The organism is Rhodococcus sp. D-46 (genome assembly GCF_011290655.1).
In the GTDB taxonomy this organism is placed as follows: Bacteria; Actinomycetota; Actinomycetes; order Mycobacteriales; family Mycobacteriaceae; genus Rhodococcus_F; species Rhodococcus_F qingshengii.
The window spans coordinates 343,330-401,000 of the sequence record NZ_JAANTF010000001.1; the positions used below are offsets into that span (position 1 = coordinate 343,330).

Sequence of the window (57,671 nt, forward strand, 5' to 3'; positions counted from 1 at the left end):
TGCAGGACGCGGGCGACCATCTCGGCCTTGTCGAGCGCGTGTGCACGGTAGATGTGCTGGCTGGTGCGATCGTGCACCGCGGAGGATTCGGCCTCTTCGGCGCGGATGTGCGTCGGCTGCGTCAGGAAGGTACGAGCCAGGGTGATGATCGGGCCGGGCATCGTCGCGGAGAAGAGCATCGTCTGACGCTTGTCGGGGACCATGCCCATGAGGCGTTCGATGTCGGGGAGGAATCCCAGGTCGAGCATTTCGTCGGCCTCGTCGAGGACGAGAACGCCCACCTTGCCCAGGATCAGGTGCGACTGGTTGGCGAGGTCGAGCAGGCGACCCGGGGTGCCGACGACAACGTCGACGCCCTTCTGGAGTGCCGAGATCTGCGCCTCGTACGGACGGCCGCCGTAGATGGGCAGAACCTGGAGACCGCGGTCGCCGACCCGGAGGTACTTGCTGGCGTTCTCGAGGTCGCGGGCAACCTGGATGCACAGCTCGCGGGTGGGAACGATGATCAGAGCGCGGGGCGTGCCGTCGAGAACAGCTGTGCCGTTCTCGGCGGTGACGATGCGATGCAGGAGCGGGACGCCGAAACCGAAGGTCTTGCCCATTCCGGTGCGGGCCTGACCGATGAGGTCGTCACCGGCGAGAGCCAACGGAAGGGTGAGTTCCTGGATGGCGAAGGTGCGCTCGATGCCGATCTCGTTCAGTGCGCGGACGATTTCGTCGCGGACACCGAGTTCGGCGAAGCTCGGGGGTACATGGGTGTCGTCGAGCTGGACGGAAACGGTGTTCTCGGTTGCTTCGTCTTCGTGGTCGACAGTGATCTTGCTCAGGGGACTAGCCTTTCCTCGTGGCGGTACGCACGCACAAGGTAAGGGGCCAGGCCGTAAGTCGGCCGATGTCGATGCCCTCTTTTTCTTCGGTCATGCCTACGCCTCAGCACTGAATTCCACTCGGACGAATTCGAACCGTCCGGAGATCTCGGCGAAGCGGGCGACAACCGTCGATGCAGGTGCGCGCACATTATCGGTGGGGTTCGCGTGAATACAGCCGTCCCGGCTAACCAATTGGCCCGGGGGAACTGGCGAACTCCCAAGACCATTGTAGCTGCACGTTGTCCGTCCCTCGCGATGACATGTCGAAGATCACCGAATCGGACATGCGGTCCTTGCCGGTCGCGTCGGCCGTCGAAGCACTACAGTTCGTAGTCATGGGCGCACACGATCTTGATGCTTCGACGGACGCTGGAACCGGAGGCCGAGTCGCTTCCGATCACCCTGGCGTGATCGATTTGTTTGCCGTTCTCGCGTATGGCGAGATTTCGGCGTTCTACCGTTTGGCGGAGGACGCACAAATGGCACCGGACCTGCGAGGCAAGGTGGCGTTCGCCAGCATGGCCGCCGCCGAGATGGACCACTTCGAGACTCTGGAAACGGCGTTGACGGAACGTGGCCACGAGATCTTCGCCGTCATGGACCCGTTCGTTCGAGCTCTCGACAACTACCACGCGTCGACGACACCGTCGACGTGGCTGGAATCGCTCGTGAAGGCGTACGTCGGCGACGGAATCGCTGCCGACTTCTATCGCGAGATCGGGCACTCCCTCCCGGCGGATGTCGCGGAAATCGTCGAGGACGTGCTGTCCCAGACGGGCCACTCGGAGTTCGTGGTGCTCGAGGTGAAGGCAGCAGTGGAGGCCAGTACTCGCGCCAAGGACCGGTTGATGCTGTGGGGACGCCGTCTTCTGGGCGAAGCAATCACGCAGGCACAGTTCGTGCTGGCGCAGCGTGAAGATCTCACCGATCTGGTGATCTCCGCCTCCGGCGACCTCAACGGAGTTGTCGCGTTGTTCGACGGCATGCAGGCAAAGCATGCCGAGCGGATGGCGATTCTCGGACTCGTCTAGGTGCCTGTTCGCTCTGGGCACAGCGTGCAGAGGAGCGTGGGCGGTCGTTGCTGCATTAGCCTTGCGTCGACAACGGATGTAATTCACGAACAGTTCGGAGGTTGACCGTGGAGGTCAAGATCGGTGTAATCGACAGCCCGCGTGAGCTCATCGTCAACAGCGAACAGACCCCTGACGAGGTCGAGACACTGGTCGCGGCTGTCCTCGGTGGCCGCGAGCCGGTTCTGGCTCTCGTCGACGACAAGGGCCGCAAGTTCCTGGTGCAGGCTTCTCGTGTGGCGTACGTGGAGATCGGTCCGTCCGATATCCGCAAGGTCGGATTCGCGCCTACCGTCTGACGCGTAGCTGTAACAGCAGAATGGGCGGGCAGTCGTGAGACTGCCCGCCCATTCTCGTTCGGGTTCCGGTTACTTCGTTTCGGCTTGCAGCGGCACGTGTGAGAGACCGCCCCACGCGAGGGTCACGGTGATTTCCACGGCTTCTTCCTTCGGGATCGGCCGCGCGGCCTCGAGCCAGTACCGCGCAGTGAACTGGCTGGCACCGACAAGACCGACCGCAAGGATGCGCGCGCGGTACGGATCGAGTCCGGAATCCTGACTCACCAGGTCGAACACGGCGTCGACGCAGGCTTCGGTGGCTTGTTCGACGCGTGTCTGGACCTGAGGTTCGCCCATGATGTCGGACTCGAACACCAGGCGGAAGCCCTGGGAGTCGTTGTCGACGAAGTCGAAGAACGCCTGGACCGCGGCGCGGACACGCTGTTTGTTGTCCGTCGTCGATCGCAGGGCCTGGCGTACACCCGAGATGAGGCTGTCGACGTAACTCTGCAGGACTGCGACGTACAGTTCGAGTTTGCCTGGGAAATGTTGGTACAGAACTGGCTTGCTGACACCGGCACATTCGGCGATCTCGTCCATGCCGGCCGAGTGGTACCCGTTCGCAACGAATACCTCACTTGCAGCTGCGAGGAGCTGGAGGCGGCGCGCATCGCGGGGGAGGCGGGTGCTGCGACGTGTTCCGGCAGGCTTGCCAGCCGTTGTACCGCGATCGGAGTCAGTCCGATCCGCGAGTTCTGTCATGTCGCTTCCAATCTGAGCAAAAGTAATTCGGTCGGCGCGCGGATCCGCGAGTCGCGTGTGCGTACCCGCCAGTATCCTCCGTCACACCGGTCGTAGCCGAATGAACGATACCGTGTGTCGCCCGGGCGAGTCGCGCGTGCCTCGGTGAGCGAGACCAGCGGTCTTTCTCGTTACAGGACGGGCTGCCATGACACGCCAGGACCAGCAAGTTTCGGTCAGCCCGGGCGAGCGACTTGCCGTGTGTGAGATTCTGGACGACGTGACTGACCCAGGGGGACCGCGCATGCGTGGACGAACTACGCAGAACCCTGAACGTGAGGAACGTCGAATGCGTAGCGGAACTGGAGCGCCTCGCGACGAACGTCGGCCGGAGGTGCCGGATGATCGTGCCTACGGCGAACGCGACTATCGCGGCATTTCCTCCCATCAGCCTTTGCGCGCCCAATGGGATCCGACCAAACGAGAAGTGGGCCGAACCCCGCGTAATCCGCGACCGGACCGGGCAGCGCGAAAGCAGAGCAAGCTCGGGCGCTTCGTCTCGACCTACGGTTGGCGGGCCTACGCGATTCCGGTTCTCGTGGTGCTCACCATTCTTGTGATCGTCGATGCGGTACGGCCGGACGCCACAGACTCCGCGAGCAAGACGTCGGCCACCGCCGACCTCGCGCACAGCACCGACGGAACCGACGTCATCGGTGCCCCACCGGCCGGAGACGGAACTTTTGCCTCGTCGATACCGTCCGGTGCCCTTCCCGACGGTGGTCCGTTCACCGTCGCGGGGGGTGGAACGTGGCACGTCGTACCAGGTACGACGGGCAAGGTCGGACAGGGAACCGAACGCGAGTTCACGTACACGGTCGAGATCGAGGACGGCGTCGACACGACCGGCTTCGGCGGAGACGAATCGTACGGACGCATGGTCGACCAGACACTGGCCAATCCGAAGAGTTGGACCAACGATCCCAAGGTCGCGTTCCGGCGCGTCGACGCCGGCGAGCCGGACTTCCGGATCTCCTTGACCTCACAGATGACGATCCGCGAAGGCTGTGGATACGAAATCGAACTCGAAGGATCCTGCTACAACCCGAGCATGGACCGAGTCCTGCTCAACGAACCGCGATGGGTGCGAGGCGCCATTTCGTTCCAGGGCGACATCGGCTCGTATCGGCAGTATCAGATCAATCACGAGGTCGGCCATGCCATCGGATACGCCGCTCATCAGCCGTGCGAGACCGAAGGCGGACTCGCACCGATCATGATGCAGCAGACCTTCGGAACCGCGAACAACGACATCGCTAGGCTTGATCCCGAGGGCGTCGTTCCGATGAACGGACTCACGTGCCGCTTCAATCCGTGGCCGTACCCCCGAGCGTGACCGGATCGAGAATCCCTGATCTCGTCTTGAACTAGGAGTGTTTCGCGGTGTCTGCAACACCCGTCGTATTGCCACCACTGGTGGAGCCGGCAGCCGAGTTGAGCCGGGAGGAAGTTGCCCGATACAGCCGGCACCTGATCATCCCGAACGTAGGCATGACCGGTCAGAAGCGGCTCAAGAATGCACGAGTCCTGTTCATCGGCGCCGGTGGATTGGGTTCACCGGCACTGCTCTACCTCGCGGCCGCAGGAGTGGGCACCATCGGGATCGTCGAGTTCGACGAGGTCGACATGTCGAACCTGCAGCGTCAGGTGATTCACGGACGCTCCGACGTCGGACGCCCGAAGGCGCTCAGTGCGAAGGAGTCGATTCTCGAAATCAACGAGCACGTCGACGTCCGGTTGCACGAGTTCCGCCTGGACAACTCCAACGCGGTCGAACTGTTCTCCGAGTACGACCTGATCCTGGACGGTACGGACAACTTCGCGACGCGGTACCTCGTCAACGATGCTGCCGTCATCGCGGGAAAGCCGTACGTGTGGGGCTCGATCTACCGCTTCGAAGGGCAGGTCTCGGTCTTCTGGGAAGACGCCCCGGACGGCGCGGGACTGAACTATCGCGATCTTTACCCGGAGGCGCCGCCGCCAGGCATGGTTCCCTCGTGCGCCGAGGGTGGTGTGCTCGGAGTCCTGCCCGCGACCGTCGGTTCGATCATGGCGACCGAGGCGGTCAAGCTCATCACGGGGATCGGCGAACCGCTTCTCGGACGCCTGATGATCTACGACGCACTTGCGATGACGTTCCGGACGATCCGCCTTCAGCGTGATCCGACCCGCGTGCCGGTCACCGCCTTGATCGACTACGACGCGTTCTGCGGTGTCGTGTCCGAAGAGGCGAGTGCCGCTGCTGTCGGTTCGACGATCACGGCGCCCGAACTGGAGGCCATGATCGGTGAGGGACGGTCGATCGAGCTGGTCGACGTACGAGAACCGGTTGAATGGGACATCATGCATCTGCCGGGGGCCGTGCTGATCCCGAAGGACCGCATCCTGTCCGGTGAAGCTCTGGCGACGTTGCCGCAGAACAAGCAGATAGTGCTGTACTGCAAAACCGGCATTCGTTCCGCCGAGGCATTGGCATTTCTCAAGAACGCCGGTTTCTCCGACGCGGTCCACGTTCAAGGCGGCGCGATCGCCTGGGCGAACCAGGTGGATGCGAGTCTGCCGGTCTACTAGGCGCGCCTCGCGGGAGGCGGCGCCGCGCACCGGTAGCGTTGGGGTGTGAGCACAGGCCAACCTCCCCAGCACGTGTGCTCCACCTTCGGCCTCCGTGAAGTCGATCCCATCCCACTCGGTGCGGATTGGGACGGCGGGTGGCTGTGTGGAGACGTCGTCCTTTCAGCAGTCGCGGATCATGCCCGCGCAGCGTGGTCGGCGAAGGTGCGAGAGAACCTCGAAGTCGACGGCGTTCGGCTGGCTCGACCGGTGCGTTCGACCGACGGTCGTTACGTCGTCTCGGGCTGGCGTGCCGACACCTTCATCGTCGGATCGCCGGAACCACGTCACGACGAAGTGGTCTCGATGTCCTGCCGACTGCATGCGGCGACGGCCTCGCTCGAGCGCCCGCGCTTCCTTGCGCAACCGCCCGTGCCGCCGTGGGCCGAGGTCGACGTATTCGTCGCCGCTGATCGCGCGGCATGGGAAACGGTTCCGCTGAGGATCGCGAAGGGCGTCGAGCAACTCGAGACGCCCACTCCTGACGGTCGCAAGAGTCTGGAACTGATCGCCGGGCTCGCTACTTTGCGTAAGCCGGTGCAGAGCCCGGACCAGCTCGTGCACGGCGATCTGTTCGGGACAGTGCTGTTCTCGGGCAGTATGGCGCCCGGAATCACCGACATCACGCCGTATTGGCGGCCGGCTGCGTGGGCCGCCGCCGTCGCTGTGGTCGACGCGATCTCGTGGGGCGGTGCCGACGAGGCACTGGTCGGCCGGTGGGAAGATCTCCCCGAGTGGCCGCAGATGCTTCTACGTGCGGTGATGTTCCGCTTGGCGGTTCATGTTCTGCATCCTCGCTCGACGGCGGACGCGTTCCCGGGGTTGGCCCGTACGTCCGACATCGTGCGCTTGCTGCTCTAGATCGGGGCGCCGGTACCGAAGTCCGAGACCAGGCCCTCGAACAGCTCGCGTGCGGCGTTCGAGGCGGCCACGGTGTTCCCGTCGACGACAGCGTTGACGAGGTTTGCGTGCTGCGAGTGGAATCCTTCGCCGGTTGCATCGATGTGCTGTTGGATCGTGGTCTCGATGACCGGGAGCAGGGAGTCGTAGAACTCCAGGTAGACCTCGTTGTGGCTGGCCGCGACGATTGCTCGGTGCAGGGCGACGTCCGCGGTGGTGGCAGCGTCGACGTCCTGACCCTCCCATGACGCGGTGCGAAGCTCGAGTAGCCGCGTCAGTTCGGCGATGTCGTCTTCGGTTCGCCGTGCGGCGGCGAGGGTGGCTGCAGTGATGTCGAGTGCGCGCCGAAGTTCGAGTACATCCCGCTGGTGGGCACCGGCAAAGTAGTTGCCGAGAGTGCCACCGAGGTCGGAGACGGCAACGACGTAGGTGCCCGATCCCTGACGACGTTCCAGCATTCCGGCGTGTACGAGCGCCTGGACCGCCTCGCGCACGGTATTGCGACCGGTCCCGGTCAGCTCCGACAGTTCCGGTTCGGTGGGGATTTTTGAACCGATCGGCCAGGCTCCGCTCCGGATCTCGTTGCGGAGTTGTTCGGTGACCTGCGAGATGAGACTTGCGCGTCGAACGGGTTGCACGTGGTTGTTTCCTCGGGTCCGGGTAAGTGGTGTGAATGTGACGTTAGATTACCGCGCTTGTGCGAGTTCGTCCGGTCATCCTATGATTTGCCGGTGACTGCTCAACTGGAGAGAACCGAAACCCGCTCGTTGATACAAGGCCGTGTGCTCGTCTTCGCTGCGATTGCGATGTCTGCGCTCGTACTTCGACTTGCGGTGACCTCGTTCTCGCCCTTGGCGGCCGAGATTCGCGACGAGATCGGCTTCTCCGCCTCGATCGTCGGTGTCTTCGGCATGGTTCCGACCGCAATGTTCGCCATCTTCGGTCTCGTCACTCCCGCCATCGCGAAACGTATCGGGCTCGAGCGAACGGCCCTCGTTGCGATGCTCATGGCCGGCGTCGGAATGTTGTTGCGCGCCATGATGTCTCAGACATGGTCGTTGCTGGCCCTCTCGGCTCTGGCACTGGCAGGCATGGGAATCGGCAATGTCGTGATCCCACCGTTGGTCAAGCGGTACTTCTCGGATCGCCTCGCCACCATGAGTTCGGTCTACATCGTGGCCGTGCAGATCGGCACCATCGTTCCGGCGTTTGTCGCAGTCCCGGTTGCCGACGCCTTCGGGTGGCGGTTCTCGATCGGCTGGTGGTCCGCCTTCGGCTTCGCCGCAGCAGTGCCGTGGTTGATCACCCTCGCTCGCTCGCGCAAGGCTCGCGCGAACGAAGCCGGGTCCGTCGAGAATGCATCGGATTCGGTTGCGGCAGTGGCAGAACAGCCACGCGGTCAGGTCTGGCGTTCTCCCGTGGCCTGGGGGATGGCCGGCATGTTCGGCATGACCTCACTGATCACGTATTCGATGTTCACGTGGATTCCCTCGATCCTTCGTGACGCCGGAGCCAGTGATGCCTTCGGCGGAACGATGGTCGGAATGTTCTCGGTGATCGGGCTCGTCGCAGCTTTCGGTGCACCGACGCTGTGCGCCCGCATGGCCAATCCCTTCCCTGTCGTGATCGCGTGTGCCGTCTGCTACCTGGTCGGCATGGGCGGGCTGTACTTTGCCCCGATGGCGGCGCCGGTCGTGTGGGTTGTCGTCTTGGGCCTCGGTCCGAGCACGTTCCCGATGTCGCTCACGCTGATCAACCTGCGTACTCGTTCGCACATCGGTTCCTCGGCACTGTCCGGCTTCACCCAGGGCATCGGCTACTCCGTTGCCTGCCTCGGTCCGCTCCTGTTCGGCGTTTTCCACGACGTGTCCGGTGGATACGCTGCGCCGTTCGGCCTGCTCGTCGTCGCTGTGATCGTGGTGCTCCTGGGCGCCTACCAGGCATGTAAGCCTCGGATGCTCGAGGATTCCTGGCACGCACCTGCGAAAAACTAGCTCACACCCGGTCTTGTTACCGGGTGAGGATCAATTGACTTCGCGGTCATCGCACGCAGCACCGGCGCAATAACCGTTTTCTACCTTTGGGTCTCCAACATATTCAGGAGGCCCTGGTGAGTCATTACATCGAGCATTGGGATGCAGAGGACGTCGACGCCTGGGAATCCGGCGGCAAGGACATCGCGAAGCGGAACCTGATCTGGTCAGTGGTAGCCGAACACGTCGGCTTCTCGATCTGGTCGATCTGGTCCGTGATGGTGTTGTTCATGCCGACGGATATCTACGGCATCGACGCGGCCGGAAAGTTCTTCCTCGTCGCAGTGCCCACACTTGTCGGGTCGGTCCTCCGCATTCCCTACACGGTTGCCACCGCACGGTTCGGCGGTCGTAACTGGACCGTCATGAGTGCGCTGTTCCTCTTCGTGCCAACACTTCTCACGCTCTACCTGATGATGAACCCGGGTGCGTCGTACACCACGTTCATGTTGGTAGCGGCCACTGCAGGTATCGGCGGCGGCAACTTCGCGTCGTCGATGACAAACATCAATGCCTTCTACCCGCAACGCCTCAAGGGGTGGGCGCTCGGTCTCAATGCCGGCGGCGGCAACATCGGTGTGCCGATGATTCAGCTGATCGGTCTGCTGGTGATCGCCACCGTCGGTAACCGCGCTCCGTGGATCGTCTGCGCCGTCTATCTCGTGTTCATTGCGGCCGCCGCCGTCGGTGCCGCGCTGTTCATGGACAACCTGGGCAACCAGAAGTCGGACCTGCGCTCCATGGCCAAGGCACTCAAGTTCTCCGAGTCGTGGGTGATCAGCTTCCTGTACATCGGTACGTTCGGTTCCTTCATCGGATTCAGCTTCGCCTTCGGTCAGGTTCTGCAGATCAACTTCCTCGCCGGCGGTGCCACTCCGGCCGCGGCCGCGCTGCATGCAGCACAGATCGCCTTCATCGGCCCTCTCCTCGGTTCGATCGCTCGCCCCCTCGGCGGCAAACTGGCCGACCGGATCGGCGGCGGCAAGATCACCATGTGGACGTTTGTCGCCATGGCATTCGCGGCATCGATACTCGTGACGGCCGGAACGATGGACGACAACACCGCCGGCGTCGCCAGCGCCGGGATCATGGTGACATTCGTTCTCGGCTTCATCGCCCTGTTCCTGCTCTCGGGCATCGGAAACGGATCCGTCTACAAGATGATCCCGGCGATCTTCGAGGCGAAGGCTCAGAGCTTCGATCACATGGATCGAAGCGAGAAGGCAACGTGGTCGCGCAGTATCTCCGGCGCTCTCATCGGATTTGCCGGTGCGGTAGGCGGTTTGGGCGGCGTCGGTATCAACCTGGTGCTGCGCGCGTCGTACAGCAGCCCCGCGAAGTCGGCGACCATGGCCTTCTGGGTGTTCCTGGCCTTCTACATCGCCTGCATCGCAGTCACCTGGTTCGTCTTCCTGCGCAAGCCGTCGACGCTGACCACAGACGTCGACGAGGCGAAGGTCGCAGTCACGGCGTGAGCGGTCCGCGGAATCTCAGAACTATCTCGTACCTCAGGAAGTAGGCGTCATGAGCAAGTCGGTTGTTGTCATCGGACACGGAATGGTCGGACACCGATTCGTCGAGGCACTGCGTTCGCGCGACGAAGCGAACAACTGGTCGGTGACCGTACTCTGCGACGAGCAGTACGCAGCGTACGACCGAGTCGGGCTGTCCTCGTACGTCGGAGCGTGGGACCCCAAGGAATTGGCACTGGCCGGCAACGATTACGACGGCGACAGCCTGGTCGACCTCCGTGTGGGGGAAGGCGCGCTCTCGATCGACAAAGATGCACGCACGGTCACGACGACAACCGGCGAGACGATCTCCTACGACGCTCTGGTGATGGCGACCGGTTCGTATCCGTTCGTGCCACCCGTGCCGGGGCACGAGGGCGACGGATGTTTTGTCTACCGCACCCTCGACGACCTCGACGGTATCCGGGCCGCCGCCGAGAAGGCTGGTCCTGGCGCTGTCGGCGTCGTGGTGGGCGGAGGTTTGCTTGGACTCGAGGCCGCAAATGCTCTCTCGCTCATGGGAATGACGGCACACGTCGTCGAACACAATGCGCGATTGATGCCGATGCAGGTCGACGAGGGTGGTGGCGCACTGCTCGCTCGCCTCGTCACCGAACTCGGGCTCACTGTCCACACCGGTGTCGGGACGGCGGGAATTTCGCAGGCCGACAATGGAATCGTGGTCGAACTCTCCGACGGCTCCACCATCGACGCGTCGCTGCTCGTCTTCTCCGCCGGAGTACGTCCGCGTGATCAGCTGGCCCGCGACGCCGGCATCGCAGTGGGGGAGCGCGGTGGCATTCTGACCGACCTCGGCTGCGTGACGTCGGACGAGAACATCTATGCCGTCGGCGAATGTGCTGCGGTGGAAGGCCGTTGCTACGGTCTGGTCGCTCCCGGTTACACGACGGCCGAGATCGTGGCCGATCGTCTGCTCGGCGGCGCCGCGGATTTCCCGGGCGCGGACATGTCCACCAAGCTCAAGCTCATGGGCGTCGACGTCGCCAGTTTCGGTGACGCGATGGCGACCTCACCGGGCGCCCTCGAAGTCGTCCTCAGCGACGCGTCCAAGGGGACGTACGCAAAGCTCGTGGTCTCCGACGACGCGAAGATCCTGCTCGGCGGCATTCTTGTCGGTGACGCATCGGCCTACGCGTCGCTGCGCCCGCTGGTCGGTCGCGAACTACCCGGTGACCCGGCGACATTGATCTCGCCTGCGGGGGAGAAGCCGGGTGCAGGCTCGCTGCCCGACGACGCCGAGGTGTGCTCGTGCAACGCCGTGACGAAGGGAGCCATCTGCGGTGCAATCGCAGCCGGCGCATGCGACATCGCTTCGGTGAAGGCGTGCACCAGCGCCGGAACCACTTGTGGCGGTTGCCTTCCCACCGTGAAGCAGCTGCTGGCCGATTCCGGCGTCGTGATGTCGAAGGCACTGTGCGAACATTTCGCGCAGTCGCGGGCCGAGTTGTTCCAGATCGTCCAGTCGACGCAGACCAGAACCTTCTCGGCGCTGATCGCCAAGTACGGCAAGGGCGCCGGTTGCGACATCTGCAAGCCCGTAGTCGCTTCGATTCTGGCATCGACGGACTCCGATCACATCCTGCACCGCCAGCAGGCGTCGTTGCAGGACACCAACGATCACTTCCTCGCGAACATCCAGAAGAACGGTACGTACTCCGTGGTACCTCGGATGCCGGGCGGCGAGGTCACGGGTGAGCAACTCATCGTCATCGGAGAAGTGGCGCGAGACTTCGGCTTGTACACGAAGGTGACCGGCGGTCAGCGCATCGACTTGTTCGGTGCCCGCGTCGAACAGTTGCCCGCGATCTGGAAGCGCCTCGTCGACGCCGGGATGGAATCGGGTCAGGCGTACGGCAAGTCCCTCCGGACGGTCAAGAGTTGCGTCGGTTCGAGTTGGTGCCGCTACGGTGTCCAGGATTCGGTGGGTATGGCCGTCGACCTCGAGAATCGCTACCGCGGTCTGCGTTCGCCGCACAAGATCAAGTTCGGCGTCTCGGGTTGCGCCCGTGAATGTGCCGAGGCGCGAGGCAAGGACGTCGGCGTCATCGCGACGGAGAACGGTTGGAATCTGTATGTGGGCGGTAACGGCGGACAGTCGCCCAAACACGCTCAGTTGCTTGCCGGAGGCCTCGACGACGCGACCTTGGTCAAGTACATCGACCGCTACCTCATGTTCTACATCCGTACTGCCGATCGCCTCCAGCGCACGGCGCCGTGGGTCGAATCACTCGAAGGCGGACTCGATCACCTCAAGGCCGTGATTTGTGAAGACAGCCTGGGTATCGGCGAGGAACTCGAGGCACTGATGGCCAAGCACGTCGAGGGTTACCAGGACGAATGGGCCGGTGTGCTGGGTGATCCGGAGAAATTGTCGAGGTTCGTCTCGTTCGTCAACGCACCGGAAGAAGCCGACCCGACGGTTGTGTTCGACGAGACCGGAGTGCGCAAGGTTCCGGTCCTGATGGGCATGCCGAGCATCCCCACGCGCCGGTAATAGTCGCGTAACCCGTGGGAAACACGGGATCCGTAGAAACGTAGACAAGAACCCGCGCGACGTTGTCGCCGGATCGACAGGAGGACTTCGATGAGTGTCATCGATGCGCAGATCGCCAAGCTGGATTCGGATCGACTCGAATGGACGTCGGCCTGCCCGCTGAGCCATCTGATCCCTGGACGCGGAGTTGCCGTGCTTCTTCGCGGCGGCGAGCAGGTGGCGCTGTTCCTACTCGAGGACGGCACACTCCGGGCTGTCAGCAACTTCGATCCGTACGGCCGCGCCGCGGTGATGTCTCGCGGACTCGTCGGCGACCGGGACGGTGAGCCGATCGTGGTCTCGCCACTGCTCAAGCAGGCGTTCTCGCTGGTCGACGGCCGGGCGCTGGACGACTCGTCGGTTGCGCTGCCGGTGTACGGCGTTCGCGTGTGGGCTGGAGTCGTTCAGGTACACAGCTTGCAGATGCAGGGTGTTCGCTCGACTGTCGCCGATGCAGTCTCGTGAGTGACGACATGCCGTTGGCTGGATTCACGGTAGGTATCACTGCTTCGCGCCGCGCCGAGGAGTTCGCGACCTTGCTGACTCGTCGGGGAGCGGATGTCGTTCACGCTCCGGCGATTCGAATCATTCCGTTGGCCGACGACCGTGAGCTCGAAAGGGTGACACAGCAGATCATCTCGGATCCTCCCGAGGTGGTTGTCGCCACCACCGGGATCGGATTCCGGGGTTGGCTGGAAGCAGCCGACGGGTGGGGTGAGGCGGAAAATCTCGGATCCGCGTTGGGCTCGGCTCGTCTGCTCGCGCGAGGACCGAAGGCCAAGGGAGCAATCCGCGCGGCCGACCTTCGTGAGGAATGGTCACCGGCATCCGAGTCTTCCGCCGAGGTGCTCGAACATCTTCTGGCAGAAGGTGTCTCGGGAAAGCGGATCGCTGTACAACTGCATGGTGCGACCACCGAGTGGGAGCCGATTCCCGACTTCTGTCAGGTGTTGCGCGAGGCCGGCGCCGAGGTCATCGCGGTGCCCGTCTATCGATGGGAACCGCCGGAGGATCCGACGCTGCTCGACCGGATGATCGACGCCATAGCGTCAGCCGGAATCGACGCCGTCAGTTTCACCAGTGCACCGGCCGTAGCCTCGATGTTGATGCGCGCCGACAAGACCGGGGATCTCGGAGACATTCTCGACGCGATGCGGGGTCCGGTGGCGGCCATGTGCGTCGGCCCGGTCACCTCGGCGCCGCTCGAAGCGTTGAATGTACCGACCACAGCCCCGGCGCGGGCACGTCTGGGCGCGCTCGCGAGACACATCGTCGACGAACTCCCGCAGCGAGCCAACAAGATTCAAGCCGGCGAACACGAAATCAGCATTCGCGGCGGTTGCGTAGTCGTGGACGGTGAAGTGAAGCAATTGCCGCCGGCTGCGATGTCGTTGATCCGCACTCTCGGTGCCAGCCCCGGTCGAGTCGTCTCCCGCGACGAACTGCTGGCTTCTCTTCCCGGCGGCGGCGGCGACACCCATGCCGTCGAGACCGCCGTCGCCCGATTGCGCGCGTGCCTCGGCGCGCCCAAAGCCGTTCAGACGGTGGTCAAGCGGGGCTATCGACTTGCCCTCGACCCCGGCGACTACGTACAGAATCCAGGTGACTATGCAACGCGATGACGATGTCCTCGTCCTGGTAGCTCATGGCACGCGTAGTGCACGTGGCGTGGAAATGGTTGCCGCACTGGCCGACGCCGTCGGCACGCGCGTCGGACGCACGCGCGTTGCCTTTGTCGATGTGCTCGGTCCGTCACCTTCGGAAGTCCTCCGGGACACTCCGGGGCGAGCGATTCTCGTACCGGCGTTCCTGGCGTCCGGCTACCACGTTCACACCGATGTTCGACGCGAAGTGGCGATCAGTGAGCACTCGGCTGTGAGTGTGACGCCCGCACTCGGACCCGATCCGGCGCTTGCACGCGTGCTGCTTCGGCGCTTGACCGAAGCGGGGTGGAATCCGGGTGACGCGACAGTGCTTGCTGCCGCCGGGTCGTCCGATGCGCGGGCGCTGCGAGACGTCGAGCGTGCTGCGCTGATGCTTGCCGAAGCGGCGGGGACTCGTGTCGACATCGGGTACATCGCGACCGGGGAGCCGAAGGTAGCCGATGTTGTTGCAGCAGCACGCGTTCGCGGCGCGAAGCGAGTTTTTGTCGCCTCGTACCTCCTCGCGCACGGGCTGTTCCACGAAAGGTTGCACGCTGCAGGAGCCGATGGTGTGACCGAACCGCTCGGCGTCGATCCGGGAGTGGTGGACCTTGTCGTGAATCGGTATGAGAGTGCGCGAAGGGAACTAGTATCGCTGCATGACGTCTCACTCCGTAACGCCGACGTATGCCGACCTGGTCGCAGCAGTTCGTGAATCCGACGTCAAGGCACAGGCTCTCATCGGTGCACTGACCGAAGAGCAGGCGCGGGAGCCCTCCGGGCTCCCCGGGTGGAGTCGGGGACACGTCGTGACGCACATGTCGCGCAACGCCGACGCGCTGGGCAGATTTGTTGCCGGCGTGCAGGGCGGCGAATCGGGGGAGATGTATCCAGGGGGGCCGGATGCGCGCAATGCTGCAATCGAAGAGGGCGCAGATCGCCCGGCTGAATTGTTGGCCCTCGACTACCGCTTCTCGGGAACGAGGCTGGTCGACGCGTTGTGCGAGATCCCGACAGATCGACTGGACACACCGGTGCCGTGGCGCAAACCTGTGACGGCATTCGATCTACCGATCCTGCGCTGGAACGAGATCGAGATTCACCTGATGGACCTCGACATCGGTTACACCTGCCACGACTGGCCTGCCGAGTTCGTGGAATTCACTCTCGCCAGTCAGTTGGGCGCACTCGAGACGGCGGTCCCGGGTGTACGAGTGCCGTCACTGTCCGACGCGGAGACCTTGGCCTGGTTGGTTGGGAGGCCGACGAGGGTGGGGCTGCCGACTCTCCCTGCCTGGCCGTTCTGAGATGCAGCCGTTCTGAGATGCAGCCGTTCTGAGATGCAGCCGTTCTGAGAGTTAGAACAGGGTGGGGGCGCTCACGTCGTTGCGTGCTTGGGCCAATCGCGCACTCCACCTTTTCACCAACCACATCTCGACGATCTCGGGTTGGGTGCCGGCGGCATAGGCCCAGCTGTCGAGAAGTTCGCAGTACCGGCGGTAGCGACGCGTCGTGAAGCCGGTGACGGAAGGATCCTCGAGCCAGCCCTCGTGGATGAGCGTCGAGACTCCGTACTGGTCGATCATCTGAGCGCGTCGGCCTTCGTCCTGTACGCCCACTGCCCACATGAAAGCGGCCATCAGCGATACCCCGACACCGGGGGTGAGTGGCCACCCGGACCAGGTGTCGCGCCGGACGACGGGCATCGACTTGTTTTTCGAGCAGTGATCGAGAATGGCTGTGATCTGGGTCAGCGGATCCTCGTCCTCGCGGTGATGGGGATTGAAGACGTTGGGGAACCGCCGTGTGAACCGTCGGCTCTCGTGCGAGCCCTGCCAGGCCGCGCAGAGAAACAGTAGTCCGAGGCCGTCGTGCTGGGCGACAACGAGATCGCTCGACGGGCGAAGGTCGTTGCGTTGAACGATGGCTCGGCCTTCGGTGATCACTTTGCCGTCGAGATCACGCCCGCGCAGGCTGATGGTGTGGCCGGCGTCCTTCAGGTGGGCGTTCCACCAATCCAGGTCGACGGTGGCTTCGTCGTCGAGGACGTGCAGTGGAAAGGTGCGGGAGCGGCACCACTCGACCAATGCGTCCGGCGGTTCGAATCCTTCGTCGACACGATTCATGGCGCGATGATCCCACGAGTCGCCGACAGTAATTCGTGCGACGCGCAGTCCACCGGGATGGAACCGGACACTCGCGGTACGCTCCGCTCATGAAATTCGCGTCCTCGCAGGTGCGGTCGGCGCTGTGGACGGTAGCCATCGCTTTGGCGGCCACGAGTCTGAGCGGATGTATCGGTGCCGTTGATCGGATGGATTTCGACAATCAGATGCGCGAACGTGGCGGTGGGATGACGTCGGAGTTGGTGCGAGGCGGGTTCGACAGCCTCGCACATAGATACGGCGTCGACGCGGTATCGGTGACCAGCATCGACATCAGCCCGATCGAGACGCTCGGAGTCACCGTTCGAGACCCCGGGAAGCCGACCCAGCTCGACAGATTCTCGTTCGACGGAGTCATTCTCGGCGAGCCGAGCCCCGTGCAAGTCAGTGTCACCGACGATCTCGATGCACGATCGTTCACGCTGGATCAAGTGCCGGCATTGACGAACCTCGAGAAGTTGGTCGACGACGCGCTGGAGAACAGCGGTGTCGACGACGGCGAAGTCACCGGGATCTCGGTCAGTCGCACCGAGGCGATTCGCGCATCCGTGATGGTGGAATCTCCACGCTCGCGGGCGCTGGTGGTCTTCGAGCCTGACGGAACTCCCTTCCTGGTGCACCCGCTGTGAGCCGCCGTATCTCTCCGTTGCTGATCTCCGTAGTGGTGATCGTGGTCGTGGGAATCTTTGCTGCACTACTGTCTTCGGTGATCTGGCCAGGACAGGTCGCTCATTTGGCGCCGATTTTCTGTGAAGCTCCCACATCGAGCGCGATGGTCGTCTCGGATACCTTTTCCGACGGCGACGGTACGTCCACCAATTTCACGCTGTACTGCGTCGGACCGCGCGGTCAGACCGTTGATGCCGGCTGGTTGCTGCCGTTCTTGGTGCTGTGGGGCGTGTATTCGCTGGTGCTTGCGACAGTGGTCGGCGTGGTCGGGGTCAACCGGCGTAGGCGCCCAAACGACTGACCCGATCAGCGTGGGAGGACAACCACTTCGGCGACGGCATCGTCTTCCGCGTGTGGCGGAACGAGTGCAAACGCGGAGCGCCCGATCAACCCCGCCAGGTGTGCGGTACGTACAGACGGTTCGGCGCGCCAGCGACCGTCGGCGGATTGTGTGACCGGCAGTAGGCGTACCGCATCGGAAGTCACCGCAGCGGCGTTCTCGATGATGCCGAGCAGTGGCGGTGGGGTGTCGCTTCCCGTCAAGGCGGCCACGACGGTGGGCAGCATCGTCAACAGGGTGGTCACTGCGGCGTACGGGTTGCCGGGGAGGCCGAGAACCACCCGACCACTGGGCAGGACAGCCGTTATCTGAGATCCGCCCGGGCGCGAGGCGACTCGCCCGACAATCGTGCGAGCGCCGAGTCGATCGAGCGCACTGCGCATTTCGTCGGCAGCGCCGCCGCCCGTGGCACCAATGACAACAAGCAGGTCCTGTTCAGTCGCATCCGCCAGTACACGCTCGAAACTGTCGGCCGTGTCCCTCAGGTGCGAATCCGCCACGCACCGTACGCCGTTGCTTTCCAGTAGGTAGGGGAGAATCCCACCGACGGAGTCGCGGGTCTGACCTTCACGCAGTGGACCGGTCCGCCGGATCTCGTCGCCGGTGACTATCACGCGTGCCCGTACCGGACCACGGACGAGGGCGTCGAACACTTCACCGCTGGCAGCTGCGGAGACCACCGCCGGAGTCACCGCGGTACCAGTCGGGGCGATCGTGAATCCGGTGGTCCAATCTTCCCCTCGTGGTCGAGCGTCGTTGCGGTGCGGCGCATCCGGCAGTCTCCGTACCATCCGAGATGGCTCGTCGACGGACAGATACTCGTCACGAATCACCGAGGTGGCGCCGAGGGGCAGGTGTGCTCCCGTGGCAATGCGAATCGCTTCGCCTTCACCGAGTTCGAGTTGCCCGTCGGCGCCCGCGATACGGATCTCGGTGCGGATTCGCCAGGGACCCTCGCCGGAGACGGCGTACCCGTCCATCGCCGAGACATCGGATCGAGGAAGATCACCCAGGGCGACGAGAGGCTGCGCGAGCGTTGCTCCGAGACTGTCGGCGAGGGCGGCCCGGTGTGGTGACAATGCTGTCAGTGAGTTCCTGACGGCGGCGCGGGCTTGCTCGATCGTCAGGCGCGGATGGTTTCGCGCGCGGTCGATGTCCGCCGGTGTGTCGCAGTCAGTGGTACCAGTGACACGCAGCGTCGAGAACGGTTCGGTGACAATCGCTTTCATAGGTTGATTCTCCAACCCCGAACTCTCCCGCAATGTGGACAGGCGTTGCCGGAGCTCGCGAAATGTCCACGCGGAGAGCAGGAATTGGGTTCGGTTGTTCTCGTCCACGGCACACGTCACCGGACTGTCCGTCGACGTGGCAGCTATCAAAGCGTCGACTGATACGGCCTCGATGTGCGGCAGATCGGACGCCAGGACCACCACCACGGCGTCGTCGGGTAACCGGGTCGCAGACAATCCGGCCCAGATCGCCTCGACAGGGCCGGCTCCGGCCGGAGTTTCCTGAGTTTGAGTGATGCCAGGATCAAGTTCAGGGCGATGTGGACCGACCACGACGACGGCGTCCAGATGCGCCGTCGCTGAAAGCGCGATGTCGAGGAGCCTGCGGCCGTGAACGAGCAGGCCGGGTTTGTCGACACCACCCATTCGGGTCCCGCGACCACCCGCCAGAATGAGGGCGGCGGTCGGCGGCGTGACGGTCATACCTCCATGCTGCCCCATCGCCCGCGTCACGACGACCGGTGACACGTGAATCAGAAGTGATACCGAGCTTTCTTCAGGTCGATCCGACCGTCCTTGATCGGCACGCCTTCGAGTTCGAGCTTGGCGATCTGACGATGAGCCAGGTGCGCCGACGGTTTGCCGGAGGCGCCGAGAACCCGATGCCACGGCAGGTCGGCAGAGTCCGTTCGCATGATCCAACCGACCGTGCGAGCACTGGAAAGTCCTGCAGCATCAGCGATATCGCCGTATGTCGCCACGAAACCGGCCGGAATCGACGCGATGAGGCGCCGTACCTCTTCGATCTGCTCTTCGGTGGTGGCTGCCATGTCGGTTCCTTCAGAGCATGCTGCGAACGAGGGCGGCGACTTCGTCGGCCCGTACGTGCGGGACCATGTGGTCACAGTCGAATTCGACACCGGTCAGATTTTCACCGAGGTGCTCGGTGAGCGCTGCCCGGAACTCGTCGGTGACGTACGGCGGTTGGACCTTCATCGCCTGAACCAGCACGGTGGGCATCGACGACGGAGGCAGCACGATCGGGCGAGCGAGTTCGCCCCACCCGGTCACGATCGCGGGCGTGGACAGGCGCCAGTTGACGCGTCCGTTGTCCAGTTCGATCAGGTGTTCCGCCATCTCGACGTCGAGGTCCTGGGTGGGAACCTCACCCCACGAGCCGTGAATCTTCTCGGAGTAGGCCTCTGCCGCATCGGTGTAATCCGGTGAGCCGATTGTGAGTTCGGCCACTTCCTGCATGAAAGTCGGATCCAACCCGATCGCCGGGTCGAGCAGGACGAGCCCACGAATGCGTTCCGGTGCGGTGGCCGCGAGGTGCAGCGCCAGCATTCCGCCGAAAGAATGCGCGACGATCACCACCGGTCCGGTGGCATGTTCGTCGAGCGTCTCCAGCAGGCTCGCCACGTGGGATTCGATGTTCCACGGAGGAGCCCAGGTGGAACGCCCGTGACCGCGTAGATCCGGCGAGATCCAGCGCGCTTCGGGCAGTTGGTTCTCGGCCATCGACTGCCAACGTCGGCCGTGACCGGTCAGACCGTGCAGCGAAAGGATCTCCGGTGCCCCGACGGGTCCGTAGAGATACGTATGGAGTGCAGACACGAGGTCAATCATGCCGGATGCAGGCGATGTGTGAGTTGTCGGTGCGCTCTGGTGGAATGCCTGGGTGAGTGAGACGGCAACACGCAGCAAGGTCACCATTCCGCGGGCGCGGTTGGTGCACCGAACTGCGCCGTCTCCGATACCCCGAACGTGGGACGAAGGGACGGCCCGGCTGTTCGCGCCGCCGTCCGAGGATCCGTTCCAACTCGCGTTCGGCCCTGTTTCATTCGGCTCGGGGGCCGCCTGGAGTCCCTGGCAGGTACTCGGCAGCCCCGGAACCGGCAAGACGTCCCTTCTGGTGGATCTGGCAGTGCAGAAGATCTCCGGTGGCGAAGATCCTGAATCGGTCCTGGTGCTCACCCAGTCGCGCCGGGCAGCGACGCAGGTCCGCGAGAAGATCACGGCCGGGTTGCTCGGGTACGAACAAGAACGCGGACCGCAGGCAACTCGTGAGCCGTTGGTCCGCACCGTTCACTCGTACGCCTTTGCCGTACTCCGGCTTCAAGCCGCAGCGCACGGCAACGCGCCGCCACGCCTGATCACCGGCGCCGAGCAGGACTCGGTGCTCCGAGAGATGTTGCGCGGCGACATAGAAGACGGTGCGCTCCGGTGGCCGGAGCGCCTGCGACCCGCATTGGGTTTGAACGGCTTTGCCGTCGAACTTCGAGATCTGATGTTGCGAGCGAACGAGCGCGGACTCGGCCCCGAAGATCTGGTCAAGCTCGGCAAGAAGCGTGGACGTCCGGAGTGGGTGGCGGCCGGGCGGTTCGCCGAGGCCTACGAGCAAGGCGTGCTGCTGCGCGGCAGTGTCGGTGTCGAGGCTCCGGAGGCGACGGCGCCGGCGCTCGACGCGGCCGAGTTGATCGGTGCGGCATTGACCGCGTTCGCCACCGATCCCGAATTGCTTCGCTCCGAGCGCGCTCGGATCCGGCACCTACTCGTCGACGACGCACAACATCTGGATCCGCAGGCGGCGCAACTGGTTCGGCTGATCGGAACCGCAACTGCGGGCACGGTCATCGCCGGTGATCCCGATCAGTCGGTCTTCGGGTTCCGCGGTGCGGATTCGGCGTTCCTACTCGGACTCGCCGAGCGCGGAGACGAGCGCCAGATCGTCCTGCCCACCACGTTTCGCAACAACGCCGACGTCGCGTCGATCGCGGCGAAGATCGCTGCGCGGCTGCCCGGCAACCTCGCTCATCGCATCGCGGTTCCATCCGATCTCGCCGATGAGGACCCGGGGCGGGCGTCGGTGCGGGTTCTCGGTACGACGGCCAAAGAAGCGGCAGTCGTCGCAGATACCTTGCGCCGGGCGCATCTGCTGGACGGGATTGCTTGGTCCGACATGGCCGTCATCGTTCGGTCGGTCCCGCGCACTCTCGCCCCTCTCCGGCGAGCCCTGCTCGCGGCCGGGGTACCCGTCACGACCGCTGCCACCGAATTGCCGCTGGCCAGGCAACACGGAGTGTCCGGCCTGCTGCTGGTCCTTCGGGCGCTCGGCGGCGATCAGTTCACCGGCGACGAGGCGCTTGCCCTGATGGCCGGTCCCATCGGCGGCGCCGAGCCGGTCACCCTGCGCCGGTTGCGTCGTGGCCTGCGCCGGGTCGAGTTGGCATCGGGAAGCGATCGGGACTCCTCGGAGTTGTTGCGGCTCATTCTGATCGACGAGGATCGTGCGCAGTCCAAGCGCCTCATGGGCAAGTTGACAGACGTCGAAGCTGCGGCACTCAATCGCGTGCTGTCGGTCCTTCGCAAGGCCCGAGTGCCTCTCGAGCGAGGTCTCGGGGTCGAAGAAGTTCTGTGGGCAGCATGGCAGGCGACGGGGCTGGAACGACGCTGGGCGGCTGCGTCGGCGCGCGGCGGACCTATCGGCTCACAGGCCGATCGAGACCTCGACGCAGTCGTCGCACTTTTCGACGCGGCCGCCAACTACGTCGACCGGTTGCCGCGTTCGCAACTCGCCGGTTTCGTCGACTACTTGACCAGCCAGGAGATACCGACCGACTCGCGGAGCCGATCGGTCATCACTCCCGACGCCGTCACCGTGGTCAGCGCTCACGCCGCGGCGGGTCGCGAATGGGCGGTCGTGGCGGTGGCGGGTGTGCAGGAGGGACTCTGGCCGAGTTTGCGGGCACGCGGATCGCTACTGCGTACCGAAGCGCTGATCGACCTGGTCAACGGAGTCTCCGACGGCAGTGACTCGGCTGCCGAACGACTCTCGCGAACCGCACCGCTTCTGGCCGAAGAACGCAGGTTGTTCCTGGTTGCCTGTAGCCGTGCTCGTCGCCGTCTGCTGATCACCGCAGTCGAATCGGCTTCGGGGGACACCGACTTGGTGCCTTCGCGGTTCGTGGACGAATTGATCCGTGGTGACGCGTACTCGGACGATCCGTCCTCCGATCTCGACGTCGTTGCACCCGAGACCGGGGATACCCGGGTTCTGTCGCTGCCTGCACTGGTCGCACAGCTTCGCAGCGTCGTGTGTGATCCCGACATCGCGCATTTCGACCCCGAGAAGCATTCCCGGGCCGCTCGCCAGTTGGCACGTCTGGCTGCTGCCGGGGTACGCGGCGCGCACCCGGATCAGTGGTACGGCACAGCCGAGCCGAGTACCGCTGCTCCCATGTGGCAGCCCGAGGACGGACCGGTTTCACTATCGCCGTCCACCATCGAGCTTCTCGAAACATGCCCTCTCCGATGGGTGTTCGAGCGTCATGGCGGCAGCGACGGAGACAACACTCATGCGATCGCCGGTACGCTGGTCCATACCTTGGTGCAGGCATTGGCCGGCCGGATTCCACCGGATCAGGTCGAGAAGGCACTCGAAAATGCCTGGGAATCCATCGATCTGGGATCGCAGTGGTACTCGCGCCGCGAACTCAATCGAACTCGGGAGATGCTGGCGACGTTCACCGCCTGGATGAACGCAACTCGCGGTGAACTGACCGAAGTCGGCGTCGAGGTCGCGGTCGAGGGGGTCCTCGAACCACGTGAGGAGGGAGCGCCTGCGGTCAAGCTTCGTGGCCGGATCGACCGGCTCGAGCGCGACACCGAAGGCCGTCCGGTGGTTGTCGACGTCAAGACTGCGCGAAACCCTGTCAGCAACGAGGCCGCGCAATCTCACGCGCAGTTGGCGGCGTACCAGGTCGCAGCGGCCGAAGGTGCGATTGCCGGCGAACCGGCCACACAACCCGGCGGTGCACGCCTGGTATTCGTGGCCAAGTCCAACAAGAAAGACGGTGCGGCGCAGCGAGTTCAGCCGCCGCTGACGGCCGAAGCCGTCGAGATGTGGCGAGACGTCATCCACAACGCAGCGGCAGCGACCCAAGGGCCGCAGTATCTGGCCAGGGTCAACGACGGATGTAGACATTGCCCGGTGCGCTCGAGTTGCCCGGCACACGACGAGGGACGACAGGTGAGTAACTAAGTGGCTGCCGCGACGCAGAAGGCACGCCGACCGAAGATCGATCCTGTCGACCTGGCGGTCGCGCTCGGTCAACACCCGCCGACGCCGGAACAGGCGGCTGTCATCGCCGCACCGCTCGGTCCGACATTGGTCGTCGCCGGTGCCGGTGCCGGTAAGACCGAGACGATGGCTGCTCGCGTCGTGTGGCTGGTGGCCAACGGCTTCGTCGATCCCGAGGCCGTTCTCGGATTGACCTTCACGCGCAAAGCGGCACAACAGCTCACGTCGCGAATCCGCAAGCGCTTGGCGCGACTGGCGGGTTCGGACGTTCTGCGGGCACTCGACCCGACCGGCGGAGTGCGTTCCCGGATTCTGGCCGGGGAACCCGAAGTCAGTACCTACCATGCTTACGCGGGACGGTTGCTGTCCGAGCACGGACTGCTGTTGCCGATCGAACCCTCGGCGACGCTGTTGTCCGAGACCGAACTGTGGCAGGTTGCGCACCGCGTCGTGAGCGGCTGGGACAGTGATCTGGACACCGACAAGAATCCGGGGTCCATCACCGAAACCGTTCTGGCCCTTGCCGGTCAGTTGGCGGAGCACCTGGTCGACCCCGAGCAGTTGCTCGAGGCTCACACCGAGTTGGACAAGCTGATTCACACTCTGCCCGCCGGTCCGAAACAGCGGGGTGGGCCGAGCAAAGAGCTGTTGAATTACCTTGATGTGCAACACAAACGCATCGAGCTACTGCCCCTCGTTGCCCGGCTGGGTGAGACGCTGCGGCGTGAAGGCGCATTGGATTTCGGCAGCCAGATGTCGCTGTCGGCCCGTGTCGCCTCCGAACATCCCGAGGTCGGGCAAACCGAGCGTGAGCGCTTTCGGGTAGTTCTTCTCGACGAGTACCAGGACACCGGTCACGCTCAGCGAGTGTTGTTGTCCTCGTTGTTCGGTGGGGGAGCCGACGGCCGGTTGGCGCTGACAGCCGTCGGCGATCCGATGCAGTCGATCTACGGTTGGCGAGGCGCGTCGGCGGCCAACCTGCCACGGTTTGCAACCGACTTCCCGCTTGCCAACGGAAAGCCGGCTCCGACGCTCGAACTGCTCACCAGTTGGCGTAACCCGCCGGAGGCTCTCGAACTGGCAAACCTGTCGTCGGCACCGTTGCGCCGACGCGGTGTGGCCGTCAGCACACTTCGTGCGCGGCCGGGAGCCGTCGCCGGAGACGTTCGACTGGCGCTGCTCGGAGACGTCGAACAGGAACGTCAGTGGGTTGCGGAGAAGATCGCCGAAGAATACGAGGCGGCTCGTGCCGAAGACCGCCCGACGCCCACGGCAGCGGTGTTGATCCGCCGCAACGCCGATGCTGCCCCGCTGGCCGAGGCTTTGCGGTCCAAAGGTCTGCCCGTCGAAGTGGTCGGACTCGGTGGGCTCCTGCACACACCCGAGGTGGCGGACGTGATCGCCATGCTCCGAGTGGTCGCCGATCCGCTGGCGGGCAGCGCCGCCGTTCGGCTGCTCACCGGAGCGAGATGGCAGATCGGCGCGAAGGACCTCGCCGCACTCTCGCAACGCTCCCGCGAACTTGCCATCTCCGCCGGATACGGAACAGCGGGTGCGGTCACCGACGCCGAGGCGCTCACCTCGGCAGTTCAGGACGCGCTGCCGGGGGAGAACGCCGAGCAAGCAGGATTGGTCGATTCGATCTCCGATCCAGGCCCGGCAGAACGTTATTCAGCTCTCGGGTACACACGCATCAACGCGATAGCGGCAGAGTTGGCGTCGTTGCGCGAACGTATCGGCCAGCCGCTCACCGAACTGGTGGCGGAGGTCGAGCGTGTGCTCGGTATCGGAATCGAGGCAGGCGCGCGAACCCGAGTCGGTGTCGTCGGGACCGCGGGCCGCGAGCATCTCGACGCATTTGCCGACGTCGTCGCCAATTACGCGACGCGTCCAACAGCCAATCTGCCCGGGATGCTCGCATTCTTCGCGGCCGCCGAACAGATCGAAAAGGGCCTCACTCCGGGCGAAGTGGAGGTGGCGCCGGATCGCGTGCAGATCTTGACCGTGCACTCGGCGAAGGGGCTCGAATGGGAAGTAGTGGCGATCCCGCATGTCAGCGACGGGGTGTTCCCCTCGTCCACCGCGTCCGGATCGTGGCTCGGGGCGCTCGCCGAACTGCCACCGTCGTTGCGTGGTGACCGGGCGGTCGACGCGGATTCGGCCGACGGAGTTCCGGTGCTCGACCTCGAGGAGCTCTACAACCGCAAGGACCTCGAGAACGCGATCACGGCGCACAAGAAGGCCTTGTCCAACCGTCGACTGGACGAGGACCGGCGACTGTTCTACGTCGCGCTGACCAGAACCGAACGGGCGCTGTTCATCTCGGCGCATCACTGGGCGGAATCCGGTTCGGAACCGAAGGGGCCTTCGGAGTTCCTGGACGAGCTGCATCAGATGGTCACGGCCGAAAACGATGCCGGTGAAGAAGACTCACGCGGTGCGATCGGCGTCGTGGAGGAATGGGCGCCTGCACCGGAACCCGACACCGAGAACCCGTTGGCCTCCACACCCCGTACGGCGCAGTGGCCGCCCGACCCGCTGGGTGCGCGTCGCGGCGCGGTCGAGGCCGGAGCCGCGAGCGTCCTGTCCGCACTTGCATCGCTGCCGCAAGACAGCAAAGAGACGGAAGAACCGGAGGACGATCCGGAGAACTGGGCCTCGGACGTCGACGTTCTCCTGGCCGAGCGCGAAGCCCGGGCAAACGCGCGTGCCGAAGTGATTCTCCCGGCGCAGCTTTCGGTGACTCAGCTCGTAGACCTCAAGGCAGATCCGGATGAACTCGCGGCACGGCTGCGTAGACCACTGCCGTACCCACCGAACCCGCTCGCTCGGCGCGGCACGGCTTTTCACGCCTGGATCGAGCGAAGGTTCGGTGCGACCCGACTGTTGGATCTCGACGAACTACCCGGCGCCGCGGATACCGGCGCGGGTCCCGAGACCGATCTGGTGAAACTTCAGGATGCGTTCCTGCGGTCCCCGTGGGCCAATCGCAGCCCGATCGAAGTGGAAGTTCCTTTCGAAACATCCATTGCCGGAACGGTTCTCCGCGGTCGGATCGACGCTGTGTTCGCCGATCCCGACGGCGGATGGACGGTGATCGACTGGAAGACCGGTGCCGAACCGTCGGCCGCTAACGAGGACGCTGTTGTGATGCAGTTGGCCGCGTATCGGGTGGCCTGGGCCGAATTGATGTCGGCCAGAGCCCGTTCGGCGGGGCGCAACGAACAGTTTCCGGCCGACAAGGTGCGGGCGGCGTTTCACTACGTTCGATCGGGTCGCACCATCGCACCCGAGAACCTGCCGGACGGTGAGGCTCTCGCTCGCCTCATCCGAACGGCAGGCGCGCAAGATTAGCTTGCGTTTCGACGAGCCTTGAGTGCTTCGGTCACCAGCGGAACCTGCAGGGGAAGACGTGCGATCGAACCGATCTTCTGCGGTGTGGACGTCTTCGGGCTTCGGCACCAGTCGATCGCCATCTGGATGTTGGCGGGGAACACGGCGACAAAGAGCGCGGCGGCAAGGCCCGCGCCGAGCTTGCGGGTCTTCGGCACGGCCAAGGCAGCGCCGATCGCCAGTTCCGCGACGCCGGACACCTGGGTGTAGGTGCGGGCCTGTCCGGGAAGCTGGCGGGGAACGGTGCTGTCGAAGAAGGAAGGCGCCACGAAATGCATGGTGCCGGCGCCGAGAAGGAGGGCCGACAAACGAAGAGCGGCCGCTTGGCTGGGAGTGGACGTCGAACCGGTGAAAGGCATTTGCCCAGCCTGCCTCACGGTGGACCTTCTTGCCACTACCGGCGCCACGACCCGCGCGCTATTCGGCGCCCGAGTTCCGAAGTCGATCTTCGAGGGTTACGCTGCCTGCCGATGTCCGTGTAGGTATTTCGTAAGTTCGAGTGAGAGAGTCGATGTATGGCCGGTAAGCTCCGGGCGCGTTTGACCAGGTCGGAAGCATTGACCGATCAGCCTGACTTCGCCCTTGTCGGGGTGCTGCGCATTCCCCAGCTACAGACAAGTCCGGCGCGGGCCATCTACAAGCGAGTTCTCATCGCGTTGGGTGCTCTCGGCGCCGCCGTGTTGATCGTGTACATCGATCGCGCGGGATACCGGGACGCACAGGACAACGAGCTGTCGCTGCTCGACTGCATTTACTATGCGACGGTTTCGCTCTCGACCACCGGCTACGGCGATATCACTCCGTTCACGCCGTCGGCGCGCCTGGTCAACGTCCTGTTGATCACGCCACTTCGGATCTTCTTCTTGATCGTGTTGGTCGGAACAACACTTTCAGCTCTGACCGAGAGTTCGCGTCAGGCGTTCAAAATTCAGCGTTGGAGGCAGCACGTGCGTAATCACACCGTCGTCGTCGGATACGGGACCAAGGGGCGGACGGCAATCGAAGCAATGCTCGGTGACGGTGTACCGGCGTCGGAGATCGTGGTCGTGGACACCGATCAGACCGTCCTCGATTCGGCGGCGAGCAAGGGCCTGGTGACGGTGTTCGGTTCGGCGACGAAATCGGACGTACTTCGGTTGGCAGGTGCGCAGAATGCGTCGTCGATCATCGTGGCAACCAACCGTGACGACACCGCAGTGCTCGTGACGCTGACAGCCCGCGAAATCGCGCCGAAAGCCAAGATCGCCGCAGCCATCCGTGAAGCCGACAACGCGCATCTTCTGCGTCAGTCCGGCGCAGACTCCGTCGTCGTGTCCTCGGAGACGGCGGGTCGACTCCTCGGCATCGCGACCACGACGCCGACCGTCGTGGAGATGATCGAAGACCTGCTGACTCCGGAGGCCGGATTCGCGATTGCCGAGCGTGCCGTCGAGCGCGACGAGGTCGGCGGCTCTCCGCGTCATCTCTCCGACATCGTGCTCGGGGTCGTTCGTGACGGCCGTCTGGTTCGCGTCGGTTCGCCCGAGGTGGACGCCGTCGAGGAGAACGATCGACTGCTCTACATTCGCCGCGTCACGAACTGAGTGTTACCGAGCTTCGTGCGCGCAGTAATGTCGTGAGCGTGAACGACTTCCAGCTGACCGAAACACCTCTGCTCTCACGCTCGAGCGTCGGCCGCGCCGAGGAATTGCGGTCGGACGCCGCTGCACTGACGACGGGTTGGGCGGACGCACTGCTCCTCCGTGTGAATTCACGGGGTCAGGTCAAGGTGTCGCCGGAAGGTCAATTGGTCTTCGCCGAGGCAACCGAGTTGGGGCCCGAACCGGTGCGCGGCGCGGTCTTCCTGGGAATTCGGGAGAATCGCCACGTCTGGGCGGTGCGGGTGTCGCTGCTGGCGGGCACTTTGTCTGAATTGCGGATGCTCGGCGGAACACTCGACGACGCGGACGCCGGTTTGTTGACCGGTGCCGTCGCGATTCTCAACTGGCACGACAGTGCCGGATTCAGCGCTATCGACGGCGCACCGAGTGAACCCACGATGTCCGGCTGGTCACGCATTTCCACGTCCACCGGCCACGAGGAGTTTCCCCGAACGGATCCGGCGGTCATCTGCCTGGTGCACGACGGCGGCGATCGAGTTCTACTCGCGCGTCAGCCGACCTGGCCGCAGCGCCGTTTCTCGATTCTCGCGGGATTCGTCGAGGCCGGGGAGTCACTCGAAACGTGTGTTGTCCGCGAGATCAAGGAAGAAGTCGGTATCGACGTGCACAGCGTTCGATACCTCGGGAGCCAGCCTTGGCCGTTCCCTCGCTCGGTGATGTTGGGCTTCGCCGCAATCGGCGACCCCGCCGCTCCGCTGCTGTTCGCGGACGGCGAGATCGCCGAGGGCACCTGGTTCACGAAGGACGAGGTGCGCGCCGCTCTCGAACTCGGCGACTGGGGTTCGGAAGCGGACGCGCCACTGCTGCTGCCCGGGTCGATCTCCATCGCTCGCGGAATGCTCGAGAGCTGGGTCAAGTAGCAGCCGGAGAAGGTCTACAGACCCAGAGCCTGCTTGACCTGGTTGAGCGACGGGTTGGTCGCAACGCTGCCGTCGCCGTACTTCACGGTCGGAACGACGTGATTGCCACCGTTGACGCTGCCGACGAAATCGGCTGCTGCCGGATCGTTCTCGATGTCGATCTCGGTGTACTCGATCCCCGACGCGTTGAGCTGCGTCTTGAGGCGACGGCAGTAGCCGCACCACGTGGTCGAGTAGATGGTCAGGGCAGGCGCATTTTCGGTAGAAGTCACGGCCGATATAACACCACGACCGAGAGCGTTGTTCCGTATCGGCCCGTGTTCTCTTGCCCACATACCGTCGGGCGCGGCGAATGGAGTGTCGGAACGTCCTGCCATGATGGTCCCCATGCCTGCGGACACCGGACTGGATCCAGAACAATCGGCCGCCGTGCTCGCGCCACGCGGCCCGGTATGTGTCCTCGCGGGCGCTGGAACAGGCAAAACCCGCACCATCACGCGCCGGATCGCTCATCTGGTTGCCGACGGTCACGTGTCGGCCGGTCAGGTGCTTGCCGTGACGTTCACCGCTCGTGCGGCCGGGGAAATGCGTGGACGTCTCCGTGAGCTGGGCGTCGGCGGGAGTGGGCCGCAGGTGCAGGCTCAAACTTTTCACGCTGCTGCTCTCCGTCAACTGAAGTACTTCTGGCCGCAGGTTGTCGGCGACACGCCGTGGCGTCTGCTGGACCGAAAGTTCGCCGTTGTCAGCAGTGCCGCAGCCCGGGTGGGATTGTCCACCAGCACGGAAAGCGTCCGCGACCTCGCCAGTGAAATCGAGTGGTCGAAGGCGTCGCTGATCGCGCCGGAGGATTACCCACGCGCGATCGCCAAGATTCGCCGTGAGGCACCGGTCGATGCCACCAAGGTGGCCCAGGTGTATGCCGCATACGAAGAGCTGAAAGCACGCGGCCAGGACGGCATGCTGCTTGATTTCGACGATCTCCTACTGCACACGGCGGCAGCTCTCGAAGAGCATTCGACAGTCGCCGACGAGTTCCGCGAGCGGTATCGCTGCTTCGTCGTGGACGAGTATCAGGACGTCACCCCACTGCAGCAGCGTGTGCTCGACGCCTGGCTGGGCGACCGAGACGATCTGACCGTGGTGGGCGATGCGAATCAGACCATCTACTCCTTCACCGGAGCCACCCCCAACTATCTGTTGGACTTCTCCCGGAAATTCCCCGAAGCGACCGTCGTTCGGCTCGAACGGGATTACCGCTCCACCCCTGAGGTCGTGTCGTTGGCGAACCGCGTGATCGGTGCGGCGCGCGGGCGGATCGCCGGGACGCGTCTGCAGCTGATCGGGCAGCGCGCGCCGGGGCCTGAGCCGGAGTTCATGGAGTTCGACGACGAGCCGGCCGAGGCGCTCGGCGTTGCGCGGGCGATCAAACGGCTGATCGCGGCAGGCACTCCTGCTGCCGAGATCGCTGTTCTGTACCGGATCAATGCTCAGTCGGAGGCGCACGAGCAGGCCCTGACGAAGCTGGGCATTCCGTTCCAGGTGCGCGGTGGAGAGGGCTTCTTCACTCGCACCGAGGTACGTCAGGCGGTGGCAGCGCTGCGTCAGGCAGCTGGACGCGACGACCTCCCCGAAGGTGCAGACAACGGCGAAGCGCTGGTCTCACTCGTCCGCGCTGTGCTCGCGCCGCTCGGCCTGACCAACGAAGAGCCTTCGGGTACTCAGGCACGCGAGCGCTGGGCGTCGCTCTCGGCTCTCGTGGCGCTCACCGAAGAACAACTTGTCCACGAACCTGAACTGACGCTCACCGGGCTTCTACAGGAGCTCACGGCCCGAGCCGAGGCGCGGCACCCACCGACCGTGCAAGGTGTGACGCTGGCCTCCCTCCACGCGGCCAAGGGGCTCGAATGGGATGCGGTGTTCCTGGTCGGCCTCAACGACGGCACCCTGCCTATCCAACACGTTCTCGGCGACGCCAATTCGGGCGCCGACGACGTCGCGGTGGAGGAGGAGCGTCGGCTTCTCTACGTGGGGGTTACTCGCGCTCGCGAGCATCTGCAGCTGTCGTGGGCATTGGCCCGCAATGAGGGTGGACGCAAGTCCCGTCGCCGGTCGAGATTTCTCAACGGACTAATCCCGGAGGACTCGCCGGCCTCGCGCGTCGCCGCGCCGTCGTCGGGAAACAAGAAGCGTCCGCGCTGCCGCGTATGCGGCAAACCGTTGATCGGGACGTCGGCGACCATGCTCGGGCGCTGCGAAAAATGCCCGTCCAATGTCGACCTGGAATTGCTCGAGCACCTCAAGGCCTGGCGTCTGGACAAGTCCAGAGAACTCAAAGTTCCGGCCTATGTCGTCTTCAGTGACAACACACTGATGGCTATTGCCGAACAACGACCACAAGATAATCGTGGACTGGTTTCGATCCCTGGAATCGGGCCGAAGAAACTCGACAACTTCGGGGAAGACGTACTAGCTGTCATTCGCGGTGAACTGCGAGCGGCAACACTCGATATCTGACAACACATCCGAATCGACAACGGTGAGTTACATAACCGCAGGTCAAAAATAGGTTGTGCAGATTCGGCAGATTCTCTACTCTGGTTTTCAGTGTTACGGGGCAACCTGTGCGCAGAAACTATCCGGACCGACACGAAATGGAGGTGGCAAAAAAATGACGAACTTGATCTCGTATGAAGCGTGCGCAAGCGCAAAGTTCGCTGTTGCCGCCCCCATGCTGCCGCGTGCAGCGGGATGGGCGCAGCATGCGTTCCGCCTGCGCCCTCAAGCAGCAGCAAAGAAAGCAGCTGTCGAGTCCGTGTTCTTAAGCCATCGAGGTATTTCTCGGTAGGACACATCCGTTCACTTACGGCCACGGACCCGCAGCCCCTGCGGACCGTGGCCTTTGTGTTGGATAGCCCTCTTCATCTGGTTTCCGACTCGGCTCAGGTTCGCACCCATCGAACCCATATCGTGCGACACAGTTTCGCATCCGAGCACTAGGAGACCGAGTTGTCTGCCCAGACAATCCGCGTGGAATCCGAAAACTCCACCACTGCAGTAACTTCCACCGACGTCACTTCGGCTGCAGTCACGTTCATCGAGGTCGCGTCCACCCGCCGCGACTTGCCGTGCCGGGCATCCAACCCCGATCTCTGGTTCGCCGAAGCTCCGGCCGAACTCGAGCAGGCCAAGGCACTGTGCGCGCAGTGCCCCATCCGTTCCCGTTGTCTCAGTGCGGCTCTCGACCGCGCCGAGCCATGGGGGGTGTGGGGCGGCGAGATCCTCGATCAGGGGGCCGTCATAGCGCGCAAGAGACCGAGAGGGCGCCCACGCAAGCAACTTGTGTGCGCGTGAGAGCCCTATTCGGCGGAGCCGGTGTCTTATTCGGCGGAGCCGGTGTCATCCAGAACCGGCTCCGCGAACCCTGGCAACCAACGAGTCAGGATTTCCATGTACGGGGCATATGCGTCCAACTGGGCGCATATGCCGACCGAACCGAGAAGAACACGGAAGATCATCAAATACTCGGCCGGAAGGTTGAGTGCACGGGCCGTTCGGAACTGCGCACTGTTGAAGTCAGTGGCGGTTCCGGCGGCCTTTTGCAGCCATGCCCGAGTGAAGTGAAATGACTCGGTCTGGATCGGGTCGGTGAAGGGTCGCAGGTAATCCGCGATCTCCTTGTCGGTCACCGTGCGTCCGGGGATCACGAAACCGTTGGCGCGCAACAACTCCGTCAACTCGTCGAATTGTTCCTCGACAGCCAAGCGCACCATCGTGCCGAGAACCCGTGGCAGTCCGTTCGGGAACGGCGCAGCAGCACCGAAGTCGATGACGCCGAGTCGGCCGTCCTCGAGAAGCATGAAATTGCCGGGGTGCGGGTCACAGTGGAGCAATCCGACACGGGCCGGAGACGCGAAGTGGAATTCGGCGAGTAGTGCACCGGCCGCATTGCGCTGCTCCGGCGTTCCACTCTCGATGATTCTGGTCAACGGGGTTGCCGTCATCCATTCGGTCACGACCACTTTCGGCGCGCTCGCCACGACGTGCGGGATCACGAATTGGGGATCTCCGTCGAACTCTTTGGCAAAAGCTCGCTGATTGTTCGCCTCGATCCGATAGTCGAGTTCTTCCTCCGTGCGCGCGGTGAACTCCTCGATCACGGGCCGTACGTCGACACCGGGCATGACCGAACCGAAGAGACCGGCAAATCTGCCCAGGGTCTTGAGATCGGCGCGTAGAGCTTCGTCGGCGCCGGGGTACTGAACTTTCACGGCTACGTCGCGGCCGTCCGCCCAGACGGCTCGGTGAACCTGCCCGATGCTTGCCGACGCGGTCGGTTCATCGTCGAACGACTGGAATCGGTCGCGCCACTTGGTTCCGAGTTGCTGGTCGAGCATCTTGTGTACTTGCTTGGTCGGCAGCGGCGGGGCGGCGGCCTGGAGCTTGTTCAGCGACTCGCGGTATGGCTCGGCGAATTCCTCCGGAATTGCCGCCTCCATGACGCTGAGCGCTTGGCCCAGCTTCATCGCGCCGCCCTTGAGTTCGCCCAGCACCGCGAACAGTTGCTCGGCCGCCTTCGCGCTCAACTGCGCGTCGATCTCGCCTTTGTCGCCGCCGGCGAGCTTGCGTCCGAAGCCCATGGCGGCGCGACCGGCCATCCCCAGGGGGATGCTCGCGAGTTTGGCAGTACGGGCAGAACTCTTGCGTGGGATCTCGGACACCACACCATCATGTCTGACTGGGGCGTCCTTTGCCCGAAACAGGTGCCAGGTATTGGCAACTGCAGGATATTTGCCGAGGCCAGCGCCTGGTTGTGATCCGATACGGACGGAGCGCGATCTCGAGCGTCGACGACAGACTCGCCGCATGCGTCGCCGCTGTCTCCGATAATGCGGAGTCGATCTCGGCCAGGGCCAGCGCGACACTTGCATGGATCATCGCCGATTCCGCGTGGCCTGCGCTGCCGAGTAGCTGCGCGGACAGATGAAGCCAATGAGGGTCGAGTTCGGATCGGAGGATGTCGGCGCACCGCAGGCAACTCGACTGACCAGGCAGGACAAGAGGACCGACCACACCGTTGCCGTCGCGGATGCGGACGGAAAGGTGGGGGAGTCCACAGCGAACGAGATCGCTGACCAGACGAGGATCAGTCACGACGTCGTCGCTCAGGACCACCAGTTGTTCGTTCCACGTGCGCACGACGTCGGTGTTGCGATACCCGCGCGAGCGACGCGTGCTGACCCCGCCGGTGACCAGTGCGCGCTCGATGGCGTCAGAGAGCGGACCGACACCGTGAATCCGGACCGTCGCGGTGCTTCTGCGGGCAGTGTGGACGAAACCGGAATCGGCGAGTTGCTCGAGCAACTCCTCCGTCACGGATGTGGGAATCCCGCGCCTCGACGCTTCCCAGAGGATGTTTGCGCGGGATCTCGAGCCGTCCATTTTGCGCAGGATCGACTTCACCGCGCGATCGTCGACCCCGACAGGCAGAGTCAGCAGGACGGCACGTCCGGGGGTCCATCCCAGCTGCAGTCGACCATCCGGGCGCGACAGAACAGCGATCCGCGGGTCCCATCGAGGTCCCGCGGATCGCTGTGAAGTGCTGTCTTGTCTGGTGTTGTCGTGTGTGTGACCGGTCATCATTCGATGCTGGCACGACGGGCCCTCGGCGAGTCCCCGTCAGCGGCAGTTATCCACAGGCGGTCATCGCGGCTGATCTGCGAAAATCGGTCGAGAAGGGATTACTTCTCTTCGTCGTCCTCGCGGGTCTTGTCCATCGCTTCCTCGGCCGCACGCTCTTTTGCCACGACGGCTTCGAGCTGGGCTATCGGGTCGTCGAAATTACCGGCTTCGCCGGCGCCGAGGACACGGGCGACAAATCCGTCCGGTGCGTCGAGATCGCTCGAATCAGGCATCAGGTCGGGATGCGACCAGACGCCGTCGCGAACGTCCATACCGGCTTCCGCAGTGAGCTTCTGCCACAAACCAGCCGCTTCGCGGACCTTGCGAGGACGAAGTTCTAGTCCGACCAGCGTCGCAAAGGTCTGTTCGGCGGGGCCGCCGGTAGCGCGGCGACGCCGCAACGTCTCACTCATCGCGGCAACACCAGGCAGTCGCTCGCCGAGTGCGGCGGTGACGACCGTCTCCACCCAACCCTCGACCAGCGCAAGCAGAGTCTCTAGACGTTCGAGAGCGGCTTTCTGCTCCGGAGTGTTCTGCGGCTCGAACGTGCCCTGCTGCATCAGCGCTTCGAGCTTGCTCGGATCGGTGAGAGCGGATGGATCGAGGTCCTTGGCGAATTCTTCCATCGCCGAGAAGTCCATGGTGATTCCGCGGGCGTATTCCTCCACTGTCGCGAGAACACGCTGGCGCAGCCACGGAACGTGACTGTAAAGGCGCTGATGAGCGGCTTCCCGCGCGGCGAGGAAGACCAGAACTTCCTGATGCGGCTGTTCGAGACCCTCACTGAAAGCCTGAACCGCAGCCGGGAGAAGGGCCGCGGTGCCTTCGGGGCCGAGGGGCAGGCCGATGTCAGTGGAGGAGAGCACCTCGGTGGACAGTTGGCCGAGTGCCTGGCCCAATTGCGAGCCGAACGCGAGTCCGCCCATCTGGCCGAGCATGCCCAGCATCGGGCCAGCCATCTGCTGTGCTTCGGCCGGAAGACCCTGGACCCACATGCCCGCTACCTTCTCGGCCACCGGATCACAGAGTCGCTTCCACGTGTCGATCGTGTTGTCGAGCCAGTCGTTCGGAGTCCACGCAAGAGTGCGGCTCGCTCCGGCAGGGAGCGTTGTCGCGGCGTCCAGCCACATCTCGGCCAGGTGCGCGGCGTCGGCGATCGCCTTGACGTTGCCCTCGGTGATCGGTGCGACCGATCCGATCTGTTGGCGTGCCAGTTTCTTGGCGATGTCGTAGTTGACCGGGCCGGACGAACCGCCCTGGCCCATCGACGAGCCCATTCCGCTCAGCATCTGCCCGAACTGGGTGAGCATCTGGCCGAGCTGAGCCGGATCGAATCCCTCACCGCCCGCGCCGAACCCGAACGGCATGTCACCACCCCCGAACGGATTGCCACCCGCCGCGTTCTTGTCGCGATCGGGATCGTCGTCGGAGTTGGAGAAGCCGAACGGCATATTGCTCATACCTCAACGGTACAAGGCTCGAGCGGTCGGAGTCGCCCTCCGAGTCACGCTGACGGCGAACACGCACGGCGCTCAGGCGGTGCGATCGGTGCTCCGGAGCCTTCGCGCTTTACTCTGGATCAGGTGAATCGACGGATAGTGACGCTCTTGGCCGCACTCGCACCCATCGTCGTGTTGGGAGTCGTCGGAACAATGGTCACTGTTCCTTATGTCGCACTCGGTCCGGGCCCCACCTTCAACACGCTCGGCGACGTCGACGGTAAGCCCGTCGTGGACATCCAGGGGACCGAGGTCGATCCCACCGACGGCAACCTCAACATGACAACGGTGTCGGTTCGCGACGGCCTCAACATCTTCGAAGCGTTCGGACTGTGGGCGAGTGGCAGCAACGGACTCGTCCCTCGCTCGGAGATCTATCCGCCCGAGAAGTCGAAGGAAGAGATTCAGCAGGCCAACACCGCCGACTTCCAGCAATCCGAGGACAGTGCCGAGTTGGCGGCACTGCACTTTCTCGGCAAGCCGGTGGCACTGACTGTTTCGAAGGTGACTCCGGACGGTCCCGCTGCGGGTGCCCTGCAAGAAGGCGACGTCCTGGTCAAGATCGGCGACACTCCGGTAACCACCATCACCGGCGTTCAGGACACGGTCGGTGCGATCGCGCCCGGCACCGCGATCGACGTCACCGTCCTTCGTGAGGGTGTGGAGACCGTTGTGCCGGTCACCGTCGGGGCGCGGCCCAACAAGCCCGAATCGGGTTACCTCGGCGTCACACCCAGCGAGGTCCCGGACGTTCCCTTCACCGTGCAGTTCAATCTCGCCGACATCGGCGGTCCTTCTGCCGGACTGATGTTCACACTGGCCTTGGTCGACAAGCTGACTCCGGGGGAGCTCAACGGCGGAAAGTTCGTAGCCGGAACGGGCACCATCGACTCCGACGGCGAGGTCGGTCCGATCGGCGGCATCAGGTACAAGTTGATCGCCGCGTCCGAAGCCGGTGCTGAGACCTTCCTCGTGCCGGCCCAGAACTGTGACGAGGCGAAACAGAATGCGCCGGACGGGCTTCGACTCGTCAAGGTCGACAACCTGCCCGGCGCAGTGGACGCACTCGAAAGCCTCAACACGGGTGGCGACGCACCCCGCTGCTGAAAGCTGCCTGGCCGCCGACGACTCTGTCAGTCTTCTTCGACCTCGTCGAGCGTCGCGTACAGGGCGTGCACGAGGTGAGGTGCAAGACCGTCGTAGGTGAGCAGTTCCAAGTCACCGTACGGATCCGCATCCTCGTCGGGACGCATCTGTAGGAGCGACAGCGAGGGACCGTCACGGAGCACGCCGACGAACAGTCGAGCCTCGCGTCGATCGGGATGCGCGTCGGCCGTCAGTCGAGCGACTTCGTCCGCCGCGTGCTGATCGGTCAACACCGGCGCCGTGGCGTGGTCGAGATCCGATTCCGCCTCGGGCGGCAGGACGACGATCTCCTGCACCAGGATGCAACCCTGCACGGACTCGGGCCAATGCGTCGTTGCCAGGAACTCGTCGAGTGCCCGTGAACCGCCGATGATGTCCTCGGGAAGCGATTCCTGTTCGATCGGTGTGTATTCGGCGCCCTCGGCGAGTTGGTCGAGCAGTCCGGGTTCGGCCGCGGCGAGCATCTCGGTGGGTACCAACGCGTACAGCTTCGGCGGCTGATCCCAGCCTTCGGCGTCGATGTGGTCGACAACTTCATGAACGCACCGGGCGAGGGCACTCGGTGATCTGCTCATATTCTCTTCACTCACGCCTTCATCCTCCCACCTTCTGTCCGGCTCCCCGCTCTCCGTGTTGTCAACCCGTGACCGTTGTTACGTAGAGTGGTCGGAAACGGCCAAGTCCACTCGGGCGTGGCCGCAGTGATCGATGCAATCGGTTGCGACGCCACGGCGTCGCCAAATCTTGGAGCGTGGCACGTGGGCATGCGGCCCCCCGCAGGTTTACCCTCTCTGTCCAGACGCAGTCGAATCTTGTTGGTGGTGGCTGTCGTAGTGGCGGCCTTGCTGCTCGTGGGGCCGCGACTGATCGGCATGTACACGGACTGGTTGTGGTTCGGCGAAGTCGGCTTCCGCGGTGTCTTCACCAAGGTTCTGCTGACGCGATTCGTGCTCTTCCTGGTCGTCGGAATTGTCGTCGGCGCCATCGTGTGGCTCGCGATGCTTCTCGCGTACCGCGCACGCCCGGTGTTCGTCCCGGTCTCCGGGCCCAATGATCCGATCGCGCGCTACCGCACCACCGTCATGTCGCGTCTTCGTCTGTTCGGCGTGATCATTCCGGTAGCGATCGGCATCCTGTCCGGTCTCATCGCGCAGGCCAACTGGGTCACTATCCAGTTGTTCCTCAACGGCCAGGCATTCGGTATCACCGATCCTCAGTTCAACTTGGACGTCGGCTTCTACACGTTCGATCTGCCGTTCTACCGTTTCGTTCTGAACTGGTTGTTCGTCTCGATCCTGCTGGCTTTCGTGGCAAACCTGGTCACCCACTACGTTTTCGGTGGAATCAAGTTGGCCGGGCGCAATGGGACGTTCACCACGGCCGCTCGTATTCAGCTGGCTGTCATCGCCGGCACCTTTGTGCTTCTCAAGGCGGTGGCGTACTGGTTTGATCGGTACTCGTTGATGTCGAGTAGTCGTAAGGAACCGACGTTCACCGGCCCGGGCTTCACCGACATCAATGCGGTTCTGCCTGCGAAGCTCATTCTGTTGTCTATTGCGGTCATCTGCGCCTTGGCGTTCTTCGCCTCGATCTTCACGCGGGATCTTCGGATACCGGCCATGGCAGTCGCTCTACTGGTTCTTTCGTCGGTCCTCGTCGGTGCCGTCTACCCGATGATCGTCGAGCAGTTCTCCGTCAAGCCCAATGCGGCGCAGAAGGAGAGCACGTACATCGAACGAAACATCGAAGCGACCCGTCAGGCGTACGGGATCACGGAAGAAAACGTCGACTACGTCGACTATCCGGGAATTGGCACCAAGCAGCCCCAGGACGTTCCGGCAGACCGGACCACGATCGCGAACACACGCCTGTTGGATCCGACCATTCTGTCGCCGACGTTCACCGCTCAGCGTCAGCTCAAGAACTTCTACGGGTTCCCGCAGACGCTCAACGTCGACCGTTACGAACAAGACGGCCAGTTGCGTGACTTCGTTGTCGCCGCGCGTGAGCTGTCGCCGAACAACCTTTCCGGCAACCAGACGGACTGGATCAACAAGCACACGGTCTACACGCACGGCAACGGTTTCGTCGCCGCCCAGGCCAACGAAGTCACGGCCGTGCAGGGCGACAGTCAGAACAACACCGGTGGCTACCCGATCTACTCGGTGAGCGACCTGACGACCACGCCCGAGAACGAGAATCTCAAGGTGGACAATCCTCGTTCGTACTACGGCGAGGTGATCAGTCAGTCGGACGCCGATTACTCGATCGTCGGTTCCGTCGACGGTGAGGGACCGCGGGAGTACGACACCGACACCTCGAAGTACACCTACACAGGTTCGGGTGGCGTTTCGATCGGCAACTGGTTCAACCGTCTTGCATTCGCGGCGAAGTACACCGAGCGCAACATCCTGTTCTCGAGTGCAATCGGCTCGAACTCGAAGATCATCTTCAAGCGTGATCCGAAGGAAAGGGTCGAGGAGGTCGCGCCTTGGCTGACGACCGACGGCGCTGCTTACCCCGCAGTGGTCGACGGCAAGATGCAGTGGATCATCGACGGCTACACCACGGCCCAGGATTACCCGTACGCGCAGCGCAGTTCGCTCGACGGGTTGGTCGAGGACAGTATCGACCAGACGACCGGGCGCCTCATTCCGCGCCAGGAGTTCTCGTACATCCGTAACTCAGTGAAGGCCACGGTCGATGCCTACGACGGCACTGTCACGCTGTACCAGGTCGACGAGCAGGATCCGGTTCTGAAGGCGTGGATGGGGGTCTTCCCGAACACGGTGAAGCCGAAGAGCGAAATCTCGGACGACTTGCAGGCACACTTCCGCTACCCGGAAGACATGTTCAAGGTTCAGCGAGAGATGCTGGCGAAGTACCACGTCGACGATCCGAGTGAGTTCTTCACCAACAACGCGTTCTGGTCGGTTCCGAGCGATCCGACGATCGACACGTCGGCCAACCAGCCGCCGTACTACGTGCTGGTGGGCGACAAGGACACCGCGAAGGCGGATTTCCGTCTGACCAGTCCGATGGTCGGGTTCAGTCGTGAGTTGCTGTCGGCCTACATCTCGGTGGCGAACGACAAGGAGAACTACGGCAAGTTCACGGTGCTGCAGTTGCCGACCGATACGCAGACTCAGGGTCCACAGCAGGCTCAGTCTGCGATGACGTCGGATTCGCGTGTTGCTTCGGAAGTGTCACTGCTCAAGCAGTCGAACAAGATTCAGTACGGAAACTTGCTGACTCTGCCGATTGCCGAGGGCGGAATCCTCTATGTCGAGCCTTTGTACTCGCAGCGAAACTCGCAGAACGCGTTCCCTCAGTTGGCGCGTGTATTGGTGAGCTTCAGCGACACCAACGGCATTCGGATCGGTTATGCACCGACCGTCTCCGAGGCGATCAGTCAGATTTGGCCGGGCGCAGGTTCGGCAGCGACGGTCACCCAGCCGGCACCCGATCCGGATACCGGAGCGCAACCGGAAACGCCGACAACTCCGACGGCACCGGCCCCGCCGGCTTCTTCGGATGACGTCACGAAGGCGCTGGCCGAGGTCAATTCGGCAATGGCGGCATTGAAGTCGGCGCAACAGAGCGGTGACTTCACCAGCTACGGTGCTGCGCTCGACCGCCTGCAGAAGGCTGTTGACGCGTACCAGGCGCTGCCGAGGTAAGCGGCGTCAGTTCATGAATAGCAGAAGGCCCACCATCCGATCGGATGGTGGGCCTTCTTGTGTGCTCAGGTGAAGCTGTACGAGCTGAATCAGCGCAGTGCTGCAACGATCGGTGCGTTGGCATCGGAGAGCTGCTGGAACTGTGCGGCGAAGCCGTACTGGCCGGCGAGGTCACGAGCGGTGTCGTAAGCCTGCTGTGCGGCGGGCTTGAGCTCGGCCGGGATCTCGATGGCGGGAGCAACTGCGGGTGCCTCGGCGACGGGAGCCGGCGCTGCGGCGGGAGCTTCTTCGACTGCAGGCTCGCTCGCGACGGTCAGACGCTGGCCGCAGACGGGCCATGCGCCGGGGCCCTGGCTCTGCAGGGTGTTCTCGGCGACGCGGATCTGCTCTTCCTTGGAAGCGTTGGCGGGCGAGCCGGTGCCACCGTTGGCGGTCCAGGTGCTCTGCGAGAACTGCAGGCCGCCGTAGTAGCCGTTTCCGGTGTTGATGTTCCAGTCGCCACCGCTCTCGCACTGTGCGACGCCGTCCCAGTTGTGGGTGGCTGCGGAAGCGGTGCCGGTGCTCATGGTAAGGGGCACTGCGACAAGTGCGCCGGCTACTGCCAATGTGCCGAATGCACGCTTGCTGATGCTGGTGTACGTCATGTCGGGGTAAATCCTCTCCGCGCTTGCTGACATCGGCGGGCCTGCGGGTCGGCGATGATGCTGACTTTCCCGGGCGCTTGTCTCTCCGTGTCTCTGCCCCTCGAAGGTTTCGGGGGTTCCGATCCCGCGGGGCAGAGTGGAGCAGCGGCGGGTCGGCGTTCGCCCGGTTGATTCGGGCCGGGACCGACCGTACGGGAGCGTCGAACGAGGGTCGATTCGCAATTTTCCGGACTGTCTGGTCTGCTCTCGACCCAAAATTTTAGCGTTTGTGCTGGTAGAGCCTTTCCGATGCCGTTTCGACGTACGTTCGTTACATGCTTGTTATGTGTTGATGCTCACGGGCATTTTGTGAACCCAGTCACCCGATTCTTCGACTTTCAGGCGTGTATTTCGCTCCAGCGCAGGCGATTTGCGTTCCGTTCACCTGCTCGTGTAACTTTGTCCATGCATCGCGGGGTGGAGCAGCTCGGTAGCTCGCTGGGCTCATAACCCAGAGGTCGCAGGTTCAAATCCTGTCCCCGCTACTAGAAAAGGACCGCCGCACTGGATTCCAGTGCGGCGGTCCTTTTTTGTGCGCAGCCGTCGTAGGGTGGCGAAGTGCGACTCTCGAAGATTCTTTTGGCGATGGCGGTGACTACTTCGCTGGTGACCACCGCTCTGGCGTTCTCGGCAGGAAGCGCTGCCGCCGGCGGGCGGATCACCGATGCGAAGCGCGTGGTCTTCATCGTTCCGGGGCAGCAGCTCTACAACTCGGGAGAAACGCACCAGGCGACCTACCGCGCCCTCGACAAGGCACTGAGCGCTGCGGGCTACGAGACACACTTCGTCGACGCACCCGGCAAGATGATTGCGGCCGACGCCGAGCTGATTGCCGATTCGATTCGCTCCTACGCTGCCGGCGCTGACTCCGTCGGGGTGATCGCGCACAGTGCGGGTGGACTGAGCTCCCGGTACTACGCGAAGTTCCTCGGTGGCTCCGAAGTAGTGGATTCATTCGTCGCCATCGGTGCGCCGCAGTACGGTAGCCCCGGTGGCTGCGTACAAGGCCCTGCCGACGGTTACGACACCTGCATGTTCTCCGAAGTTCTCACCAAGCTCAATGCCGGTGAGGACACTCCTGGATCTGCCTACTATTCGGTGGTGCAGAGTTCGGGCGAGTGGGCGGACGGTCGGTTGGACGGGGGCCAATGCCGGGTGTACGTCGATGGCGTTCCCGGGGCCGGAACCGGAGGAGACCATCTCACCGAGCTCGAGCATCCAGAGGTCATCTCGGGAGCGATCAGCGCTTTGGGGCGCGACTGTGTCGGTACGTTCGTGGACGAGAACGACGGCGACATCACCTGGCCTGACACGCTGTTTCCGTCATTTCGGTAAAGCTTCAGGTCCGGGTTGTTCGGACGAGTAGCCCGGCTACGTGTGCGCTCGCGGCAGTTCTCGCTCCCAAGGCGTCACCCGATTCGATGGCCGCGACTATACGAGCGTGCTCGGTGACAGCGATCCGCCGATTGAGCTCGAGGCTCCACATGTCCGAACGGTAGAGATGTGACTGTCCATCCAGACGATGCAGGGCTTCGCTGAGTGGGTGATTGCATGCAGTCTCACGAATCAAGGTGTGGAACTCGAGGTCGAGCTTCGAATCCCGACGCTGATCCGGCGAGCTCTCGAGAAGTTCGCGTTGCACCTGCACCATCTTGTTCAGCTGTGACACGGTTTCGTGCGTGGCATTGGCCGTCGCGTTGAACGCCGCGAGACCGTCGAGTACCTCACGCACCTCGAAGACCGCGCGCAGAGACTCCGCGTCCAGCGAATCGACTTTTGCACCCGCGTTCCGTGTGTGGACGGCGATGCCCTCGTAGATCAACTGCTGCACGGCCTCGCGGACCGGCGTTCGACTGACATTGAGCTTGCTCGCCAGCGCGGGAACACTCAGTGGTGTCCCCGGCGCCAGCTCGCCCGAAAAGATCAGTTCGCGAAGCGTCTCGTGCACGGACTCGGTGAGTAAAGCTCGTTCGGTGGTGGTCATCTTGTCCTCACTTCGATCCTGCACGATGTCGACGGTACCCGGGAGCGTTATCCAGCGGCGCGCACCCGGTCAGCGCTGCGACTGTCGACGTCGGGCGCCGTCGCGCCTTTCAGTCCGGCCACTTTGGCCGCGATGTTCTCAGCGATCGTGATCGGCGGGTATCCCACTTCGCCCGGTGTGAGAGTCCCTGGCAGTGCTTCGATGACGGCGTCGTAGTTCCCGTCGAAAAAGAATGCGGCAGAGCGACGTCGGATGATCTGACCATCGACGATAGGTGGGTCGACTCGGTGCACTGTCGAGCGCCATCGGTCGTTCGTCCAGCGTGCCATCGCGTCGCCGAGGTTGATCAAGAGTGCGCCGTCGGCAGGTTGGACGTCGTGCCATACGCCGTCGGCACTCAGAACTTGAAGGCCCGGAACTTGATCTGCCCACAGGATGGTCAAGATTCCGAAGTCGGTGTGAGCGCCCATTCCCGTCATGTCGCCGGAGATGCGGATCTCGCCCTCGGGCAGTGCGTAGTTGTTCATCTTCATCGCGTCGATCGAATGGTCGAGCATCGAATCGAAGTACCCGGGCTGCAATCCGATGGCGTCGGTAAAGGCGCACATCAGGATTCGTGCCAAGCCCTGGGCATGACGGAAATACTCTTCGATTGCCGGTCGGAATCCGGGCGCGGCCACGGGCCAGGTGTTGGCGGCGTAGCTGGACTCGGGTAGGTCGACGCCCGGATAGTCGCTCACCTCTGTGCCCACGACTATTGCTTCGTAGAAATCGTTCATCTGGTTCGCAGCGGCGACGCCCAGGCTCATGCTGAGTGATTCCGATTTCGGTGGTGAGTAGCCGCGGTTCTCGGACGAGGGACGGCGATAGTTGTTCTTCACCGTCAGTGGGAGAGCAAAGAACTCGTCGAGAGCGTCGGCCAGTCCTTCGGTCGCCGATCGTGGAATGCTGTGTCCGACAATCTGTATGAATCCGACCTCCCGGCACGCGCGATCGAGTTGAGCTGCCACTTCCGCACAGGCAGTGCTGTTGGTGGCGTTTGCAACCGCTGCCTCGCCGCGGAGGTACGGGCTGATATCGATCGTAGGGATTTCGAAGACAGGAGTTTCGTGGGTCATTTAAAGTCCTTGCGGCCGGACGTGTGCCACTTACCGACGAGCACACGTGAGAGGAATCCAAAGGCAGAGAAGACGAGGACACCGAACACCGACGCGATCACGATCGCGGCGATCAGATCCTCGGACTGAAGGCGGCTTCGGTAGACGTCGAGCAGCGTTCCGATCCCGGGTTGTCCTTTGGCGAAGAACATGTCGCCGATGATGGCACCGACGACAACAAGGCCGGAGGCGGTGCGGATGCCGGTGAGAATAGCCGGCATTGCCGCTCGCAGTTCGAGTTTCACCAATCGATCCCAACGGGACGCGCGGCCGAGGGTGAACAGTTCGTGCAGTCCGCGATCGACCGATTGCAATCCGAAGTGTGTGTTGGTGATGATCGGGAAGGCTGCGATGAGAACGCACACCAGGGTGCGCGCGGTCATGCCGTAGCCGAACCAGAGCCCGATGAGGGGGACGATGGCGAGGATGGGAATGACCTGCAGCACAACGGCATAGGGATAGACGATCCGCTCGATCCACTTGGCCTGGCTCATCAGCACGCCGGTTCCGACGCCGACTGCCACCGCGACCACGAAGCCGACCAGTGCTACCTGTGCCGTCACTGCGAGGGCTTCGAGCATGGGAGAGAGGTGTTTCCAGTCGAGTAGCGACTTTGTCAGTACTTGACTCGGCGGCGGAAGGAGAAATCGACGTTCCGGGGAGAGAACGAGGTAGCTGACGATCGACCACGCTGCGACCGCGCCGGCAAGTGAGAGCAGCGGATAGAGCAGGAAGGTGCCGAGCGCTCTCATTCGCGAGGGCCGTCCGGGCTGTGACTGTGCTCGCGCGGCGGTCGCAGAATCAGTGCGAACGGCGGAATTGCGTGCGGTGGTGCCCTGTTGCACTGCAAGGACTTCGGTCATCGTGAGCTCCCATGGAGACTGGCCGAGATCTCGGCGACGTGTTCGGTGTATCGGGCGTCGTAGCGCAGTTCCGGGCTACGCGGGTACGGGAAATCGATGTCCACGACCGAATGGATTCGTCCGGGCCGGGCGGTCATGACGACCACCTTGTTTGCGAGGTACACGGCCTCGGATACCGAGTGCGTAATGAACATCGAGGTGAACCCCTTGTCGGTGTAGAGCCTTTGCAGCTCTACCTGCATCTCCAGTCGTGTCATCTCGTCGAGAGCACCGAAAGGTTCGTCGAGCAGCATCACAGCAGGTGCGAGGGTGAGCGCACGTGCCAACGAGACGCGCATCTTCATTCCGCCCGACAACGCGTTGGGCAGTTGTTTCGCAAAGTCCGCCAGGCCCACTGCGCGAATTGCCTCGTCGGCGCGCAACTTTCGGGCTGCTTTGTCGCCGCCACCGAGTTCGGCGGACAATTCGACGTTGGCCTGCACGGTTCGCCAGGGGAGGAGAGTCGGCTCCTGGAAGATGAAGCCAACTGATTCGGTGTCGAGGGCAACCGCGCCGCTGGTCGGTCGCTCGAGGCCGGCCGCCATGCGCAACAAAGTCGACTTGCCGCAGCCGGAGGGTCCGACCACGGCGACGAAGTCTCCTCGCTCCACGTTCAGATCGATGCCGTCCAGCGCGACAGTGCCGGTATCGAACTTCTTGACGACATCGGAAAAGACCATCTGCATCGGTGCGGTGAGCTTGCGAGCGTCGGCATCCTGCATCGTGTTCGCGAGTTCCATCTGAGCCTCCGGTTCGATAATGCATGCAAAAGTTGTTCAATATGTATGAACCATCTTGAATTGCATGTATGTCGCCTAGGTTGCTGAATGTAAATGTGAGGTGACATTGCAGGTGAAGCGAGAATCCTGGCGCACGTTACCTGATGGAAACAACGAGTCGATTGCATGTAATCCACGTGCTGCAGAGTGTGCTCATCGGATCACCCTTCCTGGTTCGCCCACATCCCAATTGTTTTCACGAAGGAGACGCTGTGTATTCAAATCGCAAGGTGCATTCCAATCGCAGAAGTGTGGGAGCGGCGGGCGCGGCACTGGCCATGTGTGCAGCCATCGGATTGACTGCGTGCAGCTCCAGTGAGGCTGAGACGGCCAAGGCTGAATCTCTCGAACCAGCTGCCGAGGCTCAGAACCTAGCGGGTCTCTGTCCGGAAAACGTTGTGGTTCAACTCCAATGGCAGCCACAGTCGGATATGGGGGCGCTCTTCGAGATGCTTGGTCCCGGCTATTCGGTCGACACCGACGACAAGTCCGTCAGTGGGACTCTTGTCGCCGGAGGGAAGGACACCGGAGTCGACTTGACCTTGCGGGCCGGGGGACCGGCAATCGGGTTCCAATCCGTCAGCTCCCAGATGTACGTCGACGATTCGATCACTCTCGGCTTGGTGCACGGCGATCAGGTGATCGCGGCAGCGGCAAGTCAGCCCGTTGTGGCCGTCACGCCATTGCTCAAGTACAGCCCGGCAATCCTCATGTGGGACAAAGAGTCTCATCCGGAATGGGCGAGTGTTGCCGATATCGGCAAGTCCGACGCGAGTGTCGTCGTTTCCAAGGAGCAACTGTTTCCGCAGTGGCTCGTGGCGAAAGGCCTACTGAAGCAGTCTCAGCTCGACACGAGCTACGACGGAGCTCCCTCGCGATTTGTCGGTGACCCGACCATCGCTCAGCAAGGATTCGCGAATTCGGAACCGTACACGTACGAGAAGGAGACGCCGGCGTGGGACAAGCCGGTTTCCTATGACCTGCTGAAAGATTCGGGTTTCGACATCTACGCGTCCAATGTTTCCGTTCGTGCCGACAAGGTCGAGACACTCTCCCCGTGTTTGAGCAAGCTGGTTCCGATCATTCAGCAGGCCACCGCGGACTACATCACTGCGCCGGATACGGCGAATGCTGCCATTGTCGACGTCGTCTCGCAGGACGTGTCGTTCTCTCCCTACACCGAGGGTGAAGCAGCGTTCAGTGCCCAACTCTTGAAAGAGAAGGGCCTGATCGCGAACGAGGCGGACGGATCCGTCGGCACGTTCGACATGACGCGAGTCGCTCACACCGTCGAAGAACTGAAGCCCATCCTGAACGCCGGGGGTGCGGCGATACCGCAGTCATTGACTGCAGAAGCGATCTACACCGACAAGTTCACCGATCGGTCCATCGGAATCCGCTGAAGGAGCTGACAGCAAATGACGTACGACATGACAGAACTCAACCGCGAGACCCGCATGGGTGGCCTGGGCACGGAGACCACCGACCGCGAGGTCCGAAGAATCGATCTCTCGGATTTCGAGAACCGGCGCAGCGAGATCGCCGAGGAGTTGTGGTCGGCAGCGACCGACATCGGATTCTTCCAAATCGTCAATCACGGGATCGATCTGGACCAGGTCCGCGAGGCCTTCGCGGCGGCCGAGCGATTCTTTGCACTGCCCACCGAGGTCAAAGCGCAGTATCCGCTCAAGAAGGGTTTCAACTCCGGCTGGGAGAGCATGACGCAGGTGCGTCCGTCCATCGGAACACCTGATCAGAAAGAGTCCTATCAGGTGACCCGCCCGCATATGGGTGATCTGTGGCCCACTGCAGACGAATTGGGCGGATTCCGCGAAACGATCCTGGACTTCGAAGCCAAGTGCTGGGGCATTGCGATGGACCTGTTGTCGTGCTTCGCCGAGAAGCTGGGATTCGAACGAGACTTCTTCACCAGGGCACATGACCCGTCGGTGGACACCTACCAGAGCACGCTGCGACTACTCCACTACTTCCCCCTTGCCGCCGACGCAGATGTCGAAGGGATGTGGCGTGCCGGAGCACACACCGATTTCGATTGCCTGACATTGCTTTTCCAGCGTGACGGTCAGGGCGGCTTGCAACTGTGCCCGGGCAAGGAGATGGACACCCAGGAATGGACGTCGGTGGTGCCGGCTGAGGAAGCAATCACCTGCAACATCGGCGACATGCTGATGAGATGGAGTGATGACGTCCTGCCGTCGAATTTTCATCGAGTCAAGAGTCCCGGAGTCACCGACTATCGGGGAGCCCGCTACAGCCTCGCGTTCTTCGCTCAGGCGAACCGCGACGTGACCATCGAGGGGCCGGCGGGCAAGTACCCGCCGATCACTGCCGAGGACTACATCGACCAGCGAGTACGCGCGAACTTCGCGCGTTGATCCGTATCCGTTCCGTCACACACTTTCAGGAGAACTGGCGATGACTACCGCGCCCAAGAACATGACCGACGCGATCATCCGGGACGTGACGTTGTACAGCGGCGGGCAATGGCTGACCGGCCACGACGTCGTCGTCTCGAATGGGGTGGTCGAATCGATCGAGAAGTCGACCGGCACCGCCACACCTGGAAGTGTGGACGGATCGGGGGCGTATCTGATCCCTGGGTTCGTCAACACCCATACGCACCTTCAGCAGTCACTGATGCGTGGGATCGCCGAAGGGACACCGCTTCTCGAATGGCTACTCGCGGTCGCAGAAGAGTCGGTTCAGATCACGCCGGAGCGCGCATACACGGCCACTGTCGCAGCCTCGCTGGAGGCATTGCGCAGCGGTACGACCACCCTGGTCGAACACATGTGGCCGCATCCGTCCAGCGAGGTTCACGACGCTGTGATCCGGGCGTTGCACGACACCGGGATTCGTGCCGTACTGGGACGCGGAACCGCAGACCGGGCGGACAAGACGAGGAAGTGGGGCTTCGATCCGCGGCTCATGCAACCACTCGGAGACGTTCTCGCACATACGGATCAGATGATGCGCGACGTCGCAGGTTCCCGCGTCGACGTGGCAGTCGCGGTACCGAACCCACGTTCGCTGACCCCGGAGGGGATGTTGGAAGTGCGTGAGTTCGCGCAGGCTCGCGACCTGACGGTCTCGATTCACCTGCTCGAGACGCAGACCGACAACACGATGTGTACCGAACACGCAGGCATGAACGCGGTCGACTACCTGGATTCCCATGGGTTCTTGTGGGACCGGGTGCTGGCGGTCCACTGCGTCGAACTCGACGACCGTGGTCAGAAGGTGCTGGCGGAGCGCGGCGTCGGAGTGTCGTACAACCCCGTCAGCAACATGCGGCTCGGTAGCGGAATCGCGCCCGTCCCGAGTTTCCTCGACGCGGGGATCGCGGTGGGGTTGGGTGTGGACGGCGCAGCCAGCAACGATACTCAGGACATGCTCGAGACGCTGCGCACCGGCGCCTATGTGCAGCGAGCCGCGCGCGGCCGTGCCGACCTGCTCGGCTTCGAAGCCATGATCGACATCGCATCCGGCGGTGCAAACGCAGCACTCGGTCTGCCGGCCAGGTCCGGCGGGATCTCCGTGGGCGATCCCGCCGACCTCACCATGATTCGGTTCGAACGCGACTTCGGTTGCCTCCCGGTGCGAGATCCGGGTGCGTCCATTCTCACGACGGGCAGTCGTCAGATAGTGGACACGGTGTTGGTGGCGGGCGAGGTCGTGCTCCGCGGCGGGCACTCGACTCGCGTCGACGAGGCGGAATTGATCCGCACGCTCAGCGCTTTGTGACTGTGCTCAGTCTTCGCTGATCTCCATCTCGATCAGGACGCGGCGCAACAGCTTTCCGGTGGCGTTGCGGGGAAGTTCGTCGATGAAGACGATCTCGCGGGGAACCTTGTAGCGCGCGAGATTGGACCGGACGTGATCCTTCAGCTCGTCGGAGTTCTGGTCGGCGCCGTGGGCGACGACGACAAAAGCTCGCAGGCGGTGCCCGAAGTCGGCGTCCTCGACTCCGATGACTGCCGCTTCCAAGACGTCCTCTCGATCGGCGAGCAGGTTCTCGACTTCGAGCGGGTAGACGTTCTCGCCACCGGAGACGATCATGTCGTCGTCGCGGCCGTCGACGAAGAGGAGGCCGTTGGCGTCGAAGTGTCCGACGTCGCCGGTCGAGAGAAGTCCGTCGATACGTTCCTTGTCGCGCCCGTCGGTGTATCCCTCGAAGCTCAGCCCGCTGGCGACGAAGATCCTGCCGATCGTGTGTGGGGTGGTGATTTTCTTGTTGTTCTCGTCGAACAGTTCGACGTGACAGGTCACCGGAGCGCGGCCCGCGGTTCCCGGCGCAATGGTCAGATCCTCGGGAGTCGCGACCGTGGCCACTGCGACCTCGGTGGATCCGTACAGGTTGTAGAGGACGTACCCGAACGAGGCCGTGACTCGCTTGCACAGGTCGGGCGAGAGTGACGAACCTGCCGAGAAGATGATCTTCAGATTCGACGTGTCGTACTTGGACAGCACGTCGGGACCGAGGTCGATGATGCGAGTGAGCATCGTCGGGACCACGACCAGACTGTCGCACTTGTACTGGGCGACAAGCTTGATCGTGTTCTCCGGATCGAACTTTCGATGCATGACGACGGTCTGGCCGAGCGCCAACGCGAGAGCGAACTGCGAGACACCGGTTCCGTGGAAGGCGGGGGCCGCCATCATCATGGTCTGTCCGCGGCGCAACGGCACGCGGTCGAGGAACTGTGCCGACGCGAGAGGGGAGGTGTGGCCACGCGGCGCACCCTTGGGAGTTCCCGTTGTGCCGCTGGTGAGGAGGACGAAGCCACCGTTCTTCTCGGGTGCCGGCACCGACGACGTGGTGCGTCCGGCGATGGCCTCGTCGAGAGTAGCTGCCGTGGAACCGTCAGCGGCTGTGCCCTCTGGCCAGGAACGATAGACGACGACGTCGTCCGGCAAGGCATCGGCGATGGCCGCGAACTCGTCGTCGTAGACGAAGGCGACCACCTTCTCCCGCGCGGCGACGTCCACGAGTTGGGGCCGAGCGAAGCCCGTGTTCATGAGAACGAGCTTCGTTCCGTTCTTCGCTGCCGCCAGCATGGTCAGGACCAAGCCTCGATGGTTACGGCACATCGCACCCATGACGGAGTCGGAGGTGATGCCGTCGGCCTGCCACGCCCGGACCAACGCGTTGCTCTGACGCTCGAGCTCGGCATAGGTGATGGGTCCGCGCTCGTCGATGATCGCCACCGCGTCGTAGCCGTTCTCGGCGTGTGCATGGACCGGCCCGGCAAAGGGTCCGTACTTATCCACGGCTGCAATGGATTTGAGCCCGCGATCGAGGCGAGGGAACGGGACGAGTCCGGCTCGGAACATGACCCCCGCCGCGCCGATGGTGTCAGTGACCTTGGTGACCAATCCGGGCATACGTGAACCTCTTCCGAGCGTCGTTGTAGGACTGATTACACACTAATGCGCAATCAGGTTTCGGTGGTGAAGTTTCACGATGGCGACCGAGCACTCCGCCCCGCCACCTCGAAAGGTGGCGGGGCGGAGTGTTTCGGGATCTGGTCCGTGCGACCGTCACTTCAGTTCGGCGGACGACTTTCCGAGCAGGCGGCGTGCGACGATCAGCTGCTGGATCTGCTGGGTGCCCTCGAAGATGTCGAGAATCTTCGAGTCGCGGCCCCACTTCTCGAGCAACGGGCGCTGCGAGTAGCCGTAAGTGCCGGCCAACTCGACTGCCTTGAGCGTCACGTCGGTGCCGGTGCGGCCGGCCTTCGCCTTGGACATGGACGCTTCGAGCGAGTTCGGCTTCTTGTTGTCGGCCATCCACGCCGCGCGCAGAGACAGCAGGTACGCGGCCTCCCAGTCGGCTTCCAAACGGATGAACTCGGCTGCAGCTGCATGCTGGTTGTAGACCGGTGTGTCGTAGGAGATCTCGACACCGGCTTCGGTCAGGATGCCGCGCAGTTCTTCGAGAGCTGCGCGTCCGACGCCGACGGCCATGGCTGCAACGAGGGGCCGGGTGTTGTCGAACGTCTGCATGACGCCGGCAAAGCCCTGCTCCACGTTGACCTCCGGGCTGCCGAGGATGTTGTCCGCGGGAATGCGGCAATCCTGGAGCAGGAGTACTGCGGTGTCGGAGGCCTTGATGCCCAGCTTGTGCTCGAGGCGAGCAACGCTCAGGCCCGGTGCGTCACGCGGAACGACGAACGACTTGATGGCCGCTCGGCCCTTCGACTTGTCGACCGACGCCCACACGACGATGTGCGTCGAACGCTCACCGGCGGTGACGAAGATCTTCTCGCCGTTGAGAACCCACTCGTCGCCGTCGAGAACGGCGGTGGTGGTCACGGCGGCGGAGTCGGAACCGAAGCTCGGTTCGGTGATGGCCATCGAGGCCCACACCTTGCCGAAACGTTCGAGCTGTTCGTCGGTTGACACTGCGGCGATCGCGGCGTTGCCGAGCCCCTGGTAGGGGATCGAGAGCATGAGTCCGACGTCGCCCCAAGACGTTTCGAGCGAGTTGAGGAGCGCAGACATGTTGCCGCCGTTGGCGTTGCCACCCTTGGCGCTCGCGTCTGACCGTCCGCCGCTGGCACCGCCGATGTCTCCACCGGAATCCGAGAGGCCTTCGACCATGGCAGCCATGGTGTCGAGCTCGACGGGGTACTCGTGCTCGGCAAGATCGTACTTACGTGAAATGGGTCGGAAGATCTGCGCCGCGACCTGATGTGCCTGGTTCGCTGATGCTTTGAGCTTCTTGGGAAGTTCGAGGTTGATCATCGTGGTTCTCCTGGAAGTTCAGCGGCGTCAGATGAGGACGATGCCCTCGGCAACGCCGATGGCACGGAGGTCGCGGTACCAGCGCTCGACCGGGTGTTCCTTGGTGAACCCGTGTCCACCGAGGAGTTGCACACCGTCGAGGCCGATCTGCATGCCCTTCTCGGAAGCCAGCTTCCGGGCCAGAGCGGATTCGCGAGCAAAGGACAAGCCCTGCTCGGCGCGTGAAGCGCCCCGAAGCGTGACCAGACGCAGTCCGTCGAGTTCGATGCCGATGTTGGCGACCATGAAGGCAACCGCCTGGCGGTGGCTGATCGGCTCGCCGAACGCTTCGCGCTCGTTGACGTACGGAATCACGTAGTCGAGAACTGCCTGGCTGGTGCCGACGGCCATGGACGCCCAACCGAGGCGAGCCAGGCGAATCGCGTCGGCGTATTCGGCCTTACGCTGCTCGGCGTCACCGTCGCCGAGCAGTGCGGACTCCGACACAGCGACGTCGGTGAGGATCAGGCGACCCAGACCGGCGGCGCGCAGACCCATGCTGGGATCTGCTTCGACGACGAGTCCCTTGGTGTCGGATTCGACGATGAAGAAGGACGGCTTGCCGTCGAGTTCTGCGGCGATGACGAAGAGTTCGGACGTAGCGGCGGCGGGCACCAAGCTCTTGACGCCGTTGAGCTTGTAGCCGCTGGGGGAGCGCACTGCCTTGGTCTGCAGGGCAAACGGATCGAACAGTGCGCGTGGTTCGTTGACCACCACTGCTGCGCCGGGGACCTGCTCGCCGGTGAAGGCCGGAAGGTAGGTCTTCTGCTGCGCGTCGGTGCCCCACTGCGTCAGTGCGACTGCCACACCGCTCGGTGCGAGGATCGGAAGTGCAAGTCCCATGTCTCCGTGCGCAAGTGCCTCGGCAACAAGAGAATTGGTGACTGCGCCGCGATCGGCGGCTGCTCCGTCGAGTTCTTCGGGAACGTTGATCAGCGTGATACCGAGCTCGGCCGCGCGCTTGGAGAGATCGGCGGGGGCCTGCGCTGCGCCGTCGGCGTCGTGCGCTGCGGGACGCAGGATCTCGGCCGCGAACTCGCGCACGGTCTCGAGGATCATCTTCTGGTCGTCGTCGGGGGTCAGATCGAAGTAGTCGGCGTTCTTGCTCGGGTTGTCGGGCAGGCGCTTGGGTGCGCCGTTGCCCGAGACCTTCTGGAATCCTCGAGTGGCGGCACCCAGGGTTTTGAAGCCCGTCTTGGTGCCCTCGTAGGTCACGCGATCGATGGTCTGACGCAGATTGAACTTCTCGGCCAGTTCCGAACCGGTGATCTTGGTAAGCACACGCATGGCTGCGCCCATGGCGTCGCGTTTGATCGGGTTCAGGCCGACGGCGGACGTGTCGCGGGGCGCACCCTTGGCGCCGCCGCGCTGCGCGCCCGATTCGCTGCGCTGAGCACTCTTGTCGGGGGCAACACTGTCTTGCTTGGTCATGATCACCAGCTGTTTCTCGGTGTTGGGGCGTTGGACGATCCTTATCTTACTCATCAGTAAGGTCTGTTGTCGAGAAACCGCGAAATGATGCGCGTCATAGGCTCGAGGGGTGAACCGGACAGAGGTGCCAGATCGGATACAGCGGTACGTGCGCTACACGCCGTTGGTGGTGGTCCCGTGCCTGTTGATCGCCAGCACGTATCCGGGGGAGTATCGAGTTCCCCTCACCTACTGGATTCTGTCGATGCTGTCGGCGCTCGCCTTCGCCGTCGGCCGTCGATGGCCGGTCTTCGCGTCCCTGGTCATCTCGGCGCTCGCCGTTCCGATGTTCGTCGCCGACGCCTGGGGGCTGTCCGAGCTTGTTCCGTATCTCGGGGCGGTCGCCGTCGTCGACGTCACGATGCGGGCCGAGCGTAGAGAAATGGTTGCCGTATCGGCAGCAGGATGGTGCGGTTCGGTGCTCGCGGGTATCTGGTTCGAATCTCACGAAGCGTTCTGGTCTGTCACGACGGCTGTGAAAGTGCTTGCGTACGTGGGGTTGCCACTGCTGCTCGGGCTGTATCTACGCTCGCAGCGTGAATTGGCCGCGAACAATCTTGCGCAGACCCGCGCTGCGGAGCGCAGTGCGCTCGCCCGCGAACTGCACGACCTGGTTGCGCACCACATGGCATCGATCGTCCTGAGAATCGGCGTGGCTCAACATGTCTTGGCGCCCCAGGACGAGGCCGTGCGTGAGGTCCTCGCGGATGTGCGTGGGACTGCGTCCGATGCGCTGGCCGATATCCGTCGCCTCCTGGTCGCACTTCGTGATCCTTCGCTCGGTGAGGTCGCTTTGGTCGAGCCGGATGCCGTCGAGGCGGAAATCGAGGCGGCGATAGATCGTGTGCGTGCGGCGGGTTTCGAGGTGCAGTCAGTCTTCGATGCCCAGGAGAATGTCGAGTCAGGCGCAGCCGATCTCGACGCGATCGGGAGGCTGACGTTGTTGCGGGTGATTCAGGAATCACTGACCAACGTCATGAAGCACGGCGACAAGAAGGGGCTGGTATCGGTCTCGGTCGGTCGCGAAGACAACCGGGTGCATGTCAGGGTTGTCAACGACGTCGAGGGATCGCCTCGGAGTGCAGGTCATGGCCTGGTGGGAATGCAGGAGCGTGCGGAGTTGGTCGGCGGCGAGATGACCGCCGGCACCAACATTGACGGGAAATGGGAAGTGCACGTGAGTATTCCACTCGTTGTCTCGGGCGATGTCTCGTGATCAGCGTGCTGATCGTCGACGACCAGCGACTTGTGCGCGCCGGTTTGCGGATGCTGTGCGCGGCAGCCGAGGACATGACCGTGGCCGGTGAGGCGTCGAACGGCGTCGAGGCGGTAGCGCTCGCTGCAGAATTGGATCCCGACGTGATTCTGATGGACTTGAGAATGCCCGGACTGGACGGGATCGGTGCCACGCAGCAGATCGTCAAGGCCGGTCGTCGAGCGCGCATTCTCGTGCTGACCACCTTCGACGACGACGATCATCTGTATCCCGCACTCGCCGCGGGGGCTTCGGGATTCTTCGTCAAGGACACCGAACCCGCCGAGCTGCTCGGTGCCATTCGGCGGGTCGCCGAGGGCGAGATGGTGTTCACTCCGGAACTTCTCCGCCGCGTTGTGGATCGAGCGGTGATCGGTGGTATCGCAGACACTGCTGTGACGGACAAGGTTCCGTTGACCGATCGCGAATCGCAGGTCCTCGCGCTGGTGGCAGAAGGGAAGAGCAATCAGGAGATCGCGGACACGCTGCATCTGGGTGTGACCACGGTGAAGACACACGTGGCGAACCTGATGTCGAAGACCGGTTGCGACAATCGGGTTCGCCTCGCTGTGTACCACTTGCAGAACTTTCAGTGACCGGAGTGCGAACCAGACGAAGGCATCGGCATGTCCATCGGCATGTCCATCTGCATCGGAGCCGCCTTCTGTCCCGGTTCGAGGACGAGGAATTGGCCCATCATCCCTTGGTCCTCGTGCATCAGCAGGTGGCAGTGGAACATGTACGGGAAGGTGGGATCGGTGTACTCGGACCACTGCAGCGCGACGCGAATCCTACTGCCCGGTGGTGTGTAAACAGTGTCCTTGAGTCCTCGTAAGTGAGGCGGAGGAGTGCGACCGTCGACGTCGAGGATCTGGAACTGTACGTCGTGGACATGGAAATTGTGTGGCCAGTTGTCCTTGTTGGTGATCGTCCACACCTCGGTCGCGCCGACCTCGGCCTC

Annotated in this window: 50 protein-coding genes and 1 tRNA gene (2 of these 51 only partly in view); 29 read left to right on the top strand and 22 right to left on the bottom strand. The window is 63.4% G+C overall.

Going from position 1 to position 57,671, the window contains the following annotated elements; translation table 11 throughout:
* Window positions 1-827, bottom strand: partial view of a DEAD/DEAH box helicase gene (locus tag G9U53_RS01690; protein ID WP_165638366.1) — the 5' portion only. The gene continues 778 nt to the left of window position 1, outside the view; the window shows 827 of its 1,605 coding nt (coding positions 1-827); its start codon is at window positions 825-827; the stop codon falls past the left edge of the window.
* Between the two features lie 377 nt (window positions 828-1,204).
* Here G9U53_RS01690 and G9U53_RS01695 point away from each other — a divergent pair, with 377 nt between their 5' ends.
* Both G9U53_RS01695 and G9U53_RS01700 read left to right on the top strand, forming a co-directional pair.
* A complete protein-coding gene (locus G9U53_RS01695; protein WP_029255047.1) occupies window positions 1,205-1,900 on the top strand; it encodes a ferritin-like fold-containing protein in 696 nt (231 codons plus the stop codon).
* A 107-nt stretch (window positions 1,901-2,007) separates the two neighbouring features.
* On the top strand, window positions 2,008-2,238 hold the full coding sequence (locus tag G9U53_RS01700; RefSeq protein WP_003942312.1) for a DUF3107 domain-containing protein: 231 nt from the start codon (window positions 2,008-2,010) through the stop codon (window positions 2,236-2,238).
* 69 nt (window positions 2,239-2,307) lie between these two features.
* On the opposite strand, the gene G9U53_RS01705 is transcribed toward G9U53_RS01700, so the two are convergent.
* Complete coding sequence (locus G9U53_RS01705; RefSeq protein ID WP_003942309.1) at window positions 2,308-2,979, bottom strand: TetR/AcrR family transcriptional regulator; 672 nt, start codon at window positions 2,977-2,979, stop codon at window positions 2,308-2,310.
* A gap of 373 nt (window positions 2,980-3,352) precedes the next feature.
* Here G9U53_RS01705 and G9U53_RS01710 point away from each other — a divergent pair, with 373 nt between their 5' ends.
* From G9U53_RS01710 to G9U53_RS01720, 3 genes are read left to right on the top strand one after another with little or no spacing between them, the layout of a single operon-like run.
* The gene (locus tag G9U53_RS01710) at window positions 3,353-4,354 is read left to right on the top strand and encodes a DUF3152 domain-containing protein (protein WP_003942287.1); all 1,002 of its coding nucleotides are present in this window, start codon (window positions 3,353-3,355) and stop codon (window positions 4,352-4,354) included.
* 47 nt (window positions 4,355-4,401) lie between these two features.
* Complete coding sequence (gene moeZ, locus G9U53_RS01715) at window positions 4,402-5,589, top strand: adenylyltransferase/sulfurtransferase MoeZ (RefSeq protein ID WP_003942292.1); 1,188 nt, start codon at window positions 4,402-4,404, stop codon at window positions 5,587-5,589.
* Window positions 5,590-5,634: 45 nt separating this feature from the next.
* Complete coding sequence (locus G9U53_RS01720) at window positions 5,635-6,489, top strand: TIGR02569 family protein (RefSeq protein ID WP_007731227.1); 855 nt, start codon at window positions 5,635-5,637, stop codon at window positions 6,487-6,489.
* On the opposite strand, the gene G9U53_RS01725 is transcribed toward G9U53_RS01720, so the two are convergent.
* Complete coding sequence (locus tag G9U53_RS01725) at window positions 6,486-7,166, bottom strand: FadR/GntR family transcriptional regulator (RefSeq protein ID WP_165638256.1); 681 nt, start codon at window positions 7,164-7,166, stop codon at window positions 6,486-6,488. The genes G9U53_RS01720 and G9U53_RS01725 overlap by 4 nt on opposite strands.
* 93 nt (window positions 7,167-7,259) lie before the next feature.
* Between G9U53_RS01725 and G9U53_RS01730 the strand changes: the two genes are divergently transcribed.
* The 7 genes from G9U53_RS01730 to G9U53_RS01760 all read left to right on the top strand — a co-directional run bounded on the left by G9U53_RS01730 (window position 7,260) and on the right by G9U53_RS01760 (window position 15,576).
* On the top strand, window positions 7,260-8,522 hold the full coding sequence (locus G9U53_RS01730) for an MFS transporter (protein WP_064112602.1): 1,263 nt from the start codon (window positions 7,260-7,262) through the stop codon (window positions 8,520-8,522).
* A 113-nt stretch (window positions 8,523-8,635) separates the two neighbouring features.
* The gene (locus G9U53_RS01735; protein WP_085989607.1) at window positions 8,636-10,036 is read left to right on the top strand and encodes a nitrate/nitrite transporter; all 1,401 of its coding nucleotides are present in this window, start codon (window positions 8,636-8,638) and stop codon (window positions 10,034-10,036) included.
* Window positions 10,037-10,085: 49 nt separating this feature from the next.
* Window positions 10,086-12,587, top strand: coding sequence for a nitrite reductase large subunit NirB (gene nirB / locus G9U53_RS01740; protein ID WP_050654902.1), 2,502 nt, complete (start codon window positions 10,086-10,088; stop codon window positions 12,585-12,587).
* A 90-nt stretch (window positions 12,588-12,677) separates the two neighbouring features.
* Window positions 12,678-13,091: a nitrite reductase small subunit NirD gene (nirD, locus tag G9U53_RS01745; protein WP_003942316.1), complete on the top strand. Its 414-nt coding sequence runs from the start codon at window positions 12,678-12,680 to the stop codon at window positions 13,089-13,091.
* On the top strand, window positions 13,088-14,248 hold the full coding sequence (locus G9U53_RS01750; RefSeq protein WP_003942336.1) for a uroporphyrinogen-III synthase: 1,161 nt from the start codon (window positions 13,088-13,090) through the stop codon (window positions 14,246-14,248). The genes nirD and G9U53_RS01750 overlap by 4 nt, the downstream gene beginning before the upstream one ends.
* Window positions 14,235-14,984: a sirohydrochlorin chelatase gene (locus G9U53_RS01755; RefSeq protein WP_037130090.1), complete on the top strand. Its 750-nt coding sequence runs from the start codon at window positions 14,235-14,237 to the stop codon at window positions 14,982-14,984. The genes G9U53_RS01750 and G9U53_RS01755 overlap by 14 nt, the downstream gene beginning before the upstream one ends.
* Window positions 14,929-15,576: a maleylpyruvate isomerase family mycothiol-dependent enzyme gene (locus G9U53_RS01760; protein WP_007731241.1), complete on the top strand. Its 648-nt coding sequence runs from the start codon at window positions 14,929-14,931 to the stop codon at window positions 15,574-15,576. The genes G9U53_RS01755 and G9U53_RS01760 overlap by 56 nt, the downstream gene beginning before the upstream one ends.
* A 51-nt stretch (window positions 15,577-15,627) precedes the next feature.
* Here the strand turns inward: G9U53_RS01760 and G9U53_RS01765 are convergent, their stop codons facing one another.
* Complete coding sequence (locus G9U53_RS01765; protein WP_003942311.1) at window positions 15,628-16,395, bottom strand: hypothetical protein; 768 nt, start codon at window positions 16,393-16,395, stop codon at window positions 15,628-15,630.
* Window positions 16,396-16,484: 89 nt separating this feature from the next.
* On the opposite strand from G9U53_RS01765, the gene G9U53_RS01770 reads away from it, so the two are divergent.
* Window positions 16,485-17,063 (top strand): hypothetical protein, encoded by a 579-nt coding sequence (locus G9U53_RS01770; RefSeq protein WP_042922177.1) that lies wholly within the window; start codon window positions 16,485-16,487, stop codon window positions 17,061-17,063.
* Window positions 17,060-17,404 carry a hypothetical protein gene (locus tag G9U53_RS01775; protein ID WP_083059586.1) on the top strand — a complete coding sequence of 115 codons (345 nt, stop codon included), beginning with the start codon at window positions 17,060-17,062 and terminating at the stop codon, window positions 17,402-17,404. Before G9U53_RS01770 ends, G9U53_RS01775 begins: the two co-directional genes overlap by 4 nt.
* A 5-nt stretch (window positions 17,405-17,409) precedes the next feature.
* Here G9U53_RS01775 and G9U53_RS01780 read toward each other — a convergent pair whose 3' ends face one another.
* From G9U53_RS01780 to G9U53_RS01790, 3 genes are read right to left on the bottom strand one after another with little or no spacing between them, the layout of a single operon-like run.
* Entirely contained in the window at window positions 17,410-19,155 is a 1,746-nt protein-coding gene (locus G9U53_RS01780; RefSeq protein ID WP_083059597.1) for an NTP transferase domain-containing protein, read from the bottom strand.
* A gap of 50 nt (window positions 19,156-19,205) precedes the next feature.
* On the bottom strand, window positions 19,206-19,502 hold the full coding sequence (locus G9U53_RS01785) for an MGMT family protein (RefSeq protein WP_003942322.1): 297 nt from the start codon (window positions 19,500-19,502) through the stop codon (window positions 19,206-19,208).
* 10 nt (window positions 19,503-19,512) lie between these two features.
* Window positions 19,513-20,301 carry an alpha/beta hydrolase gene (locus tag G9U53_RS01790; RefSeq protein ID WP_054187621.1) on the bottom strand — a complete coding sequence of 263 codons (789 nt, stop codon included), beginning with the start codon at window positions 20,299-20,301 and terminating at the stop codon, window positions 19,513-19,515.
* Between the two features lie 52 nt (window positions 20,302-20,353).
* Between G9U53_RS01790 and G9U53_RS01795 the strand changes: the two genes are divergently transcribed.
* Window positions 20,354-23,716: an ATP-dependent DNA helicase gene (locus tag G9U53_RS01795; protein ID WP_165638257.1), complete on the top strand. Its 3,363-nt coding sequence runs from the start codon at window positions 20,354-20,356 to the stop codon at window positions 23,714-23,716.
* On the top strand, window positions 23,717-27,109 hold the full coding sequence (locus tag G9U53_RS01800; RefSeq protein ID WP_073512807.1) for an ATP-dependent DNA helicase: 3,393 nt from the start codon (window positions 23,717-23,719) through the stop codon (window positions 27,107-27,109).
* On the opposite strand, the gene G9U53_RS01805 is transcribed toward G9U53_RS01800, so the two are convergent.
* Window positions 27,106-27,507, bottom strand: coding sequence for a hypothetical protein (locus G9U53_RS01805; protein WP_003942341.1), 402 nt, complete (start codon window positions 27,505-27,507; stop codon window positions 27,106-27,108). The genes G9U53_RS01800 and G9U53_RS01805 overlap by 4 nt on opposite strands.
* A gap of 156 nt (window positions 27,508-27,663) precedes the next feature.
* Between G9U53_RS01805 and G9U53_RS01810 the strand changes: the two genes are divergently transcribed.
* Complete coding sequence (locus tag G9U53_RS01810; RefSeq protein ID WP_003942296.1) at window positions 27,664-28,731, top strand: potassium channel family protein; 1,068 nt, start codon at window positions 27,664-27,666, stop codon at window positions 28,729-28,731.
* A 38-nt stretch (window positions 28,732-28,769) separates the two neighbouring features.
* Window positions 28,770-29,669, top strand: coding sequence for an NAD(+) diphosphatase (gene nudC / locus G9U53_RS01815; protein WP_007731249.1), 900 nt, complete (start codon window positions 28,770-28,772; stop codon window positions 29,667-29,669).
* Window positions 29,670-29,683: 14 nt separating this feature from the next.
* On the opposite strand, the gene G9U53_RS01820 is transcribed toward nudC, so the two are convergent.
* Window positions 29,684-29,941, bottom strand: coding sequence for a mycoredoxin (locus tag G9U53_RS01820; protein ID WP_003942350.1), 258 nt, complete (start codon window positions 29,939-29,941; stop codon window positions 29,684-29,686).
* A 103-nt stretch (window positions 29,942-30,044) separates the two neighbouring features.
* On the opposite strand from G9U53_RS01820, the gene G9U53_RS01825 reads away from it, so the two are divergent.
* Window positions 30,045-32,183, top strand: coding sequence for an ATP-dependent DNA helicase UvrD2 (locus tag G9U53_RS01825; RefSeq protein ID WP_165638258.1), 2,139 nt, complete (start codon window positions 30,045-30,047; stop codon window positions 32,181-32,183).
* Between the two features lie 513 nt (window positions 32,184-32,696).
* Window positions 32,697-33,020 carry a WhiB family transcriptional regulator gene (locus tag G9U53_RS01830; RefSeq protein ID WP_003942321.1) on the top strand — a complete coding sequence of 108 codons (324 nt, stop codon included), beginning with the start codon at window positions 32,697-32,699 and terminating at the stop codon, window positions 33,018-33,020.
* Window positions 33,021-33,046: 26 nt separating this feature from the next.
* Here the strand turns inward: G9U53_RS01830 and G9U53_RS01835 are convergent, their stop codons facing one another.
* The 3 genes from G9U53_RS01835 to G9U53_RS01845 form a co-directional block, all read right to left on the bottom strand.
* Window positions 33,047-34,387: an AarF/UbiB family protein gene (locus tag G9U53_RS01835; protein ID WP_030534995.1), complete on the bottom strand. Its 1,341-nt coding sequence runs from the start codon at window positions 34,385-34,387 to the stop codon at window positions 33,047-33,049.
* 7 nt (window positions 34,388-34,394) lie between these two features.
* Window positions 34,395-35,309: a hypothetical protein gene (locus G9U53_RS01840; protein WP_165638259.1), complete on the bottom strand. Its 915-nt coding sequence runs from the start codon at window positions 35,307-35,309 to the stop codon at window positions 34,395-34,397.
* Window positions 35,310-35,407: 98 nt separating this feature from the next.
* Complete coding sequence (locus G9U53_RS01845) at window positions 35,408-36,808, bottom strand: zinc-dependent metalloprotease (protein ID WP_165638260.1); 1,401 nt, start codon at window positions 36,806-36,808, stop codon at window positions 35,408-35,410.
* A 123-nt stretch (window positions 36,809-36,931) separates the two neighbouring features.
* Here G9U53_RS01845 and G9U53_RS01850 point away from each other — a divergent pair, with 123 nt between their 5' ends.
* Window positions 36,932-37,954: a PDZ domain-containing protein gene (locus G9U53_RS01850; protein ID WP_347570797.1), complete on the top strand. Its 1,023-nt coding sequence runs from the start codon at window positions 36,932-36,934 to the stop codon at window positions 37,952-37,954.
* Window positions 37,955-37,980: 26 nt separating this feature from the next.
* Here G9U53_RS01850 and G9U53_RS01855 read toward each other — a convergent pair whose 3' ends face one another.
* Window positions 37,981-38,568 carry a PPA1309 family protein gene (locus G9U53_RS01855; RefSeq protein ID WP_030534992.1) on the bottom strand — a complete coding sequence of 196 codons (588 nt, stop codon included), beginning with the start codon at window positions 38,566-38,568 and terminating at the stop codon, window positions 37,981-37,983.
* 189 nt (window positions 38,569-38,757) lie between these two features.
* Between G9U53_RS01855 and G9U53_RS01860 the strand changes: the two genes are divergently transcribed.
* Window positions 38,758-41,673: a UPF0182 family protein gene (locus tag G9U53_RS01860; RefSeq protein ID WP_207623849.1), complete on the top strand. Its 2,916-nt coding sequence runs from the start codon at window positions 38,758-38,760 to the stop codon at window positions 41,671-41,673.
* A gap of 89 nt (window positions 41,674-41,762) precedes the next feature.
* Here G9U53_RS01860 and G9U53_RS01865 read toward each other — a convergent pair whose 3' ends face one another.
* The gene (locus tag G9U53_RS01865; protein ID WP_003942299.1) at window positions 41,763-42,317 is read right to left on the bottom strand and encodes a transglycosylase family protein; all 555 of its coding nucleotides are present in this window, start codon (window positions 42,315-42,317) and stop codon (window positions 41,763-41,765) included.
* A gap of 450 nt (window positions 42,318-42,767) precedes the next feature.
* On the opposite strand from G9U53_RS01865, the gene G9U53_RS01870 reads away from it, so the two are divergent.
* Both G9U53_RS01870 and G9U53_RS01875 read left to right on the top strand, forming a co-directional pair.
* Window positions 42,768-42,841 (top strand) — tRNA-Met (locus tag G9U53_RS01870).
* Between the two features lie 73 nt (window positions 42,842-42,914).
* Window positions 42,915-43,691, top strand: coding sequence for a lipase (locus tag G9U53_RS01875; protein WP_003942360.1), 777 nt, complete (start codon window positions 42,915-42,917; stop codon window positions 43,689-43,691).
* A 4-nt stretch (window positions 43,692-43,695) separates the two neighbouring features.
* Here the strand turns inward: G9U53_RS01875 and G9U53_RS01880 are convergent, their stop codons facing one another.
* From G9U53_RS01880 to G9U53_RS01895, 4 genes are read right to left on the bottom strand one after another with little or no spacing between them, the layout of a single operon-like run.
* Window positions 43,696-44,340 carry a GntR family transcriptional regulator gene (locus tag G9U53_RS01880; RefSeq protein WP_003942323.1) on the bottom strand — a complete coding sequence of 215 codons (645 nt, stop codon included), beginning with the start codon at window positions 44,338-44,340 and terminating at the stop codon, window positions 43,696-43,698.
* A 47-nt stretch (window positions 44,341-44,387) separates the two neighbouring features.
* Window positions 44,388-45,458: an isopenicillin N synthase family oxygenase gene (locus tag G9U53_RS01885; protein WP_165638261.1), complete on the bottom strand. Its 1,071-nt coding sequence runs from the start codon at window positions 45,456-45,458 to the stop codon at window positions 44,388-44,390.
* Entirely contained in the window at window positions 45,455-46,360 is a 906-nt protein-coding gene (locus G9U53_RS01890) for an ABC transporter permease (RefSeq protein WP_007731277.1), read from the bottom strand. Before G9U53_RS01890 ends, G9U53_RS01885 begins: the two co-directional genes overlap by 4 nt.
* Window positions 46,357-47,139: an ABC transporter ATP-binding protein gene (locus G9U53_RS01895; RefSeq protein WP_003942349.1), complete on the bottom strand. Its 783-nt coding sequence runs from the start codon at window positions 47,137-47,139 to the stop codon at window positions 46,357-46,359. Before G9U53_RS01895 ends, G9U53_RS01890 begins: the two co-directional genes overlap by 4 nt.
* A gap of 251 nt (window positions 47,140-47,390) precedes the next feature.
* On the opposite strand from G9U53_RS01895, the gene G9U53_RS01900 reads away from it, so the two are divergent.
* From G9U53_RS01900 to G9U53_RS01910, 3 genes are read left to right on the top strand one after another with little or no spacing between them, the layout of a single operon-like run.
* The gene (locus G9U53_RS01900; RefSeq protein ID WP_003942310.1) at window positions 47,391-48,581 is read left to right on the top strand and encodes a hypothetical protein; all 1,191 of its coding nucleotides are present in this window, start codon (window positions 47,391-47,393) and stop codon (window positions 48,579-48,581) included.
* Between the two features lie 15 nt (window positions 48,582-48,596).
* On the top strand, window positions 48,597-49,574 hold the full coding sequence (locus G9U53_RS01905) for a 2-oxoglutarate and iron-dependent oxygenase domain-containing protein (RefSeq protein WP_003942293.1): 978 nt from the start codon (window positions 48,597-48,599) through the stop codon (window positions 49,572-49,574).
* 40 nt (window positions 49,575-49,614) lie between these two features.
* Window positions 49,615-50,943: an amidohydrolase family protein gene (locus tag G9U53_RS01910; RefSeq protein ID WP_165638262.1), complete on the top strand. Its 1,329-nt coding sequence runs from the start codon at window positions 49,615-49,617 to the stop codon at window positions 50,941-50,943.
* Window positions 50,944-50,949: 6 nt separating this feature from the next.
* Here the strand turns inward: G9U53_RS01910 and G9U53_RS01915 are convergent, their stop codons facing one another.
* The 3 genes from G9U53_RS01915 to G9U53_RS01925 all read right to left on the bottom strand — a co-directional run bounded on the left by G9U53_RS01915 (window position 50,950) and on the right by G9U53_RS01925 (window position 55,422).
* Entirely contained in the window at window positions 50,950-52,584 is a 1,635-nt protein-coding gene (locus G9U53_RS01915) for an acyl-CoA synthetase (RefSeq protein WP_030534986.1), read from the bottom strand.
* A 156-nt stretch (window positions 52,585-52,740) separates the two neighbouring features.
* Window positions 52,741-53,946, bottom strand: coding sequence for an acyl-CoA dehydrogenase family protein (locus tag G9U53_RS01920; RefSeq protein WP_003942363.1), 1,206 nt, complete (start codon window positions 53,944-53,946; stop codon window positions 52,741-52,743).
* A 27-nt stretch (window positions 53,947-53,973) separates the two neighbouring features.
* Window positions 53,974-55,422: an acyl-CoA dehydrogenase family protein gene (locus tag G9U53_RS01925; protein ID WP_165638368.1), complete on the bottom strand. Its 1,449-nt coding sequence runs from the start codon at window positions 55,420-55,422 to the stop codon at window positions 53,974-53,976.
* Between the two features lie 103 nt (window positions 55,423-55,525).
* Here G9U53_RS01925 and G9U53_RS01930 point away from each other — a divergent pair, with 103 nt between their 5' ends.
* Both G9U53_RS01930 and G9U53_RS01935 read left to right on the top strand, forming a co-directional pair.
* On the top strand, window positions 55,526-56,671 hold the full coding sequence (locus tag G9U53_RS01930) for a histidine kinase (protein WP_347570798.1): 1,146 nt from the start codon (window positions 55,526-55,528) through the stop codon (window positions 56,669-56,671).
* Entirely contained in the window at window positions 56,668-57,306 is a 639-nt protein-coding gene (locus tag G9U53_RS01935; protein WP_165638263.1) for a response regulator transcription factor, read from the top strand. Before G9U53_RS01930 ends, G9U53_RS01935 begins: the two co-directional genes overlap by 4 nt.
* Here G9U53_RS01935 and G9U53_RS01940 read toward each other — a convergent pair.
* On the bottom strand, window positions 57,300-57,671 hold the 3' portion of the coding sequence (locus G9U53_RS01940; RefSeq protein WP_165638264.1) for a multicopper oxidase domain-containing protein. Its footprint extends 1,167 nt past the window's final position; the window shows 372 of its 1,539 coding nt (coding positions 1,168-1,539); the start codon falls outside the window, past its right edge; its stop codon occupies window positions 57,300-57,302. The two genes, G9U53_RS01935 and G9U53_RS01940, sit on opposite strands and share 7 nt — an antisense overlap.

Bases quoted from the DNA above. Each gene is read 5' to 3' on its own strand.
- G9U53_RS01755 (WP_037130090.1), top strand. From the start codon at position 14,235: ATGCAACGCGATGACGATGTCCTCGTCCTGGTAGCTCATGGCACGCGT.
- G9U53_RS01780 (WP_083059597.1), bottom strand. From the start codon at position 19,155: ATGACCGTCACGCCGCCGACCGCCGCCCTCATTCTGGCGGGTGGTCGC.
- G9U53_RS01760 (WP_007731241.1), top strand. From the start codon at position 14,929: ATGACGTCTCACTCCGTAACGCCGACGTATGCCGACCTGGTCGCAGCA.
- G9U53_RS01860 (WP_207623849.1), top strand. From the start codon at position 38,758: ATGCGGCCCCCCGCAGGTTTACCCTCTCTGTCCAGACGCAGTCGAATC.
- G9U53_RS01905 (WP_003942293.1), top strand. From the start codon at position 48,597: ATGACGTACGACATGACAGAACTCAACCGCGAGACCCGCATGGGTGGC.
- nirB (WP_050654902.1), top strand. From the start codon at position 10,086: ATGAGCAAGTCGGTTGTTGTCATCGGACACGGAATGGTCGGACACCGA.
- G9U53_RS01855 (WP_030534992.1), bottom strand. From the start codon at position 38,568: ATGAGCAGATCACCGAGTGCCCTCGCCCGGTGCGTTCATGAAGTTGTC.
- G9U53_RS01915 (WP_030534986.1), bottom strand. From the start codon at position 52,584: ATGCCCGGATTGGTCACCAAGGTCACTGACACCATCGGCGCGGCGGGG.
- G9U53_RS01810 (WP_003942296.1), top strand. From the start codon at position 27,664: ATGGCCGGTAAGCTCCGGGCGCGTTTGACCAGGTCGGAAGCATTGACC.
- G9U53_RS01865 (WP_003942299.1), bottom strand. From the start codon at position 42,317: ATGACGTACACCAGCATCAGCAAGCGTGCATTCGGCACATTGGCAGTA.
- G9U53_RS01790 (WP_054187621.1), bottom strand. From the start codon at position 20,301: ATGATTGACCTCGTGTCTGCACTCCATACGTATCTCTACGGACCCGTC.
- G9U53_RS01785 (WP_003942322.1), bottom strand. From the start codon at position 19,502: ATGGCAGCCACCACCGAAGAGCAGATCGAAGAGGTACGGCGCCTCATC.
- G9U53_RS01890 (WP_007731277.1), bottom strand. From the start codon at position 46,360: ATGACCGAAGTCCTTGCAGTGCAACAGGGCACCACCGCACGCAATTCC.
- G9U53_RS01840 (WP_165638259.1), bottom strand. From the start codon at position 35,309: ATGATGACCGGTCACACACACGACAACACCAGACAAGACAGCACTTCA.
- G9U53_RS01880 (WP_003942323.1), bottom strand. From the start codon at position 44,340: ATGACCACCACCGAACGAGCTTTACTCACCGAGTCCGTGCACGAGACG.
- G9U53_RS01765 (WP_003942311.1), bottom strand. From the start codon at position 16,395: ATGAATCGTGTCGACGAAGGATTCGAACCGCCGGACGCATTGGTCGAG.
- G9U53_RS01805 (WP_003942341.1), bottom strand. From the start codon at position 27,507: ATGCCTTTCACCGGTTCGACGTCCACTCCCAGCCAAGCGGCCGCTCTT.
- G9U53_RS01770 (WP_042922177.1), top strand. From the start codon at position 16,485: ATGAAATTCGCGTCCTCGCAGGTGCGGTCGGCGCTGTGGACGGTAGCC.
- G9U53_RS01920 (WP_003942363.1), bottom strand. From the start codon at position 53,946: ATGATCAACCTCGAACTTCCCAAGAAGCTCAAAGCATCAGCGAACCAG.
- G9U53_RS01885 (WP_165638261.1), bottom strand. From the start codon at position 45,458: ATGACCCACGAAACTCCTGTCTTCGAAATCCCTACGATCGATATCAGC.
- G9U53_RS01895 (WP_003942349.1), bottom strand. From the start codon at position 47,139: ATGGAACTCGCGAACACGATGCAGGATGCCGACGCTCGCAAGCTCACC.
- G9U53_RS01825 (WP_165638258.1), top strand. From the start codon at position 30,045: ATGATGGTCCCCATGCCTGCGGACACCGGACTGGATCCAGAACAATCG.
- G9U53_RS01910 (WP_165638262.1), top strand. From the start codon at position 49,615: ATGACTACCGCGCCCAAGAACATGACCGACGCGATCATCCGGGACGTG.
- nirD (WP_003942316.1), top strand. From the start codon at position 12,678: ATGAGTGTCATCGATGCGCAGATCGCCAAGCTGGATTCGGATCGACTC.
- G9U53_RS01845 (WP_165638260.1), bottom strand. From the start codon at position 36,808: ATGAGCAATATGCCGTTCGGCTTCTCCAACTCCGACGACGATCCCGAT.
- G9U53_RS01705 (WP_003942309.1), bottom strand. From the start codon at position 2,979: ATGACAGAACTCGCGGATCGGACTGACTCCGATCGCGGTACAACGGCT.
- G9U53_RS01695 (WP_029255047.1), top strand. From the start codon at position 1,205: ATGGGCGCACACGATCTTGATGCTTCGACGGACGCTGGAACCGGAGGC.